Genomic DNA, 57,671 nt, shown 5'->3' on the forward strand with positions numbered 1-57,671 from the left:
TCACAAGAGGCACAAGAGATTCAAGAAGCTAAAAGAGAAGCACAAGCAGAAACAGATAAAAGTGTAGCTGTATCAAATGAAGAATCAAAAGCAGTGGCATTAAAGGTATCGAAAGAAGAGTCACAAGCTGAAAGATTAGCAAACGCTGCAAAACAGAAGCAAGCTAAATTAACACCAGGTTCAAAAGAGAGTCAATTAACTGAAGCGTTATTTGCAGAAAAACCAGTTGCTAAAAATGACTTGAAAGAAATTCCTCAATTAGTTACTAAAAAGAATGATGTATCAGAGACAGAGACAGTTAATATAGATAATAAAGACACTGTTAAACAAAAAGAAGCTAAATTTGAAAATGGTGTTATTACACGTAAAGCTGATGAAAAAACAACTAATAATACAGCTGTTGACAAGAAATCAGGTAAACAATCTAAAAAAACAACACCTTCAAATAAACGAAATGCATCAAAAGCATCTACAAATAAAACTTCAGGTCAGAAAAAGCAACATAATAAGAAATCATCACAAGGTGCAAAGAAACAAAGTAGTTCAAGTAAGTCAACTCAAAAGAATAATCAAACTAGTAATAAGAATTCAAAAACAACAAATGCTAAATCATCCAATGCATCAAAAACGCCAAATGCTAAAGTTGAAAAAGCTAATAGTAAAATAGAGAAACGTACATTCAATGACTAATATTACTAAAATCGTTTAATAATCAATCATAGCAGTAAGCTATGTATTATATTTTTAAAATTTGAATTTCAAAATAAAAGGTAGGCATTCAGGTGCTTACCTTTTTTGATATCATCAGTTTATTTTGAAAGGCAACGCAATCATTCCATGTATTTATGTTGTTTGTAACATCGTTAGATTACAATAGTGATATTGCACATTTTAAGCTGAAGATGGAAAAATATTCGATAATCAAATAAACAATGAATCTTAGAAGGTACAATGACGTTCACTAATTTAAATATAGCTGAATGTGTTGGTGAGTGATGTTCAATATAGATTTATATTAATATACAAAGACAAAGGTTGTTAATTTTTATTAAGCGTTAGGTTGAATGTATGAGAATTTTAGATTTATAATAGAAGATAGAAACGAAAATTTTTCTTAAAAGCAGTAATGTTGACTCAAAATAAGCTATAATAATGACACTTATTTAATTGATTAACATTTGCTAATAAATATCAATATAGAATATAACTTTCCAATAATGACTGAGAAAATCGAAATGTCAGTCTCGAATCATATAATTAGAAAATTGATTATTTTCTGTCAATTTAGGGTTGAACTATACATATGATATTGTTAGAATATTTTTTAACATTATATTTTATTGCTTTAAAGTGGAATATACTTGAAATAATTAGTAGAGGTGAGTAAGGATGAGTAATAAATTAGAATCATACAGAAGTGAGATTGTATCACTGAATCATCAAATTTTAGACTTATTATCTAAACGTGGTGAACTAGCACAAAAAATTGGGGAAGAAAAATTAAAACAAGGTACACGTATCTATGATCCACAACGTGAAAAAGAAATGCTTAACGACTTAATCGATAGTAACAAAGGACCATTCAACGATAATACTATTAAGCAATTATTTAAAGAAATTTTCAAAGCCTCTACAGATTTACAAAAATCTGAAAATGAAAAACATTTATATGTATCACGTAAGTTGAAACCTGAAGATACGATTGTAACATTTGATAATGGGGGCATTATTGGAGACGGCAATAAATCATTTGTATTTGGGCCATGTTCAGTTGAATCATTTGAACAAGTTGAAGCTGTTGCTAAAAACTTACATGCTAAAGGTGAAAAATTTATTCGTGGCGGTGCATTTAAACCACGTACATCACCATATGATTTCCAAGGCCTAGGTGTTGAAGGACTTAAAATACTTAAACAGATTAAAGATAAATATGATTTAAATGTTGTCAGCGAAATCGTAAATCCAAATGATTTTGAAGTGGCTGATGAGTATTTAGACGTATTCCAAATTGGTGCACGTAATATGCAAAACTTCGAGTTATTAAAAGAAGCTGGCCGTACGAAAAAGCCTATTCTATTAAAACGTGGTTTATCTGCTACAATCGAAGAGTTTGTTTATGCAGCTGAATACATTGCTTCACAAGGTAATCAAAACATTATTTTATGTGAACGTGGAATCCGAACTTATGAAAAGGCGACACGTAACACTTTAGATATTTCAGCAGTACCAATTTTAAAACAAGGTACACACTTACCAGTCATGGTAGATGTTACGCATAGTACAGGTCGTAAAGATATCATGTTACCAACTGCGAAAGCAGCATTAGCAGTTGGTGCTGATGGAGTTATGGCTGAGGTGCATCCAGATCCATCTGTTGCACTTAGTGATGCGGGTCAACAAATGGATTTAGATGAATTCCAAGCATTTTATGATGAATTAAAGCCTTTAGCTGATTTATATAACGCTAAAAAGTTAAAATAATATTCCAAGGAAACTATAGACTACTTAACTAATATGTCATGTTGAAGTAGAATATTATCTTTGAATCGACAATTTTAAACTTATAGCCATTCTAAGAGTATATTACTTTTAGAGTGGCTATTATTTTTTGTATAGAAATAAAGGTATACTGCACTTAACGATTGTTATAATACTTCGACACTTGTTCAATTTCACAATTATTAAAGATTATGACTGATAGCAGTAATTAAAATTATAACTATGAATTATCTGTAAAATATAATAGATTCACACATTTGTTACTGAAATGTGAATATTTTTCAACAAATGCAATTGATATTTGAAAAGGCTTTCTCAAAATATTACAATTAAAAATGAAAAAAGTTTATATAAAATTAAAATATATCGTTCGTTATCATTTAGCGGTTGTTTTTATTTCAAGCTTTTCGCTAAATTTTTCCAAACAAAAATATGTTACTGTAAATTAAAATATGGTAAACTATGAAAATGAAATGAAAACATGTTATTATAATGAATAAAACGTTTACAAGGAGGAAATTATGACAGTTACTATATATGATGTAGCAAGAGAAGCGCGTGTCTCTATGGCCACAGTGTCGCGTGTTGTTAATGGGAACCAAAATGTTAAAGCAGAAACTAAAAATAAAGTTAACGAAGTCATTAAGCGTTTGAATTATCGTCCAAATGCTGTTGCTAGAGGTTTAGCTAGTAAAAAGACAACAACAGTAGGTGTGATCATTCCAGATATATCTAATATCTATTATTCACAACTTGCTCGTGGACTTGAAGATATTGCAACAATGTATAAATATCACTCAATTATTTCAAATTCAGATAACGATCCTGAAAAGGAAAAAGAAATTTTTAATAACTTATTAAGTAAACAAGTTGATGGTATTATTTTCCTTGGTGGTACAATTACTGAAGAAATGAAAGAATTGATAAATCAATCATCTGTACCTGTAGTAGTATCAGGAACAAATGGTAAGGATGCACATATAGCATCAGTTAATATTGATTTTACTGAAGCTGCGAAAGAAATTACGGGAGAATTAATTGAAAAAGGCGCTAAATCATTTGCTTTAGTAGGTGGAGAACATTCTAAAAAAGCTCAAGAAGATGTTTTAGAAGGTTTAACTGAAGTGTTAAATAAAAATGGTCTTCAATTAGGTGATACATTGAATTGTTCTGGTGCTGAAAGTTATAAAGAAGGCGTAAAAGCTTTTGCCAAAATGAAAGGTAATCTTCCAGATGCTATATTATGTATCAGTGACGAAGAAGCTATTGGTATTATGCATAGTGCAATGGATGCTGGTATTAAAGTTCCAGAGGAATTACAAATTATTAGTTTCAATAATACACGTTTAGTTGAGATGGTTAGACCACAACTTTCTAGTGTTATTCAACCATTATATGATATCGGTGCAGTAGGGATGCGCTTATTAACAAAATATATGAACGATGAAAAGATAGAAGAACCAAATGTAGTTTTACCTCACAGAATTGAATACCGAGGAACTACAAAATAAATTCACAAAATTAGGCATTCATCTAACGACCCGAATTATATGGGTGTTGGAAGAATGCCTTTTATTTATCTTTTAAAATTGTTGCAGATTAGGTTACTTATTGACGAGTAGATTCGTACCAACTCGCTATATGTAAAGCTAATTTTTTATTTTTTTCACTAATTTCTTTTGTGCGGGGGACATAGGTATAATCATTTAAACGATCTTCCCATCTTTTAGGTAATAATTCAGATGAATAATGTTTCCATTTATTAATCCATTCTAACGGTAAATAACCAGTTTGAATTGGTTGATCAATTAAACTTAAGAATACATGACTCCATGCACGTGGTACGACTCTCCAAATATTGTAGCCTCCGCCACCAAACATAATTACCTTTCCATTCGTATAAGAATCAGCTAAATATTTTACAAAATATGGAATTTCATATAATGAATGTAACGTACAATTTAGATGAGTTAGTGGATCACGATAATGTATATCGACACCATTTACGCTTAGAATAATATCAGGTTTAAAACTCTTTACGACAGGCTCAACTGTTAATTTAAAACACTCCAAAAATGATGCATCTTCTGTATACGGTTCAAGTGGGACATTTACAGTGTGTCCATAGCCGATATCTTCACCGCGTTCAGTATAGTGACCAGAGCCTGGGAATAGAAACTTTCCGGTTTCATGGATAGAATAAGTAGTAACATGGTTATCGGCATAGAAACTCCATTGTGTACCATCTCCATGATGTGCATCGGTATCTATGATTAAAACGCGTTGATTGTATTCTTTAGCTAAGTATTGTGCGGTAATTGCAATATCATTGTATATACAAAAACCACTTGCTCGACCAGGTTGAGCGTGATGCAAACCACCACCTAAGTGACAACCATTTAATACTTTGCCTGACATAATAAGATCTGCTAAAGTTAAAGCGCCTCCAACAATTGTGGCACTATGACGGTGCATATGCTTAAATTGACCATTCTCTTCATCATTTAATCCATATTTCTTAGCCTCATCTTCACTGATAATGCCATGTGAAGCATGCTTAATAGCTTCGACGTAATCATATTTATGAATTAACATTAATTCGTCATCTGTTGCAATTCTAGGTTGTACTATTTGTTCTGGAGACAATAAATTTGCATTCAAAAGTAGCTCTGTTGTTAATTTTAAACGCATTTGATTGAAGGGATGTTGGTCATGAAATCGATATTGTAATAACTTATCTGAATAAACATATGCAGTTTTTGATGAATGTTGTTGCATATAATCCCTCCGATATTCCAAAAATTAAAAGAAAAACCGATTCATATAACGAATATCATCAAACGCTTGTTGCTGTTCTAATGTAATGTTTTTGCCAATTCTTGCCATTAAACAATTAGCTGGATGACTTGTTATTTCTGGATCATCTGTAGCGAATATTTCAAGTCCACCAGTTGCCATTAACCGCTGCATTAATTTTTTATAGTCAAATACATCTAACTTTGAATTTTTTAAATCCCAATGCCAGTAATATTCTGTAGTTATAACGATATAATTCTCGAATTCTGGTGTAGAAAGGCTAAGTTGTATCAGCTTTTCTGCAAGTTGTAATTGCCTAAAATTGATGCTGACTTCAATTGCCCCCAATTCGATTAAATATGGAAGCTTACCTGTAGACCAGCGCTCAATTTCATCAGGATAGTGGAAAGTGACATAACCCACAATGAGTTGATCTTGGCGAGCAACATAAATTCTACCTTCTGGTAATGTTGTAATTTCTAACAAAGCTTTATACTGATCTTCAGCATCTCTAAATGCGGTTAAATGCGCATCGAAAGTAAGCGCTTTCAAATCTTCGTGTGTTAAAGGACCTTCAATAACAAATTGCTTGTCATGAATGTAATAATCTTCGGATTGATACGTCTTTAAATGATTCATATTTTCAACTCCTCAATCGACGTCGTGATTGTATTAAATTCATTATATAGAAAATTTACAATAATTAATACTAGAAAAAGGATAAAAGTAAAAATTTTGAATAATTAGAAATGTTATGTATAATATTGAGAAAGAAAGCGTTTTCACATAACAAAGGGGGAGTTTCAAATGAAAGTCGAAGTTTATAAAGGAGCGCAAGGTAAACATAACCTTAAAGATTATGAAGAAACATATAATACTTTTGATTGGAAAGACGTAGAACAAGCATTTTCTTGGAGTGAAACTGGAAAAATGAACATGGCATATGAATGTATAGATCGCCATGTAGATCAAGGATTAGGGGATAAAATAGCGTTAAATTACAAAGATGAGCACAGAAAAGAATCGTATACTTATAAAGATATGCAACGGTTATCTAATAAAGCAGCGAATGTTTTGTCTGAACATGCAGAAGTTGACAAAGGTGACAGAGTATTTATATTTATGTCGCGTACACCTGAACTATATTTTGCGTTGTTAGGTGTTTTAAAAATTGGTGCAATTGTTGGGCCGTTATTTGAAGCATTTATGGAAAAGGCAGTTGCGGATAGATTAGAGAACAGTGAAGCTAAAGTGTTAATTACTAATAAGGCATTGTTACCTCGAGTACCTGTAGATAAATTACCGAACTTGAAAAAAATTGTTGTCGTAGATGAGGATGTAGAAGACAATTACATAGACTTCATTAGTTTGATGGAAACTGCTAGCGATGAATTTGACATTGAATGGTTAAAGTCGGATGATGGTTTGATTTTACATTATACATCAGGTTCTACTGGGCAACCTAAAGGTGTATTGCATGTTCAACAAGCAATGTTAGTGCACTATATTTCTGGAAAATATGTATTAGATTTACAAGAAGATGATGTTTATTGGTGTACAGCAGATCCAGGTTGGGTTACAGGAACATCTTATGGTATTTTTGCACCATGGTTAAATGGCGCTACAAATTGTATAGCTGGTGGTCGCTTTTCACCAGAACAGTGGTATAGTATGATTGAAGATTTTAAAGTGACGATTTGGTATACGGCACCAACAGCTTTAAGAATGTTAATGAGTGCTGGTGACGATATTGTTGAGAAATATGACTTGTCATCGTTACGTTCGATTCTATCAGTAGGTGAGCCTTTAAATCCTGAAGTTATAAAATGGGCGAAAAAAGTATACGGTTTAACGGTGTTAGATACTTGGTGGATGACAGAAACAGGTGGACATATGATTGTTAACTATCCAACGATGGACGTCAAGCTTGGCTCAATGGGCAAACCATTACCTGGTATTCAAGCTGCAATTATCGATGATGCAGGTAATGAATTACCACCAAATCGAATGGGCAACCTTGCTATAAAAAAAGGCTGGCCATCAATGATGTATCGTATCTGGAAGAATCCAGAAAAATATAAATCATATTTTATTGGAGACTGGTATGTATCTGGTGATTCGGCATATAAAGATGAAGATGGTTACTTCTGGTTCCAAGGACGTGTTGATGATGTAATTATGACAGCTGGTGAACGAGTTGGACCATTTGAGGTTGAGTCTAAATTGGTTGAACACGAAGCAGTTGCCGAAGCAGGAATTATTGGTAAACCAGATCCGGTTCGCGGTGAAATAATTAAGGCGTTTGTTGCACTGAGAAAAGGATATGAACCAACAGACGAATTAAAAGAAGAAATTCGTATATTTGTTAAAGAAGGTTTGTCGGCACATGCAGCACCACGTGAAATCGAATTTAAAGATAAATTACCTAAAACACGGTCAGGTAAAATTATGAGACGTGTATTAAAAGCTTGGGAATTAAATTTAGATGCTGGGGATTTAAGTACAATGGAATAATGACATGAATGTTATTGAAGATTTTTTTCGAAGAATAAAGGGTGACAACATATTTCATGTCAATGTTTAAATAATCGTTTACTTTACGATAAGCAATATAAAGAGCTGTTAACTTGTGTCATATCATTTCGTAGAAAGCATTTGAAAATGATGACATAACAATAATGGCATATCTTTATATTGCTTTTTATTTTTAATATAATCTTTGGAAGATGATTATTTTAAATAATAGAAAAATATAGTTATCAATAGTATCAAACGCTAAAAGTTTTATAATACAAAACTTTAATAAGTGAATTTATTGCAAAAATGAAAGCGCTAACCCGATTTAGTCGACAAGTTTTTAACAGTTCGTTATTATATGAATGTAAGTAAAAATTTCTTAGCTACAACTTACATATTATAAATGCATAAATTAAACAAAAAGGGGCGAAAAAAGTTGACTCATTTATCAGATTTAGATATTGCGAATCAATCAACACTACAACCAATTAAGGATATTGCTGCATCAGTAGGTATTTCAGAGGATGCATTAGAACCTTATGGTCATTACAAAGCTAAAATCGACATTAATAAAATTACGCCAAGAGAAAACAAAGGGAAAGTTGTTTTAGTAACTGCGATGAGCCCAACACCAGCTGGTGAAGGTAAATCAACGGTTACAGTTGGTTTAGCTGATGCATTCCATGAGTTAAATAAAAACGTTATGGTTGCATTAAGAGAGCCTGCTTTAGGACCAACATTTGGTATCAAAGGTGGTGCGACTGGTGGTGGTTATGCGCAAGTCTTACCTATGGAAGATATCAACTTACATTTCAACGGAGATTTCCATGCGATTACAACTGCAAATAATGCATTGTCTGCGTTTATCGATAATCATATTCACCAAGGTAACGAATTAGGAATCGATCAAAGACGTATTGAGTGGAAACGTGTATTAGATATGAATGATCGTGCACTTAGACATGTAAACGTTGGGTTAGGTGGACCTACAAATGGTGTACCACGTGAAGATGGCTTTAATATTACAGTAGCGTCTGAAATTATGGCGATTTTATGTTTAAGTAGAAGTATTAAAGACTTAAAAGATAAAATTAGTCGTATTACTATTGGTTACACTAGAGATCGCAAGCCAGTTACAGTTGCAGATTTAAAAGTGGAAGGTGCACTTGCAATGATTTTAAAAGATGCAATAAAACCAAACTTAGTACAATCAATTGAAGGGACACCTGCATTAGTTCATGGTGGACCATTTGCGAATATCGCACACGGTTGTAACTCAATTTTAGCAACTGAAACAGCACGTGATTTAGCTGATATCGTTGTAACGGAAGCTGGATTTGGTTCAGACTTAGGCGCTGAAAAATTCATGGATATTAAAGCGCGTGAAGCAGGATTTGATCCGGCAGCTGTCGTTGTTGTTGCGACAATTCGTGCGTTAAAAATGCATGGTGGTGTAGCGAAAGATAATTTAAAAGAAGAAAATGTAGAAGCAGTAAAAGCAGGAATTGTTAATTTAGAGCGTCATGTTAATAATATTAAAAAATTCGGTGTAGAACCGGTTGTTGCAATTAATGCATTTATACATGATACCGATGCAGAAGTAGAATATGTAAAATCTTGGGCTAAAGAAAATAACGTACGAATTGCCTTAACTGAAGTTTGGGAAAAAGGTGGTAAAGGTGGCGTTGACTTAGCAAATGAAGTATTAGAAGTCATTGATCAACCTAATTCATTTAAACCTTTATATGAATTAGAATTACCATTAGAGCAAAAGATTGAAAAGATTGTGACTGAAATCTATGGCGGTTCAAAAGTAACGTTTAGCAGTAAAGCGCAAAAACAATTAAAACAATTTAAAGAAAATGGTTGGGATAATTACCCAGTATGTATGGCGAAAACACAATATTCATTCTCAGATGATCAAACGTTGTTAGGTGCACCATCAGGATTTGAAATTACAATTCGTGAATTAGAAGCGAAAACAGGTGCAGGATTTATCGTAGCGTTGACAGGTGCAATCATGACTATGCCTGGTTTACCTAAAAAACCAGCAGCATTAAACATGGATGTTACTGATGATGGTCATGCAATTGGGTTATTCTAATAAATCATGTCAATTGTTTAATAAAGATAAGTAAATAGTTTAATAGACCGGACTGTTGGAGATGCATTATTTCAGCAGTTCGGTTTTTTGCTGTGCTAAAAATAGATTCAATTTGGCGAATCTAACGACAATGTTTGAAGGTGGTTAATTAATGTATATGAAGATAAAAAGTGGGCTTGAAGAATAGGAAAGCGATGCAATGAATATTACATATTAAAAAAAGTTAATAAAATAGGTTGCAATATTTAATTGGGATGCGCTACAATTAACACTAATAATTGATATTGATAATTATTATCAATTAAATATAATCTTATAGGAGTTGTTAACAACATGAACAAACATCACCCAAAATTAAGGTCTTTCTATTCTATTAGAAAATCAACTCTAGGCGTTGCATCGGTCATTGTCAGTACACTATTTTTAATTACTTCTCAACATCAAGCGCAAGCAGCAGAAAATACAAATACTTCAGATAAAATCTCGGAAAATCAAAATAATAATGCAACTACAACTCAGCCACCAAAGGATACAAATCAAACACAACCTGCTACGCAACCAGCAAACACTGCGAAAAACTATCCTGCAGCGGATGAATCACTTAAAGATGCAATTAAAGATCCTGCATTAGAAAATAAAGAACATGATATAGGTCCAAGAGAACAAGTCAATTTCCAATTATTAGATAAAAACAATGAAACGCAGTACTATCACTTTTTCAGCATCAAAGATCCAGCAGATGTGTATTACACTAAAAAGAAAGCAGAAGTTGAATTAGACATCAATACTGCTTCAACATGGAAAAAGTTTGAAGTCTATGAAAACAATCAAAAATTGCCAGTGAGACTTGTATCATATAGTCCTGTACCAGAAGACCATGCCTATATTCGATTCCCAGTTTCAGATGGCACACAAGAATTGAAAATTGTTTCTTCGACTCAAATTGATGATGGAGAAGAAACAAATTATGATTATACTAAATTAGTATTTGCTAAACCTATTTATAACGATCCTTCACTTGTAAAATCAGATACAAATGATGCAGTAGTAACGAATGATCAATCAAGTTCAGTCGCAAGTAATCAAACAAACACGAATACATCTAATCAAAATACATCAACGATCAACAATGCTAATAATCAACCGCAGGCAACGACCAATATGAGTCAACCTGCACAACCAAAATCGTCAACGAATGCAGATCAAGCGTCAAGCCAACCAGCTCATGAAACAAATTCTAATGGTAATACTAACGATAAAACGAATGAGTCAAGTAATCAGTCGGATGTTAATCAACAGTATCCACCAGCAGATGAATCACTACAAGATGCAATTAAAAACCCGGCTATCATCGATAAAGAACATACAGCTGATAATTGGCGACCAATTGATTTTCAAATGAAAAATGATAAAGGTGAAAGACAGTTCTATCATTATGCTAGTACTGTTGAACCAGCAACTGTCATTTTTACAAAAACAGGACCAATAATTGAATTAGGTTTAAAGACAGCTTCAACATGGAAGAAATTTGAAGTTTATGAAGGTGACAAAAAGTTACCAGTCGAATTAGTATCATATGATTCTGATAAAGATTATGCCTATATTCGTTTCCCAGTATCTAATGGTACGAGAGAAGTTAAAATTGTGTCATCTATTGAATATGGTGAGAACATCCATGAAGACTATGATTATACGCTAATGGTCTTTGCACAGCCTATTACTAATAACCCAGACGACTATGTGGATGAAGAAACATACAATTTACAAAAATTATTAGCTCCGTATCACAAAGCTAAAACGTTAGAAAGACAAGTTTATGAATTAGAAAAATTACAAGAGAAATTGCCAGAAAAATATAAGGCGGAATATAAAAAGAAATTAGATCAAACTAGAGTAGAGTTAGCTGATCAAGTTAAATCAGCAGTGACGGAATTTGAAAATGTTACACCTACAAATGATCAATTAACAGATTTACAAGAAGCGCATTTTGTTGTTTTTGAAAGTGAAGAAAATAGTGAGTCAGTTATGGACGGCTTTGTTGAACATCCATTCTATACAGCAACTTTAAATGGTCAAAAATATGTAGTGATGAAAACAAAGGATGACAGTTACTGGAAAGATTTAATTGTAGAAGGTAAACGTGTCACTACTGTTTCTAAAGATCCTAAAAATAATTCTAGAACGCTGATTTTCCCATATATACCTGACAAAGCAGTTTACAATGCGATTGTTAAAGTCGTTGTGGCAAACATTGGTTATGAAGGTCAATATCATGTCAGAATTATAAATCAGGATATCAATACAAAAGATGATGATACATCACAAAATAACACGAGTGAACCGCTAAATGTACAAACAGGACAAGAAGATAAGGTTGCTGATACAGATGTAGCTGAAAATAGCAGCACTGCAACAAATCCTAAAGATGCGTCTGATAAAGCAGATGTGATAGAACCAGAGTCTGACATGGTTAAAGATACTGATAGTAGTGTTGACAAAGATGCGCATCTAAATATTGATCATTCATCAACAAATATGATGAATAACACTCACTTCGATAAGTATGATCTTAAAGAAATGGATACTCAAATTGCTAAAGACACTGATAGAAATGTGGATAAAGATGCCGATAATAGCGTTGGTATGCCATCTAATGTCGATACTGATAAAGACTCTAATAAAAATAAAGACAAAGTCATACAGCTGAATCATATTGCCGATAAAAATAATCATACTGGAAAAGCAGCAAAGCTTGACGTAGTGAAACAAAATTATAATAATACAGACAAAGTTACTGACAAAAAAACAACTGAACATCTGCCGAGTGATATTCATAAAACTGTAGATAAAACAGTGAAAACAAAAGAAAAAGCCGGCACACCATCGAAAGAAAACAAACTTAGTCAATCTAAAATGCTACCAAAAACTGGAGAAACAACTTCAAGCCAATCATGGTGGGGCTTATATGCGTTATTAGGTATGTTAGCTTTATTCATTCCTAAATTCAGAAAAGAATCTAAATAATTAACTAAATATAGCATATGTATGATTAACTTTGTAGACAATGTGAAAGCAATTAATTTATAAACTATTGATTGGTTTAATGGCTTTCCTTTAGAGTAAATAAAAAGAACAGCAGTGAGAAATTTTCTAATTGAAAATAATCTTACTGCTGTTTTTAATATTTGGATTCATTGTTGTGGTTACTTTAAAAAGTGAGCATCAATTAACGCTTTTTTCGATTTAACAAATGTGATTTAATATCATATTTTAATGCGTCGTTGTATTCTTTTTCAGTGATTTGATCTTCGATTAACATACGCTTTAATACATAATGTTGTCTTTGAATACTATATTTCAACTCTTTATCCGATTTTAATGTTCCATCTTTTTCGTAGGGTGTATAGCCATAAGGGCTTTGCAACAAACCGATAAGGTATGCAGATTGTGCAATTGATAAATCTTTTGGTGGAATACCAAACAAACTATATGAAGCGGATGCAATTCCGGAAATATTAGCGCCATTATAATCTCTACCGAAGGGAACTATATTTAAATATGTATATATAATTTCATCTTTTGAGAGTAGGTGTTCTAATCTAATTGCTAGGCGAAGTTCATTTGCTTTTCTACTATATGTTTTTTCGTTGGTAAGAACTTGATTTTTAACAAGTTGTTGTGTAATTGTGCTACCACCTGAACTTTGATCAGTATTAAAAATATCTTGTATCATTGCTCTTAAAATCGCCTTTGGTAAGATGCCATCATGTTTATAAAATAAAGTGTCTTCAGATGACGTTAATGCTTTAATGACATTTGGACTTGATGTTTTAGGGCCTATAATGAGTGAGTTTTGAGAATGGTTATACTCATATAATAAATTTTTGTTATTATGATCTAATAATTCATCGCCAGGTATTTGTCGAACTTTTTTTATTAAAGCATCATCTGATAATGAGTCGGACGTTTTAGTTAAATGATGAAAATATAAAGACATCGCAATCACAGCGATAGCAACGATGGCAATGAAAATCATAAATATAAAAACAATGACATGTTTGATAGCTTTATATATCTTTTCAAAATGATATATACGATGATTCAATTGATGATTGTTGTCTTGATTCGTCATCTTTAACCTCCTAAATTACGTATAGTATACCATATTTAAGCAATTTGACTTTTATTTTAACGTTAATTATAATTAGGGAAAATGCATAAAGAATAGGATAAAAGGACAAGTAATATTATTTGAAATCATCAGAGAGCTAGTGGTCGCTGTGAACTAGTGTTTTTAATAATATGAATACACCTTTATAACTAACATGTCCTACGTTTATTAATGAACGTATCATTAATAGAGTGAACATTATCTTATGATTATGTTTAAGTTTGGTGGTAACGTGCAATCGCGCCCTTACATATTTGTTGTAAGGGTTTTTTTTACGTTCAAAAAACTTTAAAGTATTTTAACAAGTATTCAATAAATAATTATAAATAGGAGGAAATAATAATGACGAATGTATTAATTGAAGATTTAAAATGGAGAGGTCTTATTTATCAACAAACTGATGAACAAGGTATTGAAGATTTATTAAATAAAGAACAAGTGACGTTATACTGCGGTGCCGATCCAACGGCAGATAGTTTACATATTGGTCACTTACTACCATTCTTAACATTAAGACGTTTTCAAGAACATGGACATCGTCCTATCGTTTTAATTGGCGGTGGTACAGGTATGATTGGTGATCCATCAGGTAAATCAGAAGAACGTGTGCTACAAACAGAAGAACAAGTAGATAAAAATATCGAAGGTATTAGTAAGCAAATGCACAATATTTTTGAATTTGGAACAGACCATGGTGCAGTGCTTGTTAATAATAGAGACTGGTTAGGACAAATCTCATTAATTAGCTTTTTACGTGACTATGGTAAACACGTCGGCGTTAATTACATGTTAGGTAAAGATTCAATCCAAAGTCGTTTAGAACATGGTATTTCATATACAGAATTCACATACACGATTTTACAAGCTATTGATTTCGGTCATTTGAATAGAGAATTGAATTGTAAGATTCAAGTAGGTGGATCAGATCAATGGGGTAATATCACAAGTGGTATTGAATTAATGCGTCGTATGTATGGTCAAACAGACGCATACGGTTTAACTATTCCGCTTGTAACTAAATCAGATGGTAAGAAATTTGGTAAGTCTGAGTCAGGTGCTGTTTGGTTAGATGCTGAAAAAACAAGTCCTTATGAATTTTATCAATTCTGGATTAATCAATCAGACGAAGATGTAATTAAATTCTTAAAATACTTTACTTTCTTAGGAAAAGAAGAAATTGATCGCTTAGAACAATCTAAAAATGAAGCACCGCATTTACGTGAAGCTCAAAAAACATTAGCTGAAGAAGTAACTAAATTTATTCATGGTGAAGATGCATTAAATGATGCAATCCGTATTTCACAAGCATTATTTAGTGGTGATTTAAAATCATTATCAGCGAAAGAATTAAAAGATGGATTTAAAGATGTGCCTCAAGTGACATTATCAAATGACACAACAAATATCGTTGAAGTCCTTATTGAAACAGGCATTTCTCCTTCTAAACGACAAGCACGTGAAGATGTTAACAATGGTGCGATTTATATTAATGGTGAGAGACAACAAGATGTTAATTATGCTTTAGCACCAGAAGATAAAATTGATGGCGAATTTACGATTATTCGTCGCGGTAAGAAAAAATACTTCATGGTTAACTATCAATAAATATAATTGCATAGCTAAATAAATTAGAGCCTACTCATATTCATTCCTAAGAATGTAATGAGTAGGCTCTTAATGTACTTTTCTGTCTGTAAATTATCTAAAGAAATCTCTATCGCCTTGGCCAGGTGATTGACGTTCTGATCGGCTTTGACGTTTTGGTTGTTCTTTTTGTTGTTTTAATTTCACTTTAACTTCTTTTGTTTTACCATCACGGATAACGGTAACAGTGACTGATTCACCAGGTTTTTTATTTTCATATAAATAGCTTCTTAAATCAACATCATCTTTAATTTTCTTGCCATCAATTTCTGTAATAATATCACCTTTTTTAAGATCAATATCACTATCAGCTTTGGCGACATAAATACCGTCTTCTCTATCAGTATGAAGTTGCTCGCGCTCTTCTTCAGGAATATCTTTCAAATTAATTAAACCAATACCAATCGAAGGGCGGTCAATTTTACCATGTTTTACAAGTTGTTCAATTGTTACTTTAACTTCATTACTTGGAATAGCAAACCCGATACCTTCAACTTGTGTCGCAGCAATTTTCATTGAGTTAATACCAACTAAATTACCATTAATATCTACTAATGCGCCACCTGAGTTACCTGGGTTAATAGCAGCATCTGTTTGAAGAACGCTGACTTTTGTATTGCCACCAGTTGTCTCAGCGTCAATAGTACGTTCGCTTGCTGAAATGATACCAGATGTTACAGAGTTAGCAAATTGTAATCCTAATGGGTTACCCATTGCGAATACGCTATCGCCAGTTTGTACTTTTGAAGAGTTGGCGAATTGAATCGCTTTAATACCTTTTGTATTTTCAATTTTAAGTACAGCAATATCAGTTACTGCATCTTTACCAACTAATTTCGCTTTAACTTGTTTTTTATTATGTAATTGGACTCTAATTTCATTTGCGCCATCAATAACATGATTGTTTGTAACGATATAAGCTGAATTGTTGTTTATTTGATAGATAACACCTGAACCTACTCCAGCTTCAGATGGTTTAGATGATTTGCCTTTTAATAAGTCGTCTACACTTGATGCTTTTTGCATGTTAATAACTCCAACAATTGTAGGGGAGACAGATTTTATCATTTCATGAACGGTACCGAATTTCTTGCTTTGACCGTCTAATTGATTGCCACCTTTATTATTTGTTGTCTGAACAGTTGAACCATCTTTATTTAAAATTGTACTATTTAATACTTTGCCTATACCAAGTACTAGAAGTGCACCAATAATTCCAGCAATCAATGCAACGATGACTGTTTTAAACCATGGAAATTTAGGTCTTCTGTATCTAGGTGTTTGGCTATGGTTTGTTGTAGAATGATCTGTATGATTAAAATCTGACATACTTAACCTCCATTATATGATTTATATATGCTTTAATTATGTCTTTTTTTTATAATTATTGCTAGTAATACACTATACAACTTTAGATGTATTTTCAGACTATCTTGTTCTAGTAAAAATATAGTGATAAAATCTAGTTGTTATAAACAAATAAGTTAAGTAGGTGGCACAATGTATTCAGTGATTAGTAAGATTTTGAATTTCATTTTAGTTAAAATGTCAAAATCATTATACGTAATCGGTAAAGATAATATTCCTAAGGATAGTAAATATGTCGTAACTTGTACGCATGAAAGTTATAACGAAGTCATTATGCTAGGTATGGCATTATATCCTAATCAAATTCATTATATGGCTAAAAAAGAATTATTCAAAAATAAATGGATTGGTAAATTTTTAACGTCTTTAAATGCATTTCCTGTAGATCGTGAAAATCCAGGACCTAGTACTTTAAAACGCCCAATCAATTTGTTGAAAGATAATAAGACAGTTGGTATCTTCCCAACAGGTTCTCGCACATCGCAAGAAGGTGCACCTTTGAAACGTGGTGCTTCAACAATTGCAATGTTAAGTAAGTCACCAATATTACCTGTTGCTTATGTTGGTCCTACTAAGATTCACGGTCTTTTAACAGGACAAGCATACATAAATATTGGTAAACCAATCGATATTAACGATTTACCTAAAGATTTAAAACGAAACGAGCGTATCGATTATATTACAAAAGAGATTGAAACACGAACAGCAAAGTTACAACAAGAATTGCATGAAATTGTAAAAAGTTTATAAAATAACTTGAGGTAGAAATATAGCTGGTTAGTAAGCCTAGGTGACTATAACGGAGTATCGAAGTAGTTATTCTAGTTACATTAGTAATCTTTATATTTCTACCTTATTTTAAGAAGGATGACATTCAATGTATAAATTTTTCCAAAATTTAGGGCGTTCGTTAATGTTACCAGTTGCCATTTTACCGGCTGCAGCAATTATTGCCGGAATTGGTAATACGTTAAATGCACTTCATGCGACGCCGAAAATCGCAATGTTCTTTACTACGGTAGGTACTACGATTTTAGAGCAATTAGGTATTTTATTTGCAATTGGTGTAGCTATAGGAATGGCAAAGAAAAATGATGGTGCAGTCGCGCTTGCAGCTACGTTAGGATATTTTTTAGTTACAGTTGTATTATCACCAATGAAATTAGCGCCTTTATTAGGAATGAAAGCTTCGGAAATAAATTCAGCTTTTGAAAAGATGAATAATGGCAATGTCTTTGTTGGTATTGTAATAGGTTTAATAGCAGCTTATGCATACAATAAGTTTAGTGAAACAGAATTACCATTAGCATTATCATTTTTTAGTGGTAAACGTCTAGTTCCAATTATGACTGCATTTTACTGTACATTTTTAGTTGTCATATTGTTATTCTTATGGCCACTACTTTATTCATGGATTGTAAAATTTGGTGAATCTATAGTTGGTTTAGGATCGTTTGGTGCTTTCATATATGGTGTTGCTAACAGACTATTAATTCCTACAGGATTACATCATGCACTGAATAGTGTGTTCTGGTTTGATACGATTGGTATTAATGATATTGGTAAATTCCAAAGTGGCAAAGATGCTATAAAAGGTATTACAGGACGCTATCAAGCGGGATTCTTCCCAATCATGATGTTCGGTATTCCAGCGGCTGCGTTAGCAATGTATCATACAGCTAAAACGACTCAGAAAAAACAAGTTTACGGTTGGTTCCTAGCGAGTTCAGTTGCAGCATTTTTCGTTGGTGTTACAGAGCCGATTGAGTTTGCATTTATGTTTGTTGCGCCAATCTTATATGTTGTTCATGCGTTATTAACAGGATTATCTTTATTTATCGCAGCTACATTCCATTGGACAGCTGGATTTTCATTTAGTGCAGGTTTGATAGATTATGTGTTATCACTAATTAATCCGGTATCAAATCATCCATTGATGTTGCTTGTTCAAGGTGTTGTATTTTTCATCTTATACTATGTGATTTTCCGTGTAGTAATCCAAGTATTTAACTTGAATACGATTGGTAGAGGTGAAAATGAATTAGTTGATCCAACAGTTGTAAAAGATAATATTGCTCCTGGTGAAAATGATATTAAACAAAGTAAATATCATCAACATGCTATACAAATATTAGAAGGTTTAGGTGGTCAAGAGAATATTGTTAATTTAACTAATTGTGCAACAAGGTTGCGTCTAGAGTTAAAAGACACATCTATTATTGATCAACAGAAGATTAAAAACGCCGGTGCAGTTGGTGTTACTGTTAATGGTAAACATTCAACTCAAGTTATTGTCGGTACACACGTACAGCAGGTTGCTGATGAAATTGAAAAACATTTATAAAATTTAAACAGCTAAAGCGCAAATCCAACTTCAATAGGGTTTGCGCTTTTTTTAGTCAAATAGTAGAATGATTTATATCTGAATTTTCAGAAATGGAGTGGGGATTGTGAAGAAAATTTTATTTGATGTTGATGGCGTTTTTTTAAGTGAAGAACGTTGTTTCGATGTCTCTGCATTAACGGTATATGAATTATTAATGGATAAGTGTTATTTAGGTCTTCATTCACATATAGATTGGGAAACTTTGACTGATAACGATATACAAGACATTAGGAATCGAATTTTTCAAAAAGATAAGATTTTAAACAAATTAAAATCGCTAGGGCTAAATTCAAATTGGGATATGTTATTTATCGTTTTTAGTATTCATTTAATTGATATTTTGAAAAAGTTATCACATGATGAAATTGAGGCATTCATGTATCAAGATGAGCCTGTCGAATTGAAGTTGCAAAATATAAGCACAAACTTAGCAGACTGTTTTAATTTAAATGAACAACTACCTTTACAATTTTTGGATAATGTAAAAGTTGGTAAAAATAATATTTATGCTGCTTTGGAAGAGTTTGCAACAACAGAGTTACATGTTTCGGATGCTACTTTATTTAGTTTGAAGGGTGCATTATGGACGTTAGCGCAAGAAGTTTATCAAGAATGGTATTTAGGATCGAAGTTGTATGAAGATGTTGAAAAGAAAATAGCACGAACTACTTTTAAGACAGGTTATATTTATCAAGAAATTATTTTGAGACCAGTAGATGAAGTTAAGGTACTTCTGAATGATTTAAAAGGTGCTGGTTTCGAATTAGGTATTGCAACAGGTCGTCCTTATACTGAGACTGTTGTGCCATTTGAAAATTTAGGATTGTTACCATATTTTGAAGCTGATTTTATTGCAACAGCAAGTGATGTTTTAGAAGCAGAGAATATGTATCCGCAAGCACGACCATTAGGAAAGCCGAATCCTTTTAGTTATATCGCAGCTTTATATGGTAATAATCGCGATAAATATGAATCTTATATCAATAAGCAAGATAACATTGTAAATAAAGATGACGTATTTATAGTAGGCGATTCGTTAGCTGACTTATTAAGTGCTCAAAAAATAGGTGCAACGTTTATTGGAACATTAACAGGTTTAAAAGGTAAGGATGCTGCAGGTGAGTTAGAAGCGCATCATGCCGACTATGTTATTAATCATTTAGGTGAACTTAGAGGTGTACTAGATAATTTGTAATTTGATTGTTGTTTGACAGCACAACTTGAAGTGAATGATTGAACCAAAGGTTTCATATTGAGTTACAATGAAATTAATAATGAAAAAATGCCAAGAAGCAATGGAAGTAATCCAATGTCTTCTTGGCATTTTGAATTTACATAAATTGTTTATGACTGTACCGTCAATTCAGTTGTGAAAATTTGATTGTATTCACCAACTTGTTTAAGTTCATCAATTATATTGTTTGAAACAGGTTGATCAACGGATAAAATCATTAGCGCATCTCCGCCCGCTTCAGTTCTACCTAAAGTCATAGATGCAATGTTGATATTGTATTTACCTAACAATGCGCCAGTTTTTCCTACCATACCTGGAGTATCATTATGATATGACACAATTTGATATTGATTTGGCTTTAAGTCTACAGAAAAATTATTAATTCTAACAATTCTTGGACCGAAACCTGTAAAGACAGAAGCGCCAACTTTAACGGAATCGCTATCGTTTGATAGTTCTACCTCTAAGTAGTTACTAAAACCTGTCTCTGCTTTATTATTTTCAATATTTAATGTCACTTGTTGTTGATTTAACAACATTAGAGCATTGATAATATTGACTTCAGGACCAAGATCATCTTTTAAAATATGAGTAATAATTGTACGTGTTAATAAACTACTATCAATAGAGGCTAAGTCGCCACCGTACGTAATTTTAATAGAGCTTGGTGCATTGTACATTAATTGAATAGCTAATTCACCAACTGTTTGGCTTAAATTGATGAATGATTTTACAGTATCATCTATATTGCTTAAGTCCATTTTAGGTGCATTCACTGCATGCGTTACAGTACCATCAATTAAAATTTCGATGATTTCATTTGAAACAGAAATTGCCACTTTTTCTTGAGCTTCGACTGTTGAAGCACCCAAATGAGGTGTAACAATAATTTTATCATGTGCAACAAGAGGCGAGTCAGTTGCAGGTTCATGTTCAAACACATCGATAGCTGCCCGACTAATTTGTCCTTCGTCTAATGCTTTTATTAGCGCCTTTTCATCAATAATACCACCACGTGCCACATTGATTATTTGCAAACTAGGTTTTGCTTTGGCAAAAAAGTCAGCATTAATTAAGCCTTTTGTTTTAGGTGTTAGTGGTGTATGTAATGTAACGAAATCAGAATGTTGGGCAATCTCATCAACTGTTGCCTTCGTAATGCTTAAAGATTTTGCTTTTTCATCCGTTAAGTAAGGGTCAAAAGCTAGTATTTTCATTCCGAAACTTTGCGCACGTTTAGCAACACCTAAACCAATTCTACCAGCACCAATGACACCTAATGTTTTATGATAAAGCTCAGTACCTTTAAATGCATTTCGATTCCATTCTTTATTTGTAAGTGATTGGTGTGCTTGCGGAATATTTCGTGCCATTGATAATAACATTGCCAGTGTATGTTCAGTAGCTGAAATCGTATTACCATCTGGGGCATTAATAACTAAAATACCTTTTAATGTTGCAGCATTAATATTAATATTATCTACACCAACACCGGCGCGTGCGATTACTTTTAAAGAATCAGCAGCATTTATGATATTTTCAGTAACCGTAGTTTGACTACGAACGATTAAAGCATGGTATGAAGGTATAATTTTGATTAATGCTTCTTCGGACAAGCCAGTTTGAATATCTACATTGAATTGTTCGTGATCTAATAATGCTTTGATACCATCTTTTGATATGGGATCTGCAACGAGTACATTAAATTGCTTCATGAATAACCTCCATATATTTTGATATACCTTTACCGATATAGTTAACTTTACGGTGTTCAGTTAAAATAATTTCTAAAGCAGATACTACCGATAAAATATCGAAAGGACTAATTTTCCCCATATGACCAATTCTTAAAATTTGACCTTTAAGATGGCCTTGACCACCAGCAATTGTTATTTTAAACCGATTTTTAAGTTCATCTTTGATTATTTTCACTTCATCATTTGTATTAGGTTTGAATGCTGTAACCGTTGGAGATGCATCTTTATCATTGACTAATAAAGTTAAATCTAATGCTTTTAAGGCGCTTCTTAATGCATTTCTAATTGCATAGTGTCGTGCTATTACGTGATTGAAACCTTCTGCTTTTACGGTTTCAACGTATGCATTTACACCTCTAAATAAAGACACATTTGGTGTGAACGGTGTAGAATTGTCAGCTTGTGACGAAATGTATTTATTTAAGTCTAGATAAAATTTTGGCGTAGTTACTTCTTTGAAACGTTCTTTTGCACGGTGGCTATAAGCTACAAAAGCTAATCCTGGAGGTAACATAATTGCTTTTTGACTACCAGAAACAAGTACATCAATTTTATCTTTGTTAATGTCAACATCAACAGCACCAATGCAACTTACGTCGTCAACTACAAAATAAATATTACTATTAAATTGATTGATGGCATTTCCTAACTCGTGAATAGGGTGTAGCACTGTCGTAGATGTTTCGCAATATTGACTAAATACTGCTTTCACTTCAACATTTAAAGTTGAAAGGAAATTGATGAAATCTTTGACATCTACAGCTTCTCCCCATGTTACGTCATAAATATGCACATTTTTGTAATAAGTTTGTGCAATTTGTTTAAATCGGTTACCAAAGGCACCTGAAACAATGACAACGAAGTGATCTTCAGGGTTTACAATGTTCAACATACTAGCCTCCAAGACGCTTGTACCGCTAGATGTTAAAATAAGTACATCATTTTGACTCCCAAATATTGGCTTTAGACCTTGAAATGCTTGTTGTGCGATGTCTTCAAAATCTTTAGAACGATGACCAACCATAGGTGCTTGAATTTCTCTCATAATGGCATCAGGTACAGGGGTTGGGCCAGGTGTTAATAACAACGGTTGATGATAATACATTTATATGCCTCCTATAAATAAGATTTCACTATTTTAGCAAATTTTCTGAAAATTTAAAAGCCTAAAAAAGTGATAACGCTATATTGTCGAACAAACGTTATCACTTAAAGATTTTATTTGGCCTGAATGATGGGATAAATTTTTATGTCCACATTATTTCTTACAGCATTTGAAATCATGCAATTATTATCTGCAATTGTTATCAATTTTGGTAATCGCTTTTCTAATTGTGCTATTTGATCACTTGGAATTTGAATTTGAGGATGGTGCACAATTTTTGACATACTGAATTTTCCGTTATTTAAACAAGCTGTTCCAATCGATTGTTGTTCAATTGAAATATCTGTGAACTTTGCACGTTCAAGAGTAGCTGCTAATGAGATGATATAACATGATGAAGCGGCTGATACTAACAATTCATCGGGATTTGTTCCTAAACCAACACCACCTAAGGAAGCAGGTATAGAAATATTCTCTGAAAGTATGTCGCCTTGAACGTTTCCGACATTGTTACGACCACCTTGCCAAGAAGTTTGGACTTTAAAGTCATGTTGATGCAATTGCTTTAACCTCCAATATAATTGTGATAGTTTAATTTTAGAATAGTTTATCAAAGTTTAACAGAAAGGTGACTTATCAATGACTCTGAATAAACTGAAAGATGAATTACAAATTGTTTCGCACCGTGGATTGCCGAGTGATTTTCCTGAAAATACAATGGTCGGTTATCGAGAGGTAATGGGGCTCAATGTTGCTATGTTAGAAATAGATGTTCATTTGACCAAAGACCAACATTTTGTTGTGATACATGATGAAACAATTGATAGAACATCGGATGGTAAGGGGCGTATTTCTGATTACACATTATCGCAATTAAAATCATTTGATTTTGGTAGTTATAAAGATGTTGCTTTTAAGGGAGAACGAATACCCACGTTAGATGAAGTACTTTCATTATGCTTAAAGTATGATAAAAAGCTATTGATTGAATTGAAAAGTCCGAATTTATATCCAGAAATAGAATGTAAATTGCTGGCATTTTTGGAAGAAAAGAAAGTCGATGCGACACAAGTAGTTATACAATCTTTTGATATCGAATGCATCGAAAAGTTAAACACATTGGGCAGTATATATGAATTAGGTGTGCTTTGTAGTAAACGTAATTATTGGTATAAAAAGCCAAACTTTTCAAGAATTGCTCAAATTGCTAGTTATGTTAATCCTAATTATGCATTAGTGACCAGAAAATTTGTTGATAAAGCACATCATCATCAATTACAGGTTATGCCATACACAGTTAGTAAATTGAAAACTGGAGAAAAATTAAGACAAATGGGTGTAGATGGATTAATTACAGATAATCCGAAATTATTTATTAAGTGAGACGATGAATGGTAATTTGATAGAGGGATGAGGATTCGTATATCGCAATTGATAATTTTAAAAACTAATGATGAAATACTAAAGATAATTAAACAAATAAGACTTGTAAATTCTAAGTTGATTGTAAAATAGGGTAGCTCCATATAATTTTGAATCTATCATTTTTAAATTAATAAAAAAAACACCCACAATTGTGGGTGTTTGTATTGAACGTATTATCTTGAGTAGTACTCAACGATTAATTGTTCGTTAATTTCAGCAGGTAATTCGCTACGTTCTGGTAAACGTACGAAAGTACCAGTTAAGCTGTCAGCATCAAAGTTTAAGTACTCAGGTACGAAATTGTTGATTTCAACTGATTCAACGATGATGTTTAATTTTTGAGATTTTTCACGAACTGAAATTGTTTGACCAGGTTTAACAGAATAAGATGGAATATCAACACGTTTACCATCTACTAAGATATGACCGTGGTTAACTAATTGACGTGCTTGACGACGAGTACGAGCTAAACCTAATGAATAAACAACAGCGTCTAAACGACTTGCTAATAAGATCATGAAGTTTTCACCGTGTACACCGAATTTTTTACCAGCGATGTCAAATGTGTTACGGAATTGTCTTTCAGTCATTCCATATAAGTAACGTAATTTTTGTTTTTCACGTAATTGTAAACCATATTCTGATAATTTTTTACGTTGGTTTGGACCATGTTGTCCTGGTGCGTAAGGACGTTTTTCTAATTCTTTACCAGTACCGCTTAAAGAGATACCTAAACGACGAGATTTTTTCCAGTTTGAACCTCTGAATCGAGCCATAATAAGACTCCTCCTTTAATTCTTTTTTGTTGTTATGAATAAACAAAAAAGAGTGTTGCATGCTTACTAAGATATATTGTTTTATGTGTCTTCACCTTATAGCGACAGTTACGTGACACGTCCGCATTGGGAACAACATAGCGCTCAATAATATACAACTGCTACTTTCGTTAATTCACACAAAGATTATTGTAACATTTTCCTGCTAACTGTCAACACTTTATTGAAAATGCTGATGTCCTTTTATGCGAGTTGCTTTTCAATAATTTTAACAATTGCTTCAAGTTGTTCTTTGTCATTGTCATCAAATCGATCCGTTATAGGGGCATCGATATCTAAGACGCCGATAATTTTATCATCTTTGAAAATTGGAACGACAATCTCAGACTTACTATTAGCATCACAAGCGATATGTCCTTCGAATTGATGGACATCAGCTACAACTTGTGTACGACGTTCTGAAACGGCTGTACCACATACACCTTTTCCAATTGGAATGTGGACACAAGCGGGGTGCCCTTGGAAAGGTCCAAGTATAAGTTCATTTTGTTCCAATAAGTAAAAGCCGACCCAATTAATTTGATTTAGATTATCATTTAATAAGGCAGACATATTACTTAAAATAGCAATCATATGATGTTCATCTTCAATAAGGCTTGCTGCTTGTTTCTTTAATAATGTGTAGTTTGTTGGGTTAATTGTTGTCATATTTAAAACCTCTTATTTTCATAGATTTTATAATAGTATAGAATTTCGAAAATATTATGGCAATAAATTCATTTTATAATTTATCCTTAAGCAAAATTACGTTATAATAGTAATGATAAATTAGGAGGAGAAGCATATGGTGTTATATATCATTTTGGCAATAATTGTGATTATATTGATTGCTGTAGGTGTATTATTCTATTTACGTTCAAATAAACGACAAATTATTGAAAAAGCAATCGAACGTAAAAATGAAATTGAGACGTTACCTTTTGATCAAAACCTTGCACAATTATCTAAGTTGAATTTAAAAGGTGAAACAAAAACGAAATACGATGCAATGAAAAAGGACAACGTAGAAAGTACAAATAAGTATCTAGCTCCTGTGGAAGAAAAAATCCATAATGCTGAGGCTTTATTAGATAAATTTAGTTTCAACGCATCTCAAAGTGAAATTGATGATGCAAATGAGTTGATGGATAGTTACGAACAAAGCTATCAGCAACAATTAGAAGATGTAAATGAAATTATTGCGTTATACAAAGATAATGATGAATTATATGACAAATGTAAGGTTGATTATCGTGAAATGAAACGTGATGTTTTAGCAAATCGTCATCAATTTGGTGAGGCAGCAAGTCTACTTGAAACTGAAATTGAAAAGTTTGAGCCAAGGTTAGAGCAATATGAAGTACTAAAAGCTGATGGTAATTATGTACAAGCGCACAACCATATAGCTGCCTTGAATGAACAAATGAAACAGCTAAGATCTTATATGGAAGAAATACCAGAATTAATTAGAGAAACTCAAAAAGAATTACCTGGTCAATTCCAAGATTTAAAATATGGTTGCCGTGATCTTAAAGTTGAAGGGTATGATCTGGATCACGTAAAAGTAGACAGTACATTACAAAGCTTAAAAACAGAGCTTAGTTTCGTTGAACCATTAATTAGCCGCTTAGAATTAGAAGAAGCTAATGATAAACTAGCTAATATCAATGATAAGTTAGATGACATGTATGATTTAATTGAACATGAAGTTAAAGCTAAAAATGATGTCGAAGAAACAAAAGATATCATTACGGATAACTTATTCAAAGCTAAAGACATGAATTATACATTGCAAACAGAAATTGAATATGTACGTGAAAACTACTATATAAATGAATCTGATGCTCAAAGTGTTCGTCAATTTGAAAATGAAATTCAAAGTTTAATTTCTGTATATGATGATATTTTAAAAGAAATGTCTAAATCTGCTGTGCGATATAGCGAGGTTCAGGATAATTTACAATATTTAGAAGATCATGTCACAGTTATTAATGACAAACAAGAAAAGCTACAAAATCATCTGATTCAATTGCGTGAAGATGAAGCAGAAGCAGAAGACAATCTGCTACGAGTACAATCGAAGAAAGAAGAAGTGTATCGTCGATTACTTGCTTCTAACCTAACAAGCGTTCCTGAAAGGTTTATCATCATGAAAAATGAAATTGATCATGAAGTTCGTGATGTTAACGAACAATTTAGTGAACGTCCAATACACGTTAAACAGTTAAAAGATAAAGTGTCTAAAATTGTGATTCAAATGAATACATTTGAAGATGAAGCAAATGATGTTCTTGTTAATGCTGTTTATGCAGAGAAATTAATTCAATATGGAAATAGATATCGTAAGGACTATAGCAATGTTGATAAGAGCTTAAATGAAGCTGAACGATTATTTAAAAATAATCGCTATAAGCGTGCGATTGAAATTGCAGAGCAAGCTCTTGAAAGTGTTGAGCCAGGTGTCACTAAACATATTGAAGAAGAAGTTATTAAGCAATAGAAACTAGTATGTAGTTATACTTAAATAATATGAGCACTCTGTCAAATTGGACTGATGAGTTTAATAATTGAAGTTAGCCAACGATACGTTGTCTAGCTTCTTTTTTATATGGATAAATGAAAGGGACAATAAATATAAATAGCAATTGTTTAAAGATAAACGTAATCAAAAGTGTTGTTTTAATTAATATAAGTAGTGAAAATGCGTCGTTCCACAGCTGTATGCATAGAGTGAAATAGTCTAATTCTTATTTAATAAGTAGAAATAAGATTATTTTGCGCTATAGCCTTTATTTTTTATGTGATAATAGTATAATGCTTGAGTAAAACAATTTTAACGATTGATGATTAATGAAAGAGAAGTGTTTATTTTGATATATCTAGATAATGCGGCAACGACGAAAGCATTTGAAGAAGTGTTAGATACTTATTTAAAAGTAAATCAATCAATGTATTATAATCCGAATAGTCCGCATAAAGCTGGTTTGCAGGCAAATCAATTACTACAACAAGCAAAAGCCCAAATTAATGCAATGATTAATTCAAAAACAAATTATGATGTTGTATTCACTAGTGGTGCAACAGAATCCAATAATCTTGCTTTAAAAGGTATTGCCTATCGTAAATTTGATACAGCTAAGGAAATAATTACATCCGTGTTAGAGCATCCATCCGTATTAGAGGTTGTAAGATATTTGGAAGCACACGAAGGATTTAAAGTTAAATATGTTGATGTAAAGAAAGATGGCAGTATTAACTTAGAACACTTCAAAGAATTAATGTCAGACAAAGTCGGTTTAGTAACATGTATGTATGTAAATAATGTAACAGGACAAATACAGCCTATTCCACAAATGGCTAAAGTTATAAAAAATTATCCTAAGGCACATTTTCATGTAGATGCGGTTCAAGCATTCGGCAAAATTTCAATGGATTTCAATAACGTAGATAGTATTAGTTTAAGTGGACACAAGTTTAATGGTTTAAAAGGCCAAGGCGTCTTACTTGTAAATCACATTCAAAATGTTGAACCAACTGTCCATGGTGGTGGTCAAGAATATGGTGTTAGAAGTGGAACAGTTAATTTGCCAAATGATATTGCAATGGTTAAAGCGATGAAGATAGCTAATGAAAACTTTGAAGCATTGAATGCATTTGTTACTGAGTTAAATAATGACGTCCGTCAATTTTTAAATAAATATCATGGAGTTTATATTAATTCTTCAACTTCAGGTTCACCATTCGTTTTAAATATTAGTTTTCCTGGCGTAAAAGGTGAAGTATTAGTTAATGCTTTTTCAAAATATGACATTATGATATCTACGACGAGTGCTTGTTCATCTAAACGTAATAAATTAAATGAAGTATTGGCTGCAATGGGATTATCAGACAAATCTATTGAAGGTAGTATAAGATTATCATTTGGGGCTACTACAACTAAAGAAGATATAGCAAGGTTTAAAGAAATATTTATCATCATTTATGAGGAAATTAAGGAGTTGCTAAAATAATGAAGTATGATCACTTGCTTGTTAGATACGGGGAGTTAACATTAAAGGGTTCAAATAGAAAAAAATTTGTAAATCAATTAAGAAATAATGTAAATAAGTCATTAAAAGGACTTGATGGGTTTGTCGTTAAAGGCAAACGAGATCGTATGTACATTGAACTTGAAGACCATGCAGATATAAATGAAATAACATATCGATTATCAAAAATTTTCGGTATTAAATCTATTAGTCCAGTATTAAAAGTAGAAAAAACATTAGAGGCAATGAGTGCAGCGGCAATTAAATTTGCGCAGCAATTTGAAGAAAACAGCACATTTAAAATTGATGTGAAGCGTGCCGATAAAAATTTCCCAATGGATACGTATGAATTACAACGTGAATTGGGTGGTACCGTATTGAAACAAATTGAAAATGTTTCTGTTAATGTCAAACGTCCAGATCATGAAATTCGAGTGGAAGTTAGATTAGATGCAATTTATATGTATGAAGAAGTTGTACCGGGTTCAGGCGGATTACCAGTTGGTACTGGTGGTAAGACGTTACTAATGCTTTCAGGCGGTATAGACTCACCAGTTGCTGGGATGGAAGTGATGAGACGTGGCGTAACAATTGAAGCGATTCATTTCCATAGTCCACCATTTACAAGTGATCAAGCAAAAGAAAAAGTTATTGAATTGACACGTATTTTAGCTGAACGTGTTGGACCAATTAAATTGCATATTGTACCATTTACAGAATTGCAAAAACAGGTAAATAAAGTTGTACATCCAAGATATACAATGACTTCAACGAGACGTATGATGATGCGTGTTGCTGATAAATTAGTACATCAAATAGGGGCTTTAGCTATTGTAAATGGTGAAAACCTAGGGCAGGTAGCCAGTCAAACACTTCATAGCATGTATGCAATTAATAATGTAACTTCTACTCCTGTATTACGTCCTTTATTAACTTACGATAAAGAAGAAATTATTAATAAATCGAAAGAAATTGGTACATTTGAAACATCTATTCAACCATTTGAAGATTGTTGTACAATTTTCACCCCTAAAAATCCAGTAACCGAACCAAACTTTGATAAGGTAGTCCAATATGAAAGTGTCTTTGATTTTGAAGAGATGATTAATCGTGCTGTTGAAAATATTGAAACACTTGAAATAACTAGTGATTATAAAACTATTAAAGAACAGCAAACAAACCAATTAATAAACGACTTTTTATAAATAAAATCCTAGAGTAAATTTAAACATAAGGGGATGTTAAACTATGGATTTGAACTTAACGATGATTATAATCATAATTTTATTTGGTTTTATCGCGGCGTTTATAGATTCGGTTGTAGGGGGTGGCGGTTTAATTTCTACGCCAGCATTATTAGCAATCGGTCTACCACCATCTGTGGCTTTAGGTACAAATAAATTGGCAAGTTCATTTGGTTCTTTAACTAGTACGATAAAGTTTATAAGGTCCGGTAAAGTGGACTTATTTGTTGTTGCCAAATTATTTGGTTTTGTATTTTTGGCATCTGCATGTGGCGCATATATTGCAACGATGGTTCCGTCACAAATATTGAAACCTCTAATCATTATTGCACTTTCGTCGGTGTTTATATTCACATTACTTAAAAAAGATTGGGGCAATACACGTACGTATACTCAATTTACATTTAAGAAAGCCATAATGTTTGCAGCACTTTTTATATTAATCGGCTTTTATGATGGATTTGTAGGTGGGGGAACAGGTTCATTTATGCTTTTTGTATTGTTAGTCTTTGGTTTTGATTTTTTAAGTGCAGCAGGAAATGCTAAAGTTTTGAACTTTGCTTCTAATATAGGTGCGCTTGTATTATTTATGGTATTAGGACAAGTAGATTATGTAATAGGTTTAATTATGGCTATAAGTATGATTGCTGGGTCGTATGCTGGGGCTCATTTTGCTATTAAACAAGGTGTTGGTTATGTAAAAGTATTATTTATTATTATTACTGCTATTTTAATTTTAAAAAATGCTTTTGATTATATTCAACAATTTGTATAAAATTAAATTTGCTTTTGATTAAAGCATGAAAATTGTAATCAAACCATAAATTGTCGTATGATGTAGTTAGAATTTTAAAATGCAGGAGGTCAAGTATATGACTGAAATAACATTCAAAGGTGGACCAATCCACTTAAAAGGTCAACAAATTAATGAAGGTGATTTTGCACCTGATTTTACAGTGTTAGATAATGACTTAAATCAAGTAACATTAGCAGATTATGCTGGTAAAAAGAAATTAATTAGTGTGGTACCATCAATTGATACAGGTGTTTGTGATCAGCAGACTCGCAAATTCAACTCTGATGCTTCTAAAGAAGAGGGGATTGTGCTTACAATTTCAGCAGACTTACCATTCGCACAAAAAAGATGGTGCGCTTCAGCAGGTTTAGACAATGTCATTACATTAAGTGACCACCGTGACTTATCATTTGGTGAAAACTATGGCGTTGTTATGGAAGAACTTCGCTTATTAGCTCGTGCAGTATTTGTATTAGATGCAGATAATAAAGTTGTTTATAAAGAAATCGTTAGTGAAGGTACTGATTTCCCAGATTTTGATGCTGCTTTAGCTGCATACAAAAATATTTAATCATTAAAGAGATAAATCTTAAAATGTATACATCGTGTCCATCGTTGTCAACAGCATTAAAATAGAATTGTTTTCTATGATTGCTAAGACCTATGGGCACTTTTTATTGGAGAGGGACGAATATGGCAGAACAACAAACAATTATGGAACGCTTGTTTCATACATTAGATGAAAAAGCTAAAACATTAAATAATGAAAATGGCCAAAGTTTTATTGAAAATCTTGGGCTAGCAATGGAACAAGTATATACCAATGAAAGAGGATTGTTAGAACAATCGACGTTACAAGATCGACGTAAAGCATTCCAATTTGCATATTTAAGTTTAATGCAGGAAGAAAAGATACAAGCAAATCATCAAATTACACCAGATTCAATTGGATTGATACTAGGATTTTTAGTTGAGCGTTTTATGAACAACCAAGAAGAATTACATATTGTTGATATTGCAAGTGGTGCCGGTCATTTAAGTGCTACTGTAAAAGAAGTGTTACCTGAAATTGCGGTTATGCATCATTTAATTGAAGTTGATCCAGTTTTATCACGTGTTAGTGTACATTTAGCAAACTTCTTAGAAATTCCTTTCGATGTGTATCCTCAAGATGCCATCATGCCACTACCATTAGAAGAAGCAGATATCGTTATTGGTGATTTTCCAGTAGGCTATTATCCAATTGATGAAAGAAGTATGGAGTTTAAGCTAGGTTTTGAAGAAGGACATAGTTATTCACATTATTTATTAATAGAACAAGCAATAAATGCATTAAAAGATGCTGGATATGCCTTTCTAGTGGTACCAAGTAATATTTTTACAGGTGAACATGTAAAACAGCTTGAAAAATATATTGCAACAGAGACAGAGATGCAAGCATTTTTAAATTTACCACCAACTTTATTTAAAAATGAAAAAGCGCGAAAATCTATATTAATTTTACAAAAGAAAAAATCGGGTGAAACAAAGCCAGTTGAAGTATTATTGGCAAATATTCCTGATTTCAAAAATCCTTCACAATTTCAAGGATTTATGACAGAGTTAAATCAGTGGATGGACACAAATCGTCCTAAAAAATAATCTGTAATAGTATAGTCATAAAACTGTATGAATGATAAAATGAGAAATGAAATAGTATAAAAAGCAAACGATGGAGGATCATTACTTATGTCAAAATTAATCTTGGCTATCAATGCTGGTAGTTCATCATTAAAATTTCAATTAATTAGAATGCCTGAAGAGGAATTAGTAACAAAAGGTTTAATAGAAAGAATCGGATTGAAGGATTCAATTTTTACAATTGAAGTCAACGGGGAAAAAGTTAAAACAGTACAAGATATCAAGGATCACGTTGAGGCAGTTGATATCATGTTGGATGCTTTTAAAGCGCATAATATTATTAATGATATTAACGATATCGATGGAACAGGTCACCGTGTTGTACATGGTGGTGAAAAATTCCCTGAATCAGTAGCTATTACTGATGAGGTTGAAAAGGAAATTGAAGAATTAAGCGAATTAGCACCGCTTCACAACCCAGCTAACTTGATGGGTATTCGTGCTTTCCGTAAATTATTACCAAATATCCCTCATGTGGCAATTTTTGATACAGCATTCCATCAAACAATGCCTGAAAAAGCATATCTATATAGCTTGCCATATCATTATTATAAAGATTATGGCATTCGTAAGTATGGTTTCCATGGTACAAGCCATAAATTTGTATCACAAAGAGCGGCAGAAATGTTAGATAAGCCAATTGAAGATTTACGTATTATTTCATGTCACATTGGTAATGGAGCATCAATTGCAGCTATCGATGGCGGTAAATCTATTGATACATCAATGGGCTTCACACCACTTGCTGGTGTAACAATGGGTACTCGTTCTGGTAATATTGACCCTGCTTTAATTCCATTTATTATGGAAAAAACAGGTAAAACTGCTGAACAAGTATTGGAAATCTTAAACAAAGAATCAGGTTTATTAGGATTATCAGGTACATCTAGTGATTTACGTGACTTATCAGAAGAAGCTGAATCAGGTAAAGCACGTTCACAAATGGCTTTAGATGTATTTGCTTCTAAAATTCACAAATATATTGGATCATATGCTGCGAGAATGCATGGTGTTGATGTTATCGTATTTACAGCAGGTATCGGTGAAAACTCAGTAGAAATTCGTGCGAAAGTTCTTGAAGGCTTAGAATTTATGGGTGTTTACTGGGATCCTAAGAAAAATGAAAACTTACTACGTGGTAAAGAAGGATTTATTAACTATCCTCATTCACCAGTTAAAGTTGTCGTTATTCCAACAGATGAAGAAAGTATGATTGCCCGTGATGTTATGACATTCGGTGGTTTAAAATAATTTTTAAATAAATATTAAGCGTCTATCTCCGCTACAATTATATGTAGGAGGTAGACGCTTTTTGTATTGTTTGAAAATTAACTAGTGTAATGTCTCTTTTCACGAATATCTTAAAGAATTAAGTAGTCGAAGAAGATTATGAAAACATTATTAAATGAGTTTTATTTATAAACAATAAAAAACCAAGTGCAGAAAGTTGCACTTGGTTCATAATGATCAAGTAGTTATCTAATGATCATCTATATTTAATTTTGATATTTTTCACGTAATTGAGTTGTTGCAACTTGTGGTTGGAAGTCTGCTGGTAACTCTTCAGTACGAACAACTAACACGTCACATGGCGCATGACGAACGATAGATTCTGATACAGAACCAACAATAAATCTTTCCACGGCATTTAAGCCTGATGTACCACTCATAATCAAGTCTGCATTAATTTCATGTGCAAGCTTTTTAGGAATGATAGATTTAGGAGAGCCAAACTCTAGACGCGTTTCTACATCTTTAACACCAGCGTTAGTAGCTACTTCTTTATAACCATTTAATAATTCTTCTGCAAAATGCTTAGATTTTTCAGTAAATTGAGCATCATAAACTTCATAAGAAGAATACGTTCTTGAATCAATTACATTCACAATTGTTAACTTCGCATCGTTACGTTTAGCAACACCAACTGCTCTGTTAAATGCCCATTCCGCTTCATGTGAACCGTCAACTGCGATTAAAATATTTTTGTAAGTAATCATAGTAAGTGCCTCCTTGTTCTTTCTTAATTATATTTTACCACAATTTTCGGAAAAGTCAGTGTAATAACCTTTACAATTTTGTGGATTTTTGATTGCGCTTTCAAAATGTTCGCGTTAAGATGATTATGGAGGTGGATGGTATGAAAATTGGTATACCAAGGGAGATTAAAAATAATGAAAATCGTGTTGGTTTATCACCAAGTGGTGTGCACGCTTTAGTAGAAAGTGGGCATACTGTTTTAGTGGAAACAAATGCGGGTTCAGGATCATTCTTTGAAGATGTAGATTACAAAGAAGCAGGTGCTGAGATTGTTGCTGAACAAGCAAAAGTTTGGGATGTGGATATGGTTATTAAAGTTAAAGAACCACTTGAATCTGAATATCCATATTTTAAAGAAGGGCTTGTATTATTCACTTATCTTCATTTAGCAAATGAAGAAAAATTAACACAAGCTTTGATAGATAGAAAAGTAATTAGTATTGCATATGAGACTGTGCAGTTACCAGACCGATCTTTACCATTGTTATCACCAATGAGTGAGGTAGCAGGAAGAATGTCAGCTCAAGTTGGCGCAGAGTTCCTACAAAAACTTAATGGTGGTATGGGAATTCTACTAGGTGGTGTCCCAGGAGTACCTAAGGGTAAAGTAACTATTATAGGTGGTGGTCAAGCAGGAACAAATGCAGCTAAAATTGCACTAGGACTAGGTGCAGATGTTACGATTTTAGATGTTAATCCAAAGCGTTTACAACAATTAGATGATTTATTCGGTGGACGTGTACATACAATTATGTCAAATCCGTTGAATATTGAGTTGTATGTTAAACAAAGTGATTTAGTAATAGGTGCAGTTTTAATTCCAGGTGCTAAAGCGCCAAGACTTGTAACAGAAGACATGATTAAACAAATGAAAAATGGGTCAGTTATTATTGACATTGCTATTGATCAAGGCGGTATTTTTGAAACAACTGATAAAATTACGACACATGATGATCCTACATATATTAAGCATGGTGTGGTTCATTATGCAGTTGCAAATATGCCAGGTGCAGTACCGCGTACTTCGACGTTAGCTTTAAATAATGCTACGCTACCTTATGCGCTCATGCTAGCTAATAAAGGGTATAGAGAAGCATTTAAATCAAATCAACCATTATCAGTAGGTTTAAATACTTACAAAGGTCATGTAACCAATAAAGGCGTTGCAGAGGCATTTGAAATGGAATATAAATCTGTAGAAGAAGCATTACAATTATAATTTGAATTTAATGAAAAGGGAATGGATTACAGCGTACTAAAGAATGACGTTATCATCTCCTTGGTTATTAAAATTAAATAATGATAAATTAAAGCTAGAAACAATGCGAAGAAATCATCGAACATGAATGATATTGATTTGATTCATTACATGTTACTGATGAACATACCTGCATATGTGTTTCTAGCTTGTTTGTTACATATTGCATTTAGACTTGGATAAAAATTTATGTCTTAGGCGCTACAATGTTATATTGGCAGTGTTTGACTGAATGAGAATGCGCTTGTAACAAGCTTTTCATTTTTATCCCACTCCTTATTTTTCGTAATGTGTTAATACTTCATATCCTTCATTAGTGACAAGTATGTCATCTTCAATTCTTACACCTGCAACACCTGGTACATAAATACCTGGTTCGATTGTAATAACCATGCCAGCTTCTAACAAATTAGAATTAGTACTTGAAACATCTTGATATTCATGTTCTTGTAATCCTAAACCATGACCTAAGCGATGAGGGAAATATTCACCATAACCTTTTTCTGAAATAATATTTCTAGCGATATGATCGATATCTTTTAAAGGTATTCCAGGTTTAATTGCTTGGATTGCAGATGTTTCTGCTTCTAATACAATATTATAAATTTCTTGTGCTTCTTTGCTAGGTTCACCAAATTTAATGGTACGTGTCATATCGCTACAATAATGCTCATAAATTACACCTAAATCAAATAGTACATATTCATTGCTTTTTAATCTGCGATCTCCTGGTGTGCCATGAGGTGATGCGGCATGATCTCCAAATAAAACCATCGTATCAAAACTCATTTCATTGACGCCATATTGTTTGATAGTTTGCTCAATATGGTTGACTACTTCACGTTCAGTCACACCTTCTTTTAAATAAGAAACACCTATTTCGATACACTTATCTGCTAACTCAGCAGCTTTACGTATTTTGCTAATTTCATCTTCGGATTTAATATTTCTCAATTGTTTGATTGTTAAATCAACATCTCCGAATGAATTGACATTGAAACCAGAGGTTAATTGTTTTTGGCGTGCTACTGTTAAGTGCTCGCTTTCAATTAGTAATTTATTGATTGTTTGAGGATAAAGTGAAAAAGGGTTTTCAGTGTCTAAATATCCAACGATTTCACCTGTGAAAGGTGATGCTTTGACTTCTTCGACTTCCATTTTTGGACAAAATAGTACTTGTTTACCATCTTTCTTAATCAATAATGCAAATAATCTTTCATGGGGTTCGCTACGGTATCCAGTAAAATAATATACATTCAACGGTGTTGTAATCCATGCTGCATCAGCTTGTTGATTGTTCAGCTCGTCTATTATTTTTGATATTTTTGTCATTTTATAAACACTCCTCAACATAATATTACTTCCATTTTATGCCAATTATTATTAGATTTCAAAATCGAGCTAATACATTAACTAGATTTTCAATTTTTAAAATTTGAGAATTTGTTATAATTAAGTGGCAAAAGGGTACTAAATTTATATAGCAATTGATAGGAGGATGCTCAAATGAAGTTATCATTTCATGGTCAATCAACGATTTATTTAGAAGGGAACAACAAAAAGGTTATCGTAGATCCGTTTATTTCAAATAACCCTAAGTGTGATTTGAATATTGAAACAGTGCAGGTAGACTATATCGTTTTAACGCACGGTCATTTTGATCATTTTGGTGATGTTGTGGAACTAGCAAAGAAAACAGGAGCAACAGTAATTGGAAGTGCAGAAATGGCTGACTATCTTTCTTCATATCACGGTGTTGAAAATGTTCATGGTATGAATATTGGTGGTAAAGCAAACTTTGATTTCGGAAGCGTTAAATTTGTTCAAGCATTTCATAGTTCAAGTTTTACACATGAAAATGGTATTCCAGTTTATTTAGGTATGCCAATGGGTATCGTGTTTGAAGTTGAAGGAAAAACAATTTATCATACTGGTGATACAGGTCTGTTTAGTGATATGTCACTTATTGCGAAACGTCATCCAGTTGATGTATGTTTTGTACCAATTGGAGATAATTTTACGATGGGTATTGATGATGCAAGTTATGCTATTAATGAATTTATTAAACCAAAAATTTCTGTACCGATTCATTATGATACATTCCCATTAATCGAACAAGATCCACAACAATTTAAAGATGCTGTTAATGTAGGGGACGTGCAAATTTTAAAACCAGGTGAATCTGTTCAGTTTTAAATAGAATATAGATTTTACACTAAAAAACACCTCGCTAATCTATGTGGAAGTTATCGTCTGCATATTTTTAGTGGGTGTTTTTATATTCTACTGATTCAGTTACGACGTGGACGGGGGACATCAGTGGTTCTTTATCATTTCTGACCTACTCTCGTAATTTTAGTTTTATACAATTAGACATTGATTATAAATTTACTACGATATAAAAAATCCAGAACCACAGTCATAATCATTTCTTGTGTTTACTCAGTCGTTTGAGACTGCATCATGATTGAAAGATTATTTGTGATTCTGGATAAAAATTTTATTTAACGATTAATACAGGGATAGTCGCACGTTTTGCTACTTTGTGGCTGACACTTCCAAGTACAAATTTCTTTTTGTCTTCTGCTTTACGGTTACTTAAAACAACAATTTCGTATTTACCGCTATTAGCATGTTTTAATAGTTCTTCTTTTGCATTACCACGAACAATTATTTGGTCATAATCAATACCATAATCTTCTAAAGCTTTGCGTGTTTTTTCCAATCGCTTGCTTCGTTCTTCAGTAAGTTTGTTTAAATGAACACCTGCTTTAATTGATGCTTGAGCATCTTGTTCGCTGATTGCGTTTAAAACTGTTACGACTGTACCTTCGCCAGCTAATTTAGACACTTCTTTTAGTGCTTTTTCATTTTTTAACTGAGTGTCTACACCAAGTAATATATTTTTATACATTAGTACATCCCTCCTCACTTACATTCTAATAAATAATAATGGATTTTTCCATTTAAAATTAAAGATTTTGTGATCTTTGTGTTTGTTGTATATTTTCAAAAAATAAAATAGGTGAAACGATCATTATTTCATTTCACTTCAATGCTTTTTATCCAAAATAAAGTTATAATGTAGTTAATACTGTTCGAAAAGAAGAGGTAAAGAATGACAAAACATGAACAAATTTTAGATTATATTGAATCGTTATCTATAGGCTCTAAAATTTCGGTGCGTAAAATCGCTAAATTTTTAAACGTATCTGAAGGGACAGCATATCGTGCAATTAAAGATGCTGATAAAATGGGCATGGTCGCAACGATAGATCGTGTTGGTACGGTTCGAATCGAAAAACGTAATCGTAATGAAATTGAACATTTAACTTTTAATGAAATTGTCAATATTATTGATGGCCAAGTGTTAGGTGGCAACAAAGGTATCACTAAGATGGTATCTAAATTTGCAATTGGAGCAATGGAACTCAAAGATATTTTAAAGTATATTGGCCCAAAGACATTATTGATTGTCGGAAATCGTGAAGATGTGCAGATTGAAGCTTTAAAAAGAGGTACGGCTATATTAATTACTGGTGGATTTAAGCCATCTAATAAAGTTATTAATTTTGCGAATGAACATGATTTACCTGTTCTATCATCAAGTTATGATACATTTCTAGTTGCAAATATTATCAACAAAGCACTTTTTAATCAGAAAATACGAAAAGATATCTTAATAGTTCAAGATATAATGACGCCATTAGATGATTTATCTGTGCTGTTTGATACGATGAAAATAGCAGATTATAAGCGTATGGCGAATCGAACTGGCCATACAAGATTTCCGGTAGTCAATGAGTCTTATAAATTAGTAGGTATTGTAACAAGTCGAGAGATGATTAATACAAAGGACGACGACGAAATAGATAAAGTGATGACGCGAAATCCTATTTATGTAAATGCTATGAGTACAGTAGCAAGTTGTGCGCATATGATGATTTGGGAAGGTATTGAATTGATTCCTGTCGTTTCGAGTAATAAAAAGACAGTGGGTGTGATTAATAGACAAGATGTTTTAAAGTCTATGCAACTTTTAGGAAGACAGCCTCAGATGGGTGAAACAATTAACGATCAAATCGCCAAATATATAACAATGAATCAAGATGGAATTACAGTAGAAGTTTCACCACTTTTAATCAATCATTACGGAACAGTAAGTAAAGCGGCATTTGTAAGTATTATAGAAGAAACAATACAATATGAAATGCGTAAATTTAAAAAAGGTAATGTCATGATAGAGAACTTAAATATCGTGTATATTAAAACAGTACCTATTGAATCACATATAACAGTGCGCTTTGGCATACTAGACGTCGGAAGAAACTTCGCCAAAATAGAAGTGAACATGCATAGTCAAAACGACAAAGTAGCGAGCGCTCTCGTGATATGCCAAATGTTTGACGAAGTATAGGAACTTAGCAGAGAAAATAGGCATAAGATAGATTTCGCACAAACGTTGGGGCCCCACCCCAACTTGCATTGTTTGTAGAAATTAGGGGTCCAATTTCTCTGTGTTGGGGCCCCTGAACTAAATAGTATGAAAATATATATATCTAAATAATTAAAACGGGCAAATAGTTTAATATGGTAGTAACAATTTTTATAATTTAGATATTTTGATATAGACTAATGCTTAAATTAAGCAACTTTTCTAAAAAAGGGAGTATGAAAATGATTAGTACTTTGAATGAAATTATGAAATGTATCGAAGACAACGATACAATTATTATACACAGACATGTTAGACCAGATCCTGATGCATATGGTTCACAACTTGGTTTAAAATACTATATTCAGCAGAAATTTCCGCAAAAGCAAGTATTTGCAGTGGGTGAAGCGGAATCATCATTAAGTTTTATTGGAGAGTTAGATAACATTGATGATAAAACATATCAAGATGCGCTTGTAATTGTATGTGATACTGCCAATGCTCCACGAATTGACGATGAACGTTATAGTACAGGTCGTAAAATTATTAAAATAGATCATCATCCTGCAGTTGATCAGTATGGTGATATTAATTTAGTTAATACGAACGCGTCATCTACAAGTGAAATCATTTACGATTTAATCTCACATTTTAATGATGAAGCAATTGTTAATAAAGATATCGCGAGCGTTTTATATCTTGGTATCGTCGGTGATACTGGGCGATTCCTTTTTAACAATACCTCAGAACATACTATGGAAATTGCTGGAAAGTTAATTGGGCATGATATTGATCATAATGCGCTTTTAAATAAAATGATGGAGAAGGACCCAAAAATGTTGCCGTTTCAAGGTTATGTTTTACAACATTTCGAACTTATGGATGATGGATTCTGCCAAGTTAAAATAACTGAAGATGTATTGGAGCAATTCGGTATTCAGCCAAATGAAGCATCTCAGTTTGTTAATACAATTGCTGACATCAAAGGCTTGAAAATATGGGTATTTGCAGTCGATGAAGGTAATGAAATCAGATGTCGATTACGTTCTAAAGGGCAATTGATTATTAATGATATTGCGCAAGATTTTGGTGGCGGTGGTCATCCGAATGCGTCAGGAGTTTCAGTGGACAGCTGGGATGAATTTGAGCAACTTGCTACAGCTTTACGCACAAAACTTAACTAATAGAAAGGGGCCATTCAATCATGGTGGCATATTTAAATATTCATACGGCTTATGATTTGTTAAATTCAAGCTTAAAAATAGAAGATGCCGTAAGACTTGCTGTGTCTGAAAATGTTGATGCACTTGCCATAACTGACACCAATGTATTGTATGGTTTTCCTAAATTTTATGATGCATGTATAGCAAATAACATTAAACCGATTTTTGGTATGACAATATATGTGACAAATGGATTAAATACAGTCGAAACAGTTGTTCTAGCTAAAAATAATGATGGATTAAAAGATTTGTATCAACTATCATCGGAAATAAAAATGAATGCATTAGAACATGTGTCGTTTGAATTATTAAAACGATTTTCTAACAATATGATTATCATTTTTAAAAAAGTCGGTGATCAACATCGTGATATTGTACAAGTGTTTGAAACCCATAATGACACATATATGGACCACCTTAGTATTTCGATTCAAGGTAGAAAACATGTTTGGATTCAAAATGTTTGTTACCAAACACGTCAAGATGCCGATACGATTTCTGCATTAGCAGCTATTAGAGACAATACAAAATTAGACTTAATTCATGATCAAGAAGATTTTGGTGCACATTTTTTAACTGAAAAGGAAATTAATCAATTAGATATTAACCAAGAATATTTAACGCAGGTTGATGTTATAGCTCAAAAGTGTGATGCAGAATTAAAATATCATCAATCTCTACTTCCTCAATATGAGACACCTAATGATGAATCAGCTAAAAAATATTTGTGGCGTGTCTTAGTTACACAATTGAAAAAATTAGAACTTAATTATGACGTCTATTTAGAGCGATTGAAATATGAGTATAAAGTTATTACTAATATGGGTTTTGAAGATTATTTCTTAATAGTAAGTGATTTAATCCATTATGCGAAAACGAATGATGTGATGGTAGGTCCTGGTCGTGGTTCTTCAGCTGGCTCACTGGTCAGTTATTTATTGGGAATTACAACGATTGATCCTATTAAATTCAATCTATTATTTGAACGTTTTTTAAACCCAGAACGTGTAACAATGCCTGATATTGATATTGACTTTGAAGATACACGCCGAGAAAGGGTCATTCAGTACGTCCAAGAAAAATATGGCGAGCTACATGTATCTGGAATTGTGACTTTCGGTCATCTGCTTGCAAGAGCAGTTGCTAGAGATGTTGGAAGAATTATGGGGTTTGATGAAGTTACATTAAATGAAATTTCAAGTTTAATCCCACATAAATTAGGAATTACACTTGATGAAGCATATCAAATTGACGATTTTAAAAAGTTTGTACATCGAAACCATCGACATGAACGCTGGTTCAGTATTTGTAAAAAGTTAGAAGGTTTACCAAGACATACATCTACACATGCGGCAGGAATTATTATTAATGACCATCCATTATATGAATATGCCCCTTTAACGAAAGGGGATACAGGATTATTAACGCAATGGACAATGACTGAAGCCGAACGTATTGGGTTATTAAAAATAGATTTTCTAGGTTTGAGAAACTTATCGATTATTCATCAAATCTTAACACAAGTCAAAAAAGATTTAGGTATTAATATTGATATCGAAAAGATTCCGTTCGATGATCAAAAAGTGTTTGAATTGTTGTCGCAAGGAGATACGACTGGCATATTCCAATTAGAGTCTGACGGTGTAAGAAGTGTATTAAAAAAATTAAAGCCGGAACACTTTGAAGATATTGTGGCTGTAACTTCTTTGTATAGACCAGGTCCAATGGAAGAAATTCCAACTTACATTACAAGAAGACATGATCCAAGCAAAGTTCAATATTTACATCCGCATTTAGAACCGATATTAAAAAATACTTACGGTGTTATTATTTATCAAGAGCAAATTATGCAAATAGCGAGCACATTTGCAAACTTCAGTTATGGTGAAGCGGATATTTTAAGAAGAGCAATGAGTAAAAAAAATAGAGCTGTTCTTGAAAGTGAGCGTCAACATTTTATAGAAGGTGCAAAGCAAAATGGTTATCACGAAGACATTAGTAAGCAAATATTTGATTTGATTCTGAAATTTGCAGATTATGGTTTTCCTAGAGCACATGCTGTCAGCTATTCTAAAATTGCATACATTATGAGCTTTTTAAAAGTCCATTATCCAAATTATTTTTACGCAAATATTTTAAGTAATGTTATTGGAAGTGAGAAGAAAACTGCTCAAATGATAGAAGAAGCAAAAAAACAAGGTATCACTATATTGCCACCGAACATTAACGAAAGTCATTGGTTTTATAAACCTTCCCCAAAAGGCATTTATTTATCAATTGGTACAATTAAAGGTGTTGGTTATCAAAGTGTGAAAGTGATTGTTGATGAACGTTATCAGAACGGCAAATTTAAAGATTTCTTTGATTTTGCTAGACGTATACCGAAGAGAGTCAAAACGAGAAAGTTACTTGAAGCACTGATTTTAGTGGGAGCGTTTGATGCTTTTGGTAAAACACGTTCAACGTTGTTGCAAGCTATTGATCAAGTGTTGGATGGCGATTTAAACATTGAACAAGATGGTTTTTTATTTGATATTTTAACGCCAAAACAGATGTATGAAGATAAAGAAGAATTGCCTGATGCACTTATTAGTCAGTACGAAAAAGAATATTTAGGATTTTATGTTTCGCAACACCCAGTAGATAAAAAGTTTGTTGCCAAACAATATTTAACGATATTTAAATTGAGTAACGCGCAGAATAATAAGCCTATATTAGTACAGTTTGATAAAGTTAAACAAATTCGAACTAAAAATGGTCAAAATATGGCATTCGTCACATTAAATGATGGCATTGAAACTTTAGATGGTGTGATTTTCCCTAATCAGTTTAAAAAGTACGAAGAGTTGTTATCACATAATGACTTGTTTATAGTTAGCGGGAAATTTGACCATAGAAAGCAACAACGTCAACTAATTATAAATGAGATTCAGACATTAGCCACTTTTGAAGAACAAAAATTAGCATTTGCCAAACAAATTATAATTAGAAATAAATCACAAATAGATATGTTTGAAGAGATGATTAAAGCTACGAAAGAGAATGCTAATGATGTTATGTTATCCTTTTATGATGAAACGATAAAACAAATGACTACTTTAGGCTATATTAATCAAAAAGATAGTATGTTTAATAATTTTATACAATCCTTTAACCCTAGTGATATTAGGCTTATATAACTTTTATCAACTAATAAATTATGATATAGTAAACTGATGGTTAGATATTTTTTAACCATCAGTTTGCGTTTATATTAGTTTTTTATGCTTATTATTTTTATGAGTTTCACTTTACATTATTGATTAATCCATAAGAATAATTAGCACAAAAAGCAGTATACATAAATTGAGTAAAGAATTTTGTCGATATATCGTGCGGAAAAATAATAACTTTTTGATATATTGGTTTTTGCTATCCATTATAATAATTAAAGGTATATCTTTAGATAGTATGGTTTAATGTATCTTTATAAATATTATTTTATTATCGTTTATCGCTATTTGTGTTACATAATCAAAACCATAAATTCTTACTCATTCAGATTTACCCAATATTTTTACTTTTATAATGTAATGCGTTTTATCCAAGTTATTTTTTAAAAATAAATATTGAATTAGGGGCTGATTTCATGTCATTAAGAGATGAAGCATTGGAAATGCACAAACGTAATCAAGGTAAATTAGAAGTTAAACCAAATGTAAAAGTTACTAATAAAGAGGAATTAAGTTTAGCATACTCACCTGGCGTTGCTGAACCGTGTAAAGATATTTATGAAGATAAAAGAAAAGTATATGATTACACAATTAAAGGAAATACAGTTGCAGTTATTACTGATGGAACAGCGGTATTAGGTTTAGGTAACATTGGACCTGAAGCAAGTATTCCTGTAATGGAAGGTAAAGCAGTATTATTCAAAAGCTTCGCTGGTATCAATGGGGTGCCTATTGCGTTAAATACAACTGATACCGAAGAAATCATTAAAACAGTTAAGTTGTTAGAACCTAATTATGGTGGTATTAATTTAGAGGATATTTCGGCACCACGTTGTTTTGAAATTGAAGAACGATTGAAAAAAGAAACTAATATTCCGGTATTCCATGACGATCAACATGGTACAGCAATTGTAACAATGGCAGGTTTGGTAAATGCATTGAGAGTTGTTAACAAAGATATTGCTAAAATAAAAGTTGTACTAAATGGTGCTGGTGCAGCAGGAATAGCCATTGTTAAATTACTATACGCGTATGGTGTAAGAAATATGGTTATGTGTGACTCAAGAGGCGCAATTTTTGAAGGACGTTCATATGGTATGAATCCTACGAAAGATGTTGTAGCTAAATGGACAAATAAAGATAAGATTGAAGGGTCTTTAGAAGAAGTCGTAAAAGACGCAGATGTATTTATCGGAGTTTCTGTAGCTAATGCGCTGTCACAAGATATGGTTAAGAGTATGGCAGATAATCCAATTATATTTGCAATGGCTAATCCAAATCCTGAAATAATACCTGATGATGCCAAAGCGGCAGGTGCACGAGTTGTTGGTACAGGACGTTCAGACTATCCTAACCAAATTAATAATGTATTAGCTTTCCCTGGTATTTTTAGAGGTGCATTAGAGGTTGAAGCTACACATATAAATGAAGAAATGAAAAAGGCAGCTGTAGAAGCGATTGCTGATTTAATCGATAGTTCTGAATTAAATGAAGACTACTGTATCCCAGGACCGTTTGATAAACGTGTAGCGCCATCAGTTGCTCGTAATGTTGCTAAAGCGGCAATGGAATCTGGAGTAGCTAGGATTGAAGTTGATCCGCAAGATGTGTATGATAAAACAATGAAACTTACAGATTTACAATAAAAATAATTAACGTTTAATTAAATTGCTTAAAAGTTAGCAATAAAGAGTCATTAAAATGATGAAAATGAAAGTTTATGATAAACATTCAACAGTCAAACGAATATAAATCAAATAAATTTAAACCCGTTTTTAACTGGTCAAGTTCAGTTTAAGGCTCTAAATGGTTAGAACAGAGGTTATTTGGAGGTTTTCCTATGTTTAAAGATTTTTTTAATCGAACAAAGAAAAAGAAATATCTTACAGTACAAGACTCTAAAAATAATGATGTGCCTGCAGGTATTATGACTAAGTGTCCAAAGTGTAAGAAAATTATGTACACAAAAGAATTAGCTGAAAATTTAAATGTGTGCTTTAATTGTGATCATCATATTGCTTTAACTGCGTATAAACGTATAGAAGCAATTTCTGATGAAGGATCATTTACAGAATTCGATAAGGGAATGACCTCTGCGAATCCATTAGATTTTCCAAGTTATTTAGAAAAAATTGAAAAGGACCAACAAAAGACAGGTCTTAAAGAAGCAGTTGTGACTGGTACAGCGCAACTAGATGGTATGAAATTTGGCGTTGCTGTCATGGATTCACGTTTTAGAATGGGAAGTATGGGATCGGTTATCGGTGAAAAGATATGTCGCATCATTGATTACTGCACTGAGAACCGTTTACCATTTATTCTTTTCTCTGCAAGTGGTGGTGCACGTATGCAAGAAGGTATTATTTCCTTGATGCAAATGGGTAAAACCAGTGTATCTTTAAAACGTCATTCTGACGCTGGACTATTATATATATCATATTTAACACATCCAACTACTGGTGGTGTATCTGCAAGTTTTGCATCAGTTGGTGATATAAATTTAAGTGAGCCAAAAGCGTTGATAGGTTTTGCAGGTCGTCGAGTTATTGAACAGACAATAAACGAAAAATTGCCAGATGATTTCCAAACTGCAGAATTTTTATTAGAGCATGGACAATTGGATAAAGTTGTACATCGTAATAATATGCGTCAAACATTGTCTGAAATTCTAAAAATCCATCAAGAGGTGACTAAATAATGTTAGATTTTGAAAAACCACTTTTTGAAATTCGAAATAAAATTGAATCTTTAAAAGAATCTCAAGATAAAAATGATGTGGATTTACAAGAAGAAATTGACATGCTTGAAGCGTCATTGGAACGAGAAACTAAAAAAATATATACAAATCTAAAATCATGGGATCGTGTGCAAATTGCGCGTTTGCAAGAAAGACCTACGACCCTAGATTATATTCCATATATCTTTGATTCGTTTATGGAACTACATGGTGATCGTAATTTTAGAGATGATCCAGCAATGATTGGTGGTATTGGCTTTTTAAATGGTCGTGCTGTTACAGTTATTGGACAACAACGTGGAAAAGATACAAAAGATAATATTTATCGAAATTTTGGTATGGCGCATCCAGAAGGTTATCGAAAAGCATTACGTTTAATGAAACAAGCTGAAAAATTCAATCGTCCTATCTTTACATTTATAGATACAAAAGGTGCATATCCTGGTAAAGCTGCGGAAGAACGTGGACAAAGTGAATCTATCGCAACAAATTTGATTGAGATGGCTTCACTAAAAGTACCAGTTATTGCGATTGTCATTGGTGAAGGTGGCAGTGGAGGTGCTCTAGGTATTGGTATTGCCAATAAAGTATTGATGTTAGAGAATAGTACTTACTCTGTTATATCTCCTGAAGGTGCAGCGGCATTATTATGGAAAGACAGTAATTTGGCTAAAATTGCAGCTGAAACAATGAAAATTACTGCCCATGATATTAAGCAATTAGGTATTATAGATGATGTCATTTCTGAACCACCTGGCGGTGCACATAAAGATATTGAACAGCAAGCTTTAGCTATTAAATCAGCGTTTGTTGCACAGTTAGATTCACTTGAGTCATTATCACGTGATGAAATTGCTAATGATCGCTTTGAAAAATTCAGAAATATCGGTTCTTATATAGAATAATCAACTTGAGCATTTTTATGTTAAATCGATACTGGGTTTTACCATAAATTGAAGTACATTAAAACAATAATTTAATATTTAGATACTGAATTTTAACTAAGATTAGTAGTCAAAATTGTGGCTACTAATCTTTTTTTAATTAAGTTAAAATAAAATTCAATATTTAAAACGTTTACATCAATTCAATACATTAGTTTTGATGGAATGACATATCAATTTGTGGTAATTTAGAGTTAAAGATAAATCAGTTATAGAAAGGTATGTCGTCATGAAGAAAATTGCAGTTTTAACTAGTGGTGGAGATTCACCTGGAATGAATGCTGCCGTAAGAGCAGTTGTTCGTACAGCAATTTACAATGAAATTGAAGTTTATGGTGTGTATCATGGTTACCAAGGATTGTTAAATGATGATATTCATAAACTTGAATTAGGATCAGTTGGGGATACGATTCAGCGTGGAGGTACATTCTTGTATTCAGCAAGATGTCCAGAGTTTAAGGAGCAAGAAGTACGTAAAGTTGCAATCGAAAACTTACGTAAAAGAGGGATTGAGGGCCTTGTAGTTATTGGTGGTGACGGTAGTTATCGCGGTGCACAACGCATCAGTGAGGAATGCAAAGAAATTCAAACTATCGGTATTCCTGGTACGATTGACAATGATATCAATGGTACTGATTTTACAATTGGATTTGACACAGCATTAAATACGATTATTGGCTTAGTCGACAAAATTAGAGACACTGCGTCAAGTCACGCACGAACATTTATCATTGAAGCAATGGGCCGTGATTGTGGAGATCTAGCATTATGGGCTGGATTATCAGTTGGTGCTGAGACAATTGTAGTTCCAGAAGTGAAAACAGATATTAAAGAAATAGCTGATAAAATTGAACAAGGTATTAAACGTGGTAAGAAACACTCAATCGTTCTTGTAGCAGAAGGTTGTATGACTGCGCAAGATTGTCAAAAAGAATTATCACAATACATCAATGTTGATAATAGAGTGTCTGTGTTAGGTCACGTTCAACGTGGTGGTAGCCCAACAGGTGCGGATAGAGTTTTAGCATCACGTTTAGGTGGATATGCGGTAGACTTATTAATGCAAGGTGAAACAGCTAAGGGTGTTGGAATTAAGAACAATAAAATTGTAGCAACATCTTTTGATGAAATTTTTGATGGTAAAGATCATAAATTTGATTATAGTCTATATGAACTTGCTAACAAGTTATCTATATAAGATTTCAGGAGGAATTATAAAATGAGAAAAACTAAAATTGTATGTACAATTGGACCAGCTTCAGAATCAGAAGAAATGATTGAGAAATTAATCAATGCTGGTATGAACGTTGCACGATTAAACTTTTCACATGGTAGTCATGAAGAGCATAAAGGTAGAATTGATACAATTCGTAAAGTAGCTAAAAGATTAGACAAAATTGTAGCAATTTTATTAGATACAAAAGGTCCAGAAATTCGTACGCATAATATGAAAGACGGTATCATTGAACTTGAACGTGGTAACGAAGTTATTGTTAGCATGAATGAAGTTGAAGGAACACCTGAAAAGTTCTCAGTAACATATGAAAACTTAATTAACGATGTTCAAGTAGGTTCATACATTTTACTTGATGATGGCTTAATTGAATTACAAGTTAAAGATATTGACCATGCTAAAAAAGAAGTTAAATGTGATATTTTAAACTCTGGTGAGCTTAAAAACAAAAAAGGTGTTAACTTACCTGGCGTAAGAGTAAGTTTACCTGGTATTACAGAAAAAGATGCTGAAGATATCCGTTTCGGTATTAAAGAAAATGTTGACTTCATTGCAGCAAGTTTCGTACGTCGTCCTAGTGATGTTTTAGAAATTCGTGAAATTTTAGAAGAACAAAAAGCTAACATTTCAGTATTCCCTAAAATTGAAAACCAAGAAGGTATTGATAATATTGCGGAAATTCTTGAAGTGTCTGATGGTTTAATGGTTGCACGTGGTGACATGGGTGTTGAAATTCCACCTGAAAAAGTACCAATGGTTCAAAAAGATTTAATCAGACAATGTAACAAATTAGGTAAACCAGTTATTACAGCTACACAAATGTTAGATTCTATGCAACGTAACCCACGTGCTACACGTGCAGAAGCTAGTGACGTTGCCAACGCAATCTATGATGGTACAGATGCAGTAATGTTATCTGGTGAAACTGCTGCTGGTTTATATCCTGAAGAAGCTGTTAAAACAATGAGAAATATTGCTGTATCAGCTGAAGCAGCCCAAGATTACAAAAAGTTATTGTCAGATCGTACTAAATTAGTTGAAACTTCATTAGTGAATGCTATCGGTATTTCGGTTGCACATACAGCTTTAAACTTAAATGTTAAAGCAATTGTAGCTGCTACTGAAAGTGGTTCAACGGCACGTACTATCTCTAAATATCGTCCGCATTCAGACATTATTGCAGTGACTCCAAGTGAAGAAACTGCACGTCAATGTTCAATTGTTTGGGGAGTTCAACCTGTAGTTAAAAAAGGACGTAAGAGTACAGATGCATTGTTAAACAATGCAGTTGCAACAGCTGTTGAAACTGGTAGAGTATCTAATGGTGATTTAATCATTATTACTGCTGGTGTACCAACTGGTGAAACTGGAACTACTAATATGATGAAAATCCACCTAGTTGGTGACGAAATTGCTAATGGTCAAGGTATTGGACGTGGATCAGTTGTTGGTACTACGTTAGTTGCTGAAACTGTTAAAGATTTAGAAGGTAAAGATTTATCTGACAAAGTTATCGTTACTAACTCAATCGATGAAACGTTTGTACCTTATGTAGAAAAAGCTTTAGGCTTAATTACAGAAGAAAATGGTATTACATCACCAAGTGCAATTGTTGGTTTAGAAAAAGGTATTCCAACAGTTGTAGGTGTAGAAAAAGCTGTTAAAAACATAAGCAATAACATGTTAGTTACGATTGATGCTGCTCAAGGTAAAATCTTTGAAGGATATGCAAACGTACTATAATTTATAAAAAAACGTCTTTCCATTTATCAACAATGGAAAGGCGTTTTTTGGTTCATCTGGTATTTTATGACGTAATTAATAGGTTATTTGATAATGATAGTGTATGAATGGCAATCTATATAAATGTTTATATCTTTTATACATGTACATTATCACCTTCAAACTTTCACTCATATTACTTTGGAAATTTATTATAAAATAGAAGTATGGATGTATTTCTGAAATGATACATTATTAAATAGATGAGAAAGTAAAAGTTTTGAGCCAAGTACGCAATTTAATATTATAAGTTGCATATAAAAACCCCTGTTGAACTTTAGTATATTCAACAGGGGTAAAACTTGTTGTTATTTATTTGATTTAGCAGCGATACGTTTATATCTTAAGTACATAAATGCTAAAAGTATAAACCAAATCGGAATAAAATAAATTGCACGTCTTGTATCAACATTAATAAATAATAACCCGAACACAAAAATGAAGAATACAAATATTAAGTAGCCCATATATTTGCCACCTAATAGTTTGTACGTAGCATTTTTATGTAGATCTGGGTTTTTACGACTATAATTGATATATGCAATGATAATCAGACCCCATACAACTAAAAATAACACTGTAGAGATGGTAGTCACATACGTAAATACTTTTGTCGCATCTGGGAAAATATAGTTTAGTAATGCTGCCACAAGTAATAATGCTGATGAAGCAAAGATTGCAACATGTGGAACGCCATATTTATTCGTTTTAGAAAAGTTTGGAGGTGCTTGTTGTTGACTTGATAAACCGAAAAGCATACGGCTATTTGAGAATATACCACTATTACATGATGAAGCAGCAGCGGTTAATACTACAAAATTAATCAAGCCCGCAGCAAACGGAATTCCGATCAATGCGAATAATTTTACGAATGGACTGTTATCAGGATCAACTTGCTGCCAAGGGATAATAGACATGATAACCGCTAACGCACCAACGTAAAATATTAAAATTCTAATGGGTACACTGTTAATTGCTTTTGGAATTGTTTTAACTGGATCTTTTGTTTCCCCAGCTGTAACACCAATCATTTCAATTCCTACAAATGAGAATAATGCCATTTGGAAAGACATAAAGAATCCAGAAGCACCTTTAGCGAATATGCCGTGTTCATATAGATTTGTGAAACTGGCATGCCCGAATTGAGTTTTAAATGCAAATAGAATCATGACGAAACCAACTACTATTAAACCAATAATTGTCGCTATTTTAATGATAGAGAACCAAAATTCTAATTCTCCGAAAAGTCTTGCGCTAAGTAGGTTGAATGACATTAATAACAGTACACAAAATAGTGCACTTATCCAGTTTGGAATTTCTGGGAACCAAAAGCTAACATATTTTGCCACAGCCGTTACTTCAGCCATACCTGTAATAATCCAACAGAACCAGTATGTCCATCCGGTAACAAATCCTGCAAAAGGCCCAATATATGTATTGGTTACATCTGCGAAAGATTTAAATTCAGTATTCTGTATAATGATTTCTCCTAAACCTCGCATAAACATAAATAACATAAATCCTATAATGATGTATGTTAATAGAATTGAAGGGCCGGTTAATGCAATCGTTTGACCAGCACCTAAGAATAAGCCTGTACCAATTGCACCGCCAATTGCAATTAATTGTATGTGGCGATTGCTCAGTTCCCTTTGTAATTTTTCAGCCATAATACATCTCCCTTAAATATAGATATGTTTATTATGCACTTATATTGAGATATATACAATTATTTTCGGTAAAAATGTGTAAAATTCCATGTTAATATACTTTGGTTTTTATAATCATATATAATAACCAATTGAAAATTTAATTCTATTGTAAAATTCATGGATTATTCACATCTTGAAAAAGCTTTAATGGTGCTATTTGTGGCTATTCTGTGACATTTACATAGATTTACAAAAAAATTGTTGCACATATAATGCCAGTTTTTATATTTCACAAACGAAATGCGTTTAGCTATAATATTAGTTGAAAGCCATTTCATAAAGAAACAGTAAAGGGGAAATTTATCATGGCAGAATTACAAAGAGGTTTAGAAGGGGTTATCGCAGCGGAGACTAAAATAAGTTCAATTATTGAAAGTCAATTGACTTATGCCGGCTATGATATTGATGATCTAGCTGAAAATGCGCAATTTGAAGAAGTTATTTTCCTATTATGGAACTATAGATTGCCAAACGAAGAAGAGCTTGCTCATCTAAAAGGGAAATTAAATCAATACATGACATTAAATCCTCGTGTGTATACACATTTTGAGGAGTATGTTACAGATCACGTGCATCCAATGACAGCATTACGTACGTCATTATCATATATTGCACATTTCGATCCTGATGCTGAAAATGAATCAGATGAAAATCGTTATGAAAGAGCAATGCGTATACAGGCTAAAGTAGCATCATTAGTTACAGCGTTTGCTCGAGTAAGACAAGATAAAGAACCACTTAAGCCTAATCCTGACTTAAGTTATGCGGCAAACTTCCTATATATGTTACGTGGGGAATTACCAACAGATATAGAAGTAGAAGCCTTCAATAAAGCACTTATTTTACACGCTGATCATGAGTTGAACGCATCTGCATTTACAGCACGTTGTGCGGTATCATCATTGTCAGATATGTACTCAGGTATTGTAGCAGCCGTAGGTTCTCTGAAAGGGCCATTACATGGTGGTGCAAACGAACAAGTTATGACGATGTTATCTGAGATTGGGTCAATTGAAAATGTTGATGCTTACTTAGATGAAAAATTTGCTAATAAAGATAAAGTAATGGGCTTCGGTCATCGTGTATATAAAGATGGTGATCCTAGAGCGAAATATTTAAGAGAAATGAGCCGTCAAATTACGAAAGACGCTGGTCGTGAAGAATTATTTGAAATGTCAGTGAAAATGGAAAAACGTATGGCAGAAGAAAAAGGATTAATTCCTAATGTTGATTTTTATAGTGCGAGTGTTTATCACTGTATGGAAATACCTCATGACTTATTCACGCCAATCTTTGCTGTAAGTCGTTCTGCAGGATGGATTGCTCATATTTTAGAACAATATAAAGATAATAGAATTATGCGTCCTAGAGCGAAATATATTGGCGAAACGAATCGTAAGTATATCCCGCTTGAAGAAAGAAAATAATCAATACAAATTAAAAATGAAGATGTAAAATTTGGAGGTAAAATAACTATGACTGCAGAAAAAATTACTCAAGGAACTGAAGGATTAAACGTACCTAATGAACCAATTATCCCATTTATTATCGGTGATGGAATTGGACCGGATATTTGGAAGGCAGCAAGCCGAGTTATAGATGCTGCTGTTGAGAAAGCCTATAATGGCGAAAAACGCATTGAATGGAAAGAAGTGCTAGCTGGCCAAAAAGCATTTGATACAACTGGTGAATGGTTACCTCAAGAAACACTTGATACAATTAAAGAATATTTAATTGCTGTTAAAGGACCTTTAACAACACCAATTGGTGGTGGTATTAGATCATTAAATGTGGCTTTACGCCAAGAATTAGATTTATTTACTTGCTTAAGACCGGTACGTTGGTTTAAAGGAGTACCATCACCTGTTAAACGTCCACAAGATGTTGATATGGTTATTTTCCGTGAAAATACTGAAGACATTTATGCTGGTATTGAATTTAAAGAAGGTACAACAGAAGTTAAAAAGGTAATTGACTTCTTACAAAACGAAATGGGTGCGACAAACATTCGATTCCCAGAAACTTCAGGTATTGGTATTAAACCAGTTTCTAAAGAAGGAACTGAGCGATTAGTTAGAGCAGCTATACAATATGCTGTCGATAATAACCGTAAATCAGTTACTTTAGTTCATAAAGGTAATATTATGAAATTTACAGAAGGCTCATTTAAGCAGTGGGGTTACGATTTAGCATTATCTGAATTTGGTGATCAAGTATTCACTTGGCAACAATATGACGAAATTGTTGAAAATGAAGGCAGAGATGCTGCTAATGCTGCTCAAGAAAAAGCTGAAAAAGAAGGCAAGATTATCATTAAAGATTCTATTGCTGACATTTTCTTACAACAAATTTTAACTCGTCCAGCTGAGCATGATGTTGTAGCAACTATGAACTTGAATGGTGACTATATTTCAGATGCTTTAGCTGCACAAGTTGGTGGTATTGGTATTGCACCAGGTGCAAACATTAATTATGAAACAGGTCATGCTATTTTTGAAGCAACACATGGTACAGCTCCAAAATATGCAGGTTTAAATAAAGTGAATCCATCTTCAGTAATTTTAAGTTCTGTATTAATGTTAGAACATTTAGGATGGCAAGAAGCGGCAGATAAGATTACAGATTCAATTGAAGATACAATTGCTTCAAAAGTTGTTACTTATGACTTTGCCCGTTTAATGGATGGTGCTGAAGAAGTTTCTACATCAGCATTTGCAGATGAATTGATTAAAAATTTAAAATAAGCAAAATAAAAATAGGTGAGTCTAGCAACTTTAATTGCTAGGTTCGCCTTTTTAAATGAATTGAAGTTGGCAACAGGATAGAAATAATAAAGAGTCACTAATGATTGATTATATAGTGTTTCTTACAAATTAGACAAAGCGATTGTGTACATAAGCTTAGGAATAAATGAGTAAAACTCATGCATAGGTAGTGGCATAGAAATGATATTTTCAAAAAGTTTATTTCGTTGTCCCAGAGTAAGTCATGCAAATGATAGAAGGAAATATAAGAAGTATTTTATTTATATGTAAAGTAATGTAAAAAATGTGTAAAGATAATGTGTAGGATGTTATTTTTATAAATAGTTCGGTTATAATGTAAATATAATTATAAGTTAGGGAGGCATACCATGTCGCAAAAAGTGTTGGTAGTAGATGACGAACATTCAATCGTAACATTACTTAAATATAACTTAGAAACAGCTGGTTATGAAGTTGTTGTCGCATTTGATGGTGATGAGGCTTTAGAAAAGGTAGAAAGTGAACAGCCAGATTTAATTATTTTAGATGTTATGCTACCTAAAAAAGATGGCATTGACGTATGTAAGACTGTAAGAACAAATAAAAATTTAGTCCCTATATTAATGTTAACGGCGAAAAATGATGAATTTGATCGGGTATTAGGTTTAGAATTAGGTGCCGATGACTATATGACTAAGCCTTTTTCACCTAGAGAAGTTGTTGCCCGTGTGAAAGCCATTTTAAGACGTTCTCAATTTGTAAAAGAAGTAGAAGAGATTGACGA

Annotated in this window: 51 protein-coding genes (1 of these 51 only partly in view); 35 read left to right on the forward strand and 16 right to left on the reverse strand. The window is 32.8% G+C overall.

What is annotated here, in order from left to right:
- From HMPREF3247_RS06785 to ccpA, 5 genes are all read left to right on the forward strand, one after another.
- Positions 1-690, forward strand: a 690-nt coding sequence (locus HMPREF3247_RS06785; RefSeq protein ID WP_070866213.1) for a hypothetical protein, incomplete at its 5' end; no start/stop codon positions are given.
- 155 nt (positions 691-845) lie between these two features.
- The gene (locus tag HMPREF3247_RS06790) at positions 846-929 is read left to right on the forward strand and encodes a hypothetical protein (protein ID WP_031789490.1); all 84 of its coding nucleotides are present in this window, start codon (positions 846-848) and stop codon (positions 927-929) included.
- A gap of 460 nt (positions 930-1,389) precedes the next feature.
- Positions 1,390-2,481: a bifunctional 3-deoxy-7-phosphoheptulonate synthase/chorismate mutase gene (locus HMPREF3247_RS06795; protein ID WP_000066378.1), complete on the forward strand. Its 1,092-nt coding sequence runs from the start codon at positions 1,390-1,392 to the stop codon at positions 2,479-2,481.
- A 353-nt stretch (positions 2,482-2,834) separates the two neighbouring features.
- Entirely contained in the window at positions 2,835-2,948 is a 114-nt protein-coding gene (locus tag HMPREF3247_RS06800) for a hypothetical protein (protein WP_001803513.1), read from the forward strand.
- Between the two features lie 72 nt (positions 2,949-3,020).
- Complete coding sequence (gene ccpA, locus HMPREF3247_RS06805) at positions 3,021-4,010, forward strand: catabolite control protein A (protein ID WP_000219066.1); 990 nt, start codon at positions 3,021-3,023, stop codon at positions 4,008-4,010.
- A 97-nt stretch (positions 4,011-4,107) separates the two neighbouring features.
- On the opposite strand, the gene HMPREF3247_RS06810 is transcribed toward ccpA, so the two are convergent.
- Both HMPREF3247_RS06810 and HMPREF3247_RS06815 read right to left on the reverse strand, forming a co-directional pair.
- On the reverse strand, positions 4,108-5,277 hold the full coding sequence (locus HMPREF3247_RS06810) for an acetoin utilization protein AcuC (protein ID WP_001184007.1): 1,170 nt from the start codon (positions 5,275-5,277) through the stop codon (positions 4,108-4,110).
- Between the two features lie 24 nt (positions 5,278-5,301).
- Positions 5,302-5,934, reverse strand: a complete 633-nt coding sequence (locus HMPREF3247_RS06815) for a hypothetical protein (protein WP_001015996.1) — start codon at positions 5,932-5,934, stop codon at positions 5,302-5,304.
- A 168-nt stretch (positions 5,935-6,102) separates the two neighbouring features.
- Between HMPREF3247_RS06815 and acsA the strand changes: the two genes are divergently transcribed.
- The gene (gene acsA / locus HMPREF3247_RS06820; RefSeq protein WP_000862083.1) at positions 6,103-7,809 is read left to right on the forward strand and encodes an acetate--CoA ligase; all 1,707 of its coding nucleotides are present in this window, start codon (positions 6,103-6,105) and stop codon (positions 7,807-7,809) included.
- A 439-nt stretch (positions 7,810-8,248) separates the two neighbouring features.
- Positions 8,249-9,916 carry a formate--tetrahydrofolate ligase gene (locus HMPREF3247_RS06825; protein ID WP_000149403.1) on the forward strand — a complete coding sequence of 556 codons (1,668 nt, stop codon included), beginning with the start codon at positions 8,249-8,251 and terminating at the stop codon, positions 9,914-9,916.
- 245 nt (positions 9,917-10,161) lie between these two features.
- Here the strand turns inward: HMPREF3247_RS06825 and HMPREF3247_RS06830 are convergent, their stop codons facing one another.
- The gene (locus HMPREF3247_RS06830) at positions 10,162-10,251 is read right to left on the reverse strand and encodes a hypothetical protein (protein ID WP_000927785.1); all 90 of its coding nucleotides are present in this window, start codon (positions 10,249-10,251) and stop codon (positions 10,162-10,164) included.
- Here HMPREF3247_RS06830 and harA point away from each other — a divergent pair.
- Together harA and HMPREF3247_RS06840 are read left to right on the forward strand one after the other, a co-directional pair.
- On the forward strand, positions 10,250-12,940 hold the full coding sequence (gene harA / locus HMPREF3247_RS06835) for a haptoglobin-binding heme uptake protein HarA (RefSeq protein WP_070866214.1): 2,691 nt from the start codon (positions 10,250-10,252) through the stop codon (positions 12,938-12,940). The two genes, HMPREF3247_RS06830 and harA, sit on opposite strands and share 2 nt — an antisense overlap.
- Positions 12,941-13,070: 130 nt before the next feature.
- Positions 13,071-13,163, forward strand: a complete 93-nt coding sequence (locus HMPREF3247_RS06840) for a hypothetical protein (protein ID WP_001789987.1) — start codon at positions 13,071-13,073, stop codon at positions 13,161-13,163.
- On the opposite strand, the gene HMPREF3247_RS06845 is transcribed toward HMPREF3247_RS06840, so the two are convergent.
- Positions 13,143-14,048: a transglycosylase domain-containing protein gene (locus HMPREF3247_RS06845; protein ID WP_000184371.1), complete on the reverse strand. Its 906-nt coding sequence runs from the start codon at positions 14,046-14,048 to the stop codon at positions 13,143-13,145. The genes HMPREF3247_RS06840 and HMPREF3247_RS06845 overlap by 21 nt on opposite strands.
- Positions 14,049-14,429: 381 nt before the next feature.
- Here HMPREF3247_RS06845 and tyrS point away from each other — a divergent pair, with 381 nt between their 5' ends.
- Complete coding sequence (gene tyrS, locus HMPREF3247_RS06850) at positions 14,430-15,692, forward strand: tyrosine--tRNA ligase (protein ID WP_000186029.1); 1,263 nt, start codon at positions 14,430-14,432, stop codon at positions 15,690-15,692.
- 93 nt (positions 15,693-15,785) lie between these two features.
- Here tyrS and HMPREF3247_RS06855 read toward each other — a convergent pair whose 3' ends face one another.
- Positions 15,786-17,060, reverse strand: a complete 1,275-nt coding sequence (locus HMPREF3247_RS06855) for a S1C family serine protease (RefSeq protein WP_001279338.1) — start codon at positions 17,058-17,060, stop codon at positions 15,786-15,788.
- A gap of 171 nt (positions 17,061-17,231) precedes the next feature.
- On the opposite strand from HMPREF3247_RS06855, the gene HMPREF3247_RS06860 reads away from it, so the two are divergent.
- From HMPREF3247_RS06860 to HMPREF3247_RS06870, 3 genes are all read left to right on the forward strand, one after another.
- On the forward strand, positions 17,232-17,849 hold the full coding sequence (locus HMPREF3247_RS06860; protein ID WP_000287588.1) for a lysophospholipid acyltransferase family protein: 618 nt from the start codon (positions 17,232-17,234) through the stop codon (positions 17,847-17,849).
- A 127-nt stretch (positions 17,850-17,976) separates the two neighbouring features.
- The gene (gene nagE, locus HMPREF3247_RS06865) at positions 17,977-19,443 is read left to right on the forward strand and encodes an N-acetylglucosamine-specific PTS transporter subunit IIBC (RefSeq protein ID WP_000276367.1); all 1,467 of its coding nucleotides are present in this window, start codon (positions 17,977-17,979) and stop codon (positions 19,441-19,443) included.
- Between the two features lie 106 nt (positions 19,444-19,549).
- Positions 19,550-20,680, forward strand: coding sequence for an HAD family hydrolase (locus HMPREF3247_RS06870; protein WP_000721707.1), 1,131 nt, complete (start codon positions 19,550-19,552; stop codon positions 20,678-20,680).
- On the opposite strand, the gene HMPREF3247_RS06875 is transcribed toward HMPREF3247_RS06870, so the two are convergent.
- From HMPREF3247_RS06875 to HMPREF3247_RS06890, 4 genes are all read right to left on the reverse strand, one after another.
- Positions 20,641-20,736, reverse strand: coding sequence for a hypothetical protein (locus HMPREF3247_RS06875; protein WP_031789489.1), 96 nt, complete (start codon positions 20,734-20,736; stop codon positions 20,641-20,643). The genes HMPREF3247_RS06870 and HMPREF3247_RS06875 overlap by 40 nt on opposite strands.
- Before the next feature lie 93 nt (positions 20,737-20,829).
- Positions 20,830-22,434: a phosphoglycerate dehydrogenase gene (gene serA, locus HMPREF3247_RS06880; RefSeq protein WP_000808850.1), complete on the reverse strand. Its 1,605-nt coding sequence runs from the start codon at positions 22,432-22,434 to the stop codon at positions 20,830-20,832.
- Positions 22,421-23,581, reverse strand: coding sequence for a pyridoxal-phosphate-dependent aminotransferase family protein (locus HMPREF3247_RS06885; RefSeq protein WP_070866215.1), 1,161 nt, complete (start codon positions 23,579-23,581; stop codon positions 22,421-22,423). Before HMPREF3247_RS06885 ends, serA begins: the two co-directional genes overlap by 14 nt.
- 113 nt (positions 23,582-23,694) lie before the next feature.
- Positions 23,695-24,141 (reverse strand): OsmC family protein, encoded by a 447-nt coding sequence (locus HMPREF3247_RS06890; protein WP_000553929.1) that lies wholly within the window; start codon positions 24,139-24,141, stop codon positions 23,695-23,697.
- A gap of 79 nt (positions 24,142-24,220) precedes the next feature.
- Between HMPREF3247_RS06890 and HMPREF3247_RS06895 the strand changes: the two genes are divergently transcribed.
- Positions 24,221-24,964: a glycerophosphodiester phosphodiesterase gene (locus tag HMPREF3247_RS06895; protein WP_000174286.1), complete on the forward strand. Its 744-nt coding sequence runs from the start codon at positions 24,221-24,223 to the stop codon at positions 24,962-24,964.
- Between the two features lie 215 nt (positions 24,965-25,179).
- Here the strand turns inward: HMPREF3247_RS06895 and rpsD are convergent, their stop codons facing one another.
- Complete coding sequence (gene rpsD / locus HMPREF3247_RS06905; RefSeq protein WP_000090512.1) at positions 25,180-25,782, reverse strand: 30S ribosomal protein S4; 603 nt, start codon at positions 25,780-25,782, stop codon at positions 25,180-25,182.
- Between the two features lie 243 nt (positions 25,783-26,025).
- Positions 26,026-26,490, reverse strand: a complete 465-nt coding sequence (locus HMPREF3247_RS06910; RefSeq protein ID WP_000207853.1) for a GAF domain-containing protein — start codon at positions 26,488-26,490, stop codon at positions 26,026-26,028.
- 136 nt (positions 26,491-26,626) lie between these two features.
- Here HMPREF3247_RS06910 and ezrA point away from each other — a divergent pair, with 136 nt between their 5' ends.
- Positions 26,627-28,321: a septation ring formation regulator EzrA gene (gene ezrA, locus HMPREF3247_RS06915; RefSeq protein ID WP_000244865.1), complete on the forward strand. Its 1,695-nt coding sequence runs from the start codon at positions 26,627-26,629 to the stop codon at positions 28,319-28,321.
- 73 nt (positions 28,322-28,394) lie between these two features.
- On the opposite strand, the gene HMPREF3247_RS06920 is transcribed toward ezrA, so the two are convergent.
- On the reverse strand, positions 28,395-28,538 hold the full coding sequence (locus HMPREF3247_RS06920) for a hypothetical protein (RefSeq protein ID WP_031866186.1): 144 nt from the start codon (positions 28,536-28,538) through the stop codon (positions 28,395-28,397).
- Positions 28,539-28,682: 144 nt separating this feature from the next.
- On the opposite strand from HMPREF3247_RS06920, the gene HMPREF3247_RS06925 reads away from it, so the two are divergent.
- From HMPREF3247_RS06925 to HMPREF3247_RS06950, 6 genes are all read left to right on the forward strand, one after another.
- Positions 28,683-29,831 carry a cysteine desulfurase family protein gene (locus HMPREF3247_RS06925; RefSeq protein WP_072398148.1) on the forward strand — a complete coding sequence of 383 codons (1,149 nt, stop codon included), beginning with the start codon at positions 28,683-28,685 and terminating at the stop codon, positions 29,829-29,831.
- Positions 29,831-31,054 (forward strand): tRNA uracil 4-sulfurtransferase ThiI, encoded by a 1,224-nt coding sequence (gene thiI / locus HMPREF3247_RS06930; protein WP_000872670.1) that lies wholly within the window; start codon positions 29,831-29,833, stop codon positions 31,052-31,054. The genes HMPREF3247_RS06925 and thiI overlap by 1 nt, the downstream gene beginning before the upstream one ends.
- 43 nt (positions 31,055-31,097) lie before the next feature.
- Positions 31,098-31,868, forward strand: a complete 771-nt coding sequence (locus HMPREF3247_RS06935) for a sulfite exporter TauE/SafE family protein (RefSeq protein ID WP_000365319.1) — start codon at positions 31,098-31,100, stop codon at positions 31,866-31,868.
- A 97-nt stretch (positions 31,869-31,965) separates the two neighbouring features.
- Complete coding sequence (gene tpx / locus HMPREF3247_RS06940) at positions 31,966-32,460, forward strand: thiol peroxidase (protein WP_000136253.1); 495 nt, start codon at positions 31,966-31,968, stop codon at positions 32,458-32,460.
- A 122-nt stretch (positions 32,461-32,582) separates the two neighbouring features.
- Positions 32,583-33,530 (forward strand): class I SAM-dependent methyltransferase, encoded by a 948-nt coding sequence (locus HMPREF3247_RS06945; RefSeq protein ID WP_000840582.1) that lies wholly within the window; start codon positions 32,583-32,585, stop codon positions 33,528-33,530.
- A gap of 87 nt (positions 33,531-33,617) precedes the next feature.
- Positions 33,618-34,820, forward strand: a complete 1,203-nt coding sequence (locus HMPREF3247_RS06950) for an acetate kinase (RefSeq protein ID WP_000040063.1) — start codon at positions 33,618-33,620, stop codon at positions 34,818-34,820.
- Between the two features lie 245 nt (positions 34,821-35,065).
- Here HMPREF3247_RS06950 and HMPREF3247_RS06955 read toward each other — a convergent pair whose 3' ends face one another.
- Positions 35,066-35,566, reverse strand: a complete 501-nt coding sequence (locus tag HMPREF3247_RS06955; protein ID WP_000634175.1) for a universal stress protein — start codon at positions 35,564-35,566, stop codon at positions 35,066-35,068.
- Positions 35,567-35,706: 140 nt separating this feature from the next.
- Between HMPREF3247_RS06955 and ald the strand changes: the two genes are divergently transcribed.
- Both ald and HMPREF3247_RS06965 read left to right on the forward strand, forming a co-directional pair.
- Positions 35,707-36,825: an alanine dehydrogenase gene (gene ald, locus HMPREF3247_RS06960; protein ID WP_000689999.1), complete on the forward strand. Its 1,119-nt coding sequence runs from the start codon at positions 35,707-35,709 to the stop codon at positions 36,823-36,825.
- Between the two features lie 123 nt (positions 36,826-36,948).
- On the forward strand, positions 36,949-37,047 hold the full coding sequence (locus HMPREF3247_RS06965) for a hypothetical protein (RefSeq protein WP_001789984.1): 99 nt from the start codon (positions 36,949-36,951) through the stop codon (positions 37,045-37,047).
- 93 nt (positions 37,048-37,140) lie between these two features.
- On the opposite strand, the gene HMPREF3247_RS06970 is transcribed toward HMPREF3247_RS06965, so the two are convergent.
- Complete coding sequence (locus tag HMPREF3247_RS06970; RefSeq protein WP_000161675.1) at positions 37,141-38,196, reverse strand: M24 family metallopeptidase; 1,056 nt, start codon at positions 38,194-38,196, stop codon at positions 37,141-37,143.
- A 174-nt stretch (positions 38,197-38,370) separates the two neighbouring features.
- On the opposite strand from HMPREF3247_RS06970, the gene HMPREF3247_RS06975 reads away from it, so the two are divergent.
- Positions 38,371-39,060, forward strand: a complete 690-nt coding sequence (locus HMPREF3247_RS06975) for a metal-dependent hydrolase (protein WP_000777188.1) — start codon at positions 38,371-38,373, stop codon at positions 39,058-39,060.
- A 304-nt stretch (positions 39,061-39,364) separates the two neighbouring features.
- Here the strand turns inward: HMPREF3247_RS06975 and HMPREF3247_RS06980 are convergent, their stop codons facing one another.
- The gene (locus tag HMPREF3247_RS06980; protein ID WP_000277602.1) at positions 39,365-39,778 is read right to left on the reverse strand and encodes a universal stress protein; all 414 of its coding nucleotides are present in this window, start codon (positions 39,776-39,778) and stop codon (positions 39,365-39,367) included.
- Between the two features lie 204 nt (positions 39,779-39,982).
- Here HMPREF3247_RS06980 and HMPREF3247_RS06985 point away from each other — a divergent pair, with 204 nt between their 5' ends.
- From HMPREF3247_RS06985 to pyk, 8 genes are all read left to right on the forward strand, one after another.
- Positions 39,983-41,281, forward strand: coding sequence for a CBS domain-containing protein (locus HMPREF3247_RS06985; RefSeq protein ID WP_000160435.1), 1,299 nt, complete (start codon positions 39,983-39,985; stop codon positions 41,279-41,281).
- A 260-nt stretch (positions 41,282-41,541) separates the two neighbouring features.
- Positions 41,542-42,483 carry a pApA hydrolase Pde2 gene (pde2, locus tag HMPREF3247_RS06990; protein ID WP_000626069.1) on the forward strand — a complete coding sequence of 314 codons (942 nt, stop codon included), beginning with the start codon at positions 41,542-41,544 and terminating at the stop codon, positions 42,481-42,483.
- Positions 42,484-42,503: 20 nt separating this feature from the next.
- On the forward strand, positions 42,504-45,701 hold the full coding sequence (locus HMPREF3247_RS06995; RefSeq protein WP_000226909.1) for a DNA polymerase III subunit alpha: 3,198 nt from the start codon (positions 42,504-42,506) through the stop codon (positions 45,699-45,701).
- Between the two features lie 449 nt (positions 45,702-46,150).
- Complete coding sequence (locus HMPREF3247_RS07000; protein ID WP_000058389.1) at positions 46,151-47,380, forward strand: NADP-dependent malic enzyme; 1,230 nt, start codon at positions 46,151-46,153, stop codon at positions 47,378-47,380.
- A 194-nt stretch (positions 47,381-47,574) separates the two neighbouring features.
- Positions 47,575-48,432, forward strand: coding sequence for an acetyl-CoA carboxylase, carboxyltransferase subunit beta (gene accD, locus HMPREF3247_RS07005; protein ID WP_000471572.1), 858 nt, complete (start codon positions 47,575-47,577; stop codon positions 48,430-48,432).
- Entirely contained in the window at positions 48,432-49,376 is a 945-nt protein-coding gene (locus HMPREF3247_RS07010; RefSeq protein ID WP_070866216.1) for an acetyl-CoA carboxylase carboxyltransferase subunit alpha, read from the forward strand. The genes accD and HMPREF3247_RS07010 overlap by 1 nt, the downstream gene beginning before the upstream one ends.
- Positions 49,377-49,644: 268 nt before the next feature.
- Positions 49,645-50,613: a 6-phosphofructokinase gene (pfkA, locus tag HMPREF3247_RS07015; RefSeq protein ID WP_000717561.1), complete on the forward strand. Its 969-nt coding sequence runs from the start codon at positions 49,645-49,647 to the stop codon at positions 50,611-50,613.
- A gap of 21 nt (positions 50,614-50,634) precedes the next feature.
- The gene (gene pyk / locus HMPREF3247_RS07020; RefSeq protein ID WP_001232648.1) at positions 50,635-52,392 is read left to right on the forward strand and encodes a pyruvate kinase; all 1,758 of its coding nucleotides are present in this window, start codon (positions 50,635-50,637) and stop codon (positions 52,390-52,392) included.
- A gap of 347 nt (positions 52,393-52,739) precedes the next feature.
- On the opposite strand, the gene HMPREF3247_RS07025 is transcribed toward pyk, so the two are convergent.
- Entirely contained in the window at positions 52,740-54,101 is a 1,362-nt protein-coding gene (locus HMPREF3247_RS07025; RefSeq protein WP_000818525.1) for an amino acid permease, read from the reverse strand.
- Between the two features lie 347 nt (positions 54,102-54,448).
- Here HMPREF3247_RS07025 and HMPREF3247_RS07030 point away from each other — a divergent pair, with 347 nt between their 5' ends.
- From HMPREF3247_RS07030 to HMPREF3247_RS07045, 3 genes are all read left to right on the forward strand, one after another.
- Positions 54,449-55,570 (forward strand): citrate synthase, encoded by a 1,122-nt coding sequence (locus HMPREF3247_RS07030; RefSeq protein WP_000829167.1) that lies wholly within the window; start codon positions 54,449-54,451, stop codon positions 55,568-55,570.
- A gap of 48 nt (positions 55,571-55,618) precedes the next feature.
- The gene (gene icd, locus HMPREF3247_RS07035) at positions 55,619-56,887 is read left to right on the forward strand and encodes an NADP-dependent isocitrate dehydrogenase (protein ID WP_070866217.1); all 1,269 of its coding nucleotides are present in this window, start codon (positions 55,619-55,621) and stop codon (positions 56,885-56,887) included.
- A gap of 389 nt (positions 56,888-57,276) precedes the next feature.
- On the forward strand, positions 57,277-57,671 hold the 5' portion of the coding sequence (locus tag HMPREF3247_RS07045) for a response regulator (protein ID WP_000080028.1). The gene runs 310 nt beyond the window's last position; 395 of the gene's 705 nt are visible here — the first part of the coding sequence; its start codon is at positions 57,277-57,279; the stop codon falls past the right edge of the window.

The organism is Staphylococcus sp. HMSC36A10, assembly GCF_001838845.1.
Classification (GTDB): domain Bacteria; phylum Bacillota; class Bacilli; order Staphylococcales; family Staphylococcaceae; genus Staphylococcus; species Staphylococcus aureus.

Excerpts from the sequence above, each read along its gene's own strand:
- HMPREF3247_RS06790 (WP_031789490.1), top strand. The coding sequence starts at position 846 with ATGTTGTTTGTAACATCGTTAGATTACAATAGTGATATTGCACATTTT.
- HMPREF3247_RS06910 (WP_000207853.1), bottom strand. The coding sequence starts at position 26,490 with ATGACAACAATTAACCCAACAAACTACACATTATTAAAGAAACAAGCA.
- HMPREF3247_RS06860 (WP_000287588.1), top strand. The coding sequence starts at position 17,232 with ATGTATTCAGTGATTAGTAAGATTTTGAATTTCATTTTAGTTAAAATG.
- accD (WP_000471572.1), top strand. The coding sequence starts at position 47,575 with ATGTTTAAAGATTTTTTTAATCGAACAAAGAAAAAGAAATATCTTACA.
- HMPREF3247_RS07000 (WP_000058389.1), top strand. The coding sequence starts at position 46,151 with ATGTCATTAAGAGATGAAGCATTGGAAATGCACAAACGTAATCAAGGT.
- HMPREF3247_RS06945 (WP_000840582.1), top strand. The coding sequence starts at position 32,583 with ATGGCAGAACAACAAACAATTATGGAACGCTTGTTTCATACATTAGAT.
- HMPREF3247_RS06895 (WP_000174286.1), top strand. The coding sequence starts at position 24,221 with ATGACTCTGAATAAACTGAAAGATGAATTACAAATTGTTTCGCACCGT.
- rpsD (WP_000090512.1), bottom strand. The coding sequence starts at position 25,782 with ATGGCTCGATTCAGAGGTTCAAACTGGAAAAAATCTCGTCGTTTAGGT.
- HMPREF3247_RS07030 (WP_000829167.1), top strand. The coding sequence starts at position 54,449 with ATGGCAGAATTACAAAGAGGTTTAGAAGGGGTTATCGCAGCGGAGACT.
- HMPREF3247_RS06815 (WP_001015996.1), bottom strand. The coding sequence starts at position 5,934 with ATGAATCATTTAAAGACGTATCAATCCGAAGATTATTACATTCATGAC.
- HMPREF3247_RS06980 (WP_000277602.1), bottom strand. The coding sequence starts at position 39,778 with ATGTATAAAAATATATTACTTGGTGTAGACACTCAGTTAAAAAATGAA.
- tpx (WP_000136253.1), top strand. The coding sequence starts at position 31,966 with ATGACTGAAATAACATTCAAAGGTGGACCAATCCACTTAAAAGGTCAA.
- HMPREF3247_RS06885 (WP_070866215.1), bottom strand. The coding sequence starts at position 23,581 with ATGTATTATCATCAACCGTTGTTATTAACACCTGGCCCAACCCCTGTA.
- HMPREF3247_RS06995 (WP_000226909.1), top strand. The coding sequence starts at position 42,504 with ATGGTGGCATATTTAAATATTCATACGGCTTATGATTTGTTAAATTCA.
- serA (WP_000808850.1), bottom strand. The coding sequence starts at position 22,434 with ATGAAGCAATTTAATGTACTCGTTGCAGATCCCATATCAAAAGATGGT.
- HMPREF3247_RS06970 (WP_000161675.1), bottom strand. The coding sequence starts at position 38,196 with ATGACAAAAATATCAAAAATAATAGACGAGCTGAACAATCAACAAGCT.
- acsA (WP_000862083.1), top strand. The coding sequence starts at position 6,103 with ATGAAAGTCGAAGTTTATAAAGGAGCGCAAGGTAAACATAACCTTAAA.
- ezrA (WP_000244865.1), top strand. The coding sequence starts at position 26,627 with ATGGTGTTATATATCATTTTGGCAATAATTGTGATTATATTGATTGCT.
- HMPREF3247_RS06935 (WP_000365319.1), top strand. The coding sequence starts at position 31,098 with ATGGATTTGAACTTAACGATGATTATAATCATAATTTTATTTGGTTTT.
- ccpA (WP_000219066.1), top strand. The coding sequence starts at position 3,021 with ATGACAGTTACTATATATGATGTAGCAAGAGAAGCGCGTGTCTCTATG.
- HMPREF3247_RS06955 (WP_000634175.1), bottom strand. The coding sequence starts at position 35,566 with ATGATTACTTACAAAAATATTTTAATCGCAGTTGACGGTTCACATGAA.
- HMPREF3247_RS06810 (WP_001184007.1), bottom strand. The coding sequence starts at position 5,277 with ATGCAACAACATTCATCAAAAACTGCATATGTTTATTCAGATAAGTTA.
- HMPREF3247_RS06875 (WP_031789489.1), bottom strand. The coding sequence starts at position 20,736 with ATGAAACCTTTGGTTCAATCATTCACTTCAAGTTGTGCTGTCAAACAA.
- pyk (WP_001232648.1), top strand. The coding sequence starts at position 50,635 with ATGAGAAAAACTAAAATTGTATGTACAATTGGACCAGCTTCAGAATCA.
- pde2 (WP_000626069.1), top strand. The coding sequence starts at position 41,542 with ATGATTAGTACTTTGAATGAAATTATGAAATGTATCGAAGACAACGAT.
- HMPREF3247_RS06800 (WP_001803513.1), top strand. The coding sequence starts at position 2,835 with ATGAAAAAAGTTTATATAAAATTAAAATATATCGTTCGTTATCATTTA.
- icd (WP_070866217.1), top strand. The coding sequence starts at position 55,619 with ATGACTGCAGAAAAAATTACTCAAGGAACTGAAGGATTAAACGTACCT.
- HMPREF3247_RS06965 (WP_001789984.1), top strand. The coding sequence starts at position 36,949 with ATGAATGATATTGATTTGATTCATTACATGTTACTGATGAACATACCT.
- HMPREF3247_RS07010 (WP_070866216.1), top strand. The coding sequence starts at position 48,432 with ATGTTAGATTTTGAAAAACCACTTTTTGAAATTCGAAATAAAATTGAA.
- HMPREF3247_RS06795 (WP_000066378.1), top strand. The coding sequence starts at position 1,390 with ATGAGTAATAAATTAGAATCATACAGAAGTGAGATTGTATCACTGAAT.
- nagE (WP_000276367.1), top strand. The coding sequence starts at position 17,977 with ATGTATAAATTTTTCCAAAATTTAGGGCGTTCGTTAATGTTACCAGTT.
- HMPREF3247_RS06830 (WP_000927785.1), bottom strand. The coding sequence starts at position 10,251 with ATGTTGTTAACAACTCCTATAAGATTATATTTAATTGATAATAATTAT.
- HMPREF3247_RS06845 (WP_000184371.1), bottom strand. The coding sequence starts at position 14,048 with ATGACGAATCAAGACAACAATCATCAATTGAATCATCGTATATATCAT.
- thiI (WP_000872670.1), top strand. The coding sequence starts at position 29,831 with ATGAAGTATGATCACTTGCTTGTTAGATACGGGGAGTTAACATTAAAG.
- HMPREF3247_RS06855 (WP_001279338.1), bottom strand. The coding sequence starts at position 17,060 with ATGTCAGATTTTAATCATACAGATCATTCTACAACAAACCATAGCCAA.
- harA (WP_070866214.1), top strand. The coding sequence starts at position 10,250 with ATGAACAAACATCACCCAAAATTAAGGTCTTTCTATTCTATTAGAAAA.
- HMPREF3247_RS06975 (WP_000777188.1), top strand. The coding sequence starts at position 38,371 with ATGAAGTTATCATTTCATGGTCAATCAACGATTTATTTAGAAGGGAAC.
- pfkA (WP_000717561.1), top strand. The coding sequence starts at position 49,645 with ATGAAGAAAATTGCAGTTTTAACTAGTGGTGGAGATTCACCTGGAATG.
- tyrS (WP_000186029.1), top strand. The coding sequence starts at position 14,430 with ATGACGAATGTATTAATTGAAGATTTAAAATGGAGAGGTCTTATTTAT.
- HMPREF3247_RS06985 (WP_000160435.1), top strand. The coding sequence starts at position 39,983 with ATGACAAAACATGAACAAATTTTAGATTATATTGAATCGTTATCTATA.
- HMPREF3247_RS06950 (WP_000040063.1), top strand. The coding sequence starts at position 33,618 with ATGTCAAAATTAATCTTGGCTATCAATGCTGGTAGTTCATCATTAAAA.
- HMPREF3247_RS07025 (WP_000818525.1), bottom strand. The coding sequence starts at position 54,101 with ATGGCTGAAAAATTACAAAGGGAACTGAGCAATCGCCACATACAATTA.
- ald (WP_000689999.1), top strand. The coding sequence starts at position 35,707 with ATGAAAATTGGTATACCAAGGGAGATTAAAAATAATGAAAATCGTGTT.